The following is a 57,671-nucleotide window of genomic DNA, read 5'->3' on the forward strand; positions in this document are numbered from 1 at the left end:
CCGGCGCCGGCTGCGGCGCGAGTCCTGGCACCTGCTGCACCTCTACGGCTACCTCGGCGCGGGGCTGGTCCTGCCGCACCAGCTGTGGACCGGCGCGGACCTCCTCGGGTCCCGGCTCGCCACGGTCGTGTGGTGGGGGCTGTGGGGCGCGGCGGCCGGTGCCGTGCTCCTGTGGCGGGTCGCCGTGCCGCTGCACCGCTCGCTGCGGGCCCCCCTTCGTGTCGTCGACGTCGTCCCGGCCGGCCCGGGCGCCACGACGGTGCGCGTCGGCGGCCCCGGAGTCGCGGCGCTGCAGGCACGGGGCGGTCAGTTCTTCCAGTGGCGCTTCCTCGGTGCGCCGGGGTGGTCCCGCGCGCACCCGTACTCGTTGTCGGCCGCCCCCGGTCGCGACACCCTCGAGGTCACGGTCGCCCACGTCGGCGACGGGTCGGCCGCGGTCGCCGACCTGCGGCCCGGTGCCCGGGTGCTCCTCGAGGGCCCCTACGGCCGTCTGCACGACGGCGTCCGGACCCGCCCGCGGGTGCTCCTCATGGGGTCGGGCGTCGGCGTCGCACCGCTGCGCTCGCTGCTCGGCGACCTCGGCGACGACGTCGAGGACGCCGTCCTCGTGCACCGCGTGCGCACCCCGCACGACGCGCTCGTCGCGCAGAGCGCCCGGACCGCGGAGGCCGTCGGCGCGCGCTACGTGCCCCTCGCCGGTCGTCGCGCACCCGGCAGCTGGCTGCCGCTCGGGGCGACCTCTCTCGACGACGCAGCGGCCATCGCCCACCTCGTGCCCGACGTCGCGTCGCGCGAGGTCTACCTGTGCGGGGCGCCGGGGTGGACCGACGCCGTCGTCGCGGCGCTGCGCGCCCTCGGCGTGCCCGACGACGCGGTCCACCGCGAGAGCTTCGAGCTGTAGAGCCCCGCACGTGCGACCCGACCACCCACCACGAAGGAGCGAGATGCGACGCATCGTCATCTGGTCCGCGAGCACGCTCGGCGCGCTGCTCGTCCTGCTGTCCTACTCCACGTCGACCGGCCGGGCGGCCACCCACATCAGCTCGCCGGCAGTGGCCGGGGCCGTCCCGGCCGCGGGCGCCACGACCGGCTCCGCGGGGTCGAGCGGGGCAGGCACGACGTACACCGGAGACGTCATGAGCACGCAGTGGGGGCCGGTCCAGGTGCAGATCACCGTCTCCGGCGGGCGGGTCACCTCCGCCGACGCCGTCCAGGTGCCCACCGGCAACCCGCGTGACGAGCAGATCAACGGCTACGCCGTCCCCGTCTACGAGTCCGAGACCGTCACCGCCCAGAGCGCGGACATCGACGCCGTCTCCGGGGCGACGGTGACCTGGCAGGGGTACACGGGATCCCTGCAGTCGGCCCTCGACGAGGCCGGGCTGTGACCGCCACGCCGGTGCGGCCGTGGGCGCCGCCGGGACAGGCTCGTCGCTCGTGGGTCGAGGAGGTCATGGGCATGCCCGTGTCGGTGGCCGTGCGCGGGCCCGTGCACCTGCTCGACGGCGCCGCCCCGCACGTCGAGCAGGTCTACGCCCGGCTGCGCCGCGTCGACCGGGTCTTCTCGACCTACCGGGACGACTCCGACCTCGTGCGGGTGCGGCGCGGCGAGATCGGCCTCGACGAGGCCCACCCGTGGCTCGCCGAGGTGGCCGACCTCTGCGCGCGGGCAGAGGACGTCACGGACGGTCTCTTCAGCGCCCGGGCGCCGGCTCCTGGAGGGGGCCGGGTCTTCGACCCGACGGGCCTGGTCAAGGGGTGGGCCGTCGCCACCGCCTCCGAGCAGCTGCGTCTCGTCCCCGGGGTGCAGCACCTCGTCGACGCCGGTGGCGACGTCGTCGCCGGCACGGGCACCGGCCTCGCCGGTCCGGTCCCGCCGTGGCGGGTGGGCATCGAGGACCCGGCCGACCGCACCCGGGTGGCCCGGGTCGTCGAGGTGGCCCGCGGCGCGGTGGCGACGTCCGGTGCGGCGGCCCGGGGGGCCCACGTCTACGACCCGAGGTCGGGGACGGCGATCTCGCCGGCCGGGTCGGCGAGCGTCGTCGGGCCGGACCTGCTGTGGGCGGACGTGTGGGCGACGGCCGCCTACGTCGACCCCGTCGCCGTCTCCGCCCTGCTGCCGCGTCGCGCACCGGGGTACGAGCTCGTCGTGCTCGGCTGAGCGGTACGCCGCGCGTCGGGCGGCGCGGTAGCCTCCCCGCCATGAGCGAGCACATCCTCGAGGTCGACCTGGCAGCCTTCGAGTCCGGGGACGCGCAGCGCGCCCGGGCGGTCGTCGAGGGGATGATGACCTCGCTGGAGACCGGCTTCGTGTTCGTGCGCCACGACCTGTCCGAGGACCTCGTCGACGAGGCCTACGGGATGCTCGAGGAGTTCTTCACCCAGAAGCAGGAGAGCAAGGACCGCTTCGTCGCCCCCGGCACGCACGGCCAGACCGGCTACACCGGGCTGCTCGTCGAGACCGCGGCCAGCGCCGATGTCGCGGACTGGAAGGAGATGCTCAACTGGGGCCGCGACATCCCGGCCGGGCACCCCCTTCGCACCCGCTACCCGCACCGCTACCACGACGCCGTCCTCCCCGAGGCCGCCGTGCCGGGCATCACGCGGACCCTCACGACCTTCCACGACGAGGTCGCCGACCTCCAGCGCCGGATCCTGAGGATCATCGCGACTGGCATCGGCGCGCACGCCGACTACTTCGAGCGGATGCTCGTCGACGGCCCGACGCTCTCGCGCGCGATCCACTACCCGGCGATGGAGTCCGCGCCCGAGCAGCCGCACGTGTGGGCGGCCGAGCACGCCGACATCAACCTCATCACCGCGCTGCCCCGTGCCACGGCCTCCGGGCTGCAGGTCAAGCTCAAGGACACGGGGGAGTGGATCGACGCCGTCGCCCCCGAGGGCGGGGCGATCATCAACACCGGGCTCATGCTCGAGGTCGTGACGAACGGCCTCGTCGAGCCGGGCATCCACCGCGTCGTCGCGGCGCCGGGCCAGAGCGGCGACCGCTACTCGGTCGTGCAGTTCTGCCACCCCACCCCGTGGACCGTGCTCAGCCCGGTCGCCTCGACGATCACGCCGCAGACGCCCCAGCGCTTCAGCCCGGTCTCGGCGGCCGACGCGCTCGACCTCGTGCTCTACGAGATCAACCTCATCGAGGACGCGCGCTCCTGAGTGCGCGGCGGGGTGCGCCAGCCCTGCGAGAATGACGTCCGTCCCCCGCACCGCGTGGGTGGGCAGGGGCCTGTAGCTCAGCTGGCAGAGCGCCACGTTTACACCGTGGATGTCGTCGGTTCGATCCCGGCCGGGCCCACATGAGCATCACCCTCGGCGACGTCGTCGCCGCTCTCGAGCAGCTGTACCCGAGCTCGGGGGCCCAGTCCTGGGACCAGGTGGGTCTCGTCACCGGTGACCTCGCGCAGCCCGTGCGCCGCGTCCATGCGGCCGTCGACCCGACCCTCGCCGTCATCGCCGAGGCCCGCGAGCTCGGCGCCGACCTCCTGCTCACCCACCACCCGCTCCTCCTGCGCGGCATCCACTCCGTCGCGACGACGACGGCGAAGGGGGAGAGCGTCACCTCGCTCGTCGTCGGCGACGTCGCGCTCTACGTGGCGCACACGAACGCCGACGTCGCCGACCCCGGGGTCAACACCGCGCTCGCGCAGGCGTGCGGCCTCACGCGATGGGGCCCGCTCTCGGTCGAGGAGGGCCAGCCCCTCGGTCTCGTCGGCGACCTCGACGACGCCGTGGACCTTGCGACCTTCGCCGGTGACCTCGCGGGGCGCCTGCCCGCAGCCGCCGGGGGCGTCCGGGTCGCCGGGCCGCCCGACGCGGCCGTGCGCCGCGTCGCGCTGCTCGGCGGATCCGGTGACGGGCTCTTCGACGCGGTCCGGGCGAGCGGGGCCGACGTCTACGTCACCGCCGACCTGCGCCACCACCCCGCCCTCGAGGCGCGCGAGGAGGCGCGGGGAGGCACGCCCTACCTCGTCGACGCCGGCCACTGGGCGACGGAGTCGCTGTGGCTGGAGCGCGCGACGCGCGACCTGCTGCGGGTGCTGCAGGAGCACGGCCACGACACGACTACCGTGGAGACCCACGTCAGCACCCTGCGCACCGACCCGTGGACCTTCACGGTCGGTGCCACCGGCCCCGAAGGAGCCCCCCAGTGAAGGCCGACCCCACCGTGCAGCTGCGGCTGCTCGACCTGCAGCAGCTCGACACGCGCCTCTCGCAGATCGCGCACGCCCGGGCCCGCATCCCCCAGCAGGCCGAGCTCGAGGCCGCGCACGCCCGTCTGGGGAAGGTCCAGGACGCCGTCATCATGGCGCAGACCCAGGTGAGCGACGTCGAGCGCGAGCTCGCGCGGGCCGAGGGCGACGTCCAGCTCGTCCGGGACCGGGCGACCCGGGACCGCTCGCGGCTCGAGTCCGGCCAGGGCAGCGCGAAGGACCTCCAGGCCCTCCAGCACGAGCTCGAGTCCCTCGCCCGCCGCCAGGCCACGCTCGAGGACGTCGAGCTCGAGGTCATGGAGCGCGCCGAGGAGGTCCGCGCACGTCTCGACGACGCGACCGCCCAGGTGCCCGCCGCGGAGGCCGAGGTCACCCGGCTCACCGACGAGCTCGCCGCCGCGCGGGCCGACCTCGACGCCCAGGAGCGCGAGGTGAGCGCACCGCGCGCGTCGATCCTCGCCGAGATCGACGACCCGCTGCTCGCCCTCTACGACCGCGTCCGGGCGCAGAGCGGTGGCCTCGGGGCCGCCCCGCTGCGGGCTCGACGATGCGGTGGCTGCCAGCTCGAGCTCAACCCCGTCGAGCTCAACCGCATGGCCGCGGCGCCGGAGGACGAGGTGCTGCGCTGCGAGGAGTGCGGGCGCATCGTCGTGCGCACCGACGAGTCCGGTCTGCCCGCCTGATGGGTCGACGCCTCCGGGTCGAGGCCGACGGCGGCTCGCGCGGCAACCCCGGCGTGGCCGGGTACGGCGCGCTCGTGCGGGACCGCGCGTCCGGCGCGTTGCTCGTCGAGCTCGCCGCCCCGCTGGGCAAGGCCTCGAACAACGTCGCCGAGTACCGCGGGATGATCGCCGGGCTCGAGGCGGTGCTGCGCATCGACCCCTCGGCCGACGTCGAGGTCGCGATGGACTCCAAGCTCGTCGTCGAGCAGATGAGCGGGCGGTGGAAGATCAAGCACGCCGACATGCGTGCGCTCGCCCTGACCGCCCGTGACCTGCTCGCCGACATCACGCAGGCCGGCGGCTCGGTGCGCTTCACCTGGATCCCGCGCGCGCAGAACGGCGACGCCGACGCGCTGTCGAACCGGGGCATGGACGGCGACCACGTCGCCGACTGGCACGACGGCGCTGTGTCCGAGGACGTCTCGGCGAGCGCGCAGGCGCCCGACGCCGGGGTCGGCCTGTCCCCGGAGGACCTCGAGCCGACGAAGGACACCGACCAGCTGCCCGTGCGCCCGCCCCGGCGCGAGGGCGAGCCGACCCGCGTCGTCCTCGTGCGGCACGGGGTCACCGACTTCACCCTCGAGGCCCGCCTCGACGGTCGCGGCGGGGCCGACCCCGCGCTCGCGCCGAGGGGCCACGAGCAGGCGCAGGCCGCCGCCCGGGGCGTGCGCGCCCTCGTCGGCGACGCCGAGAGCGTCGTCATCAGCTCCTCGCTGCGGCGGGCCCGTGAGACCGCCGAGCACGTCGCCGACGCGCTCGGCGTCACGCCGGTGCAGGTGGCGGACTGGGACGAGCAGTCCTTCGGCGAGTGGGACGGCGCCTCGGTCGGCGAGCTCGTCGCCGCGGACGCCGCGGGCTTCGCCGCGCTGCGCGACGACCCCGCCTTCGCCCCGCCCGGCGGGGAGAGCCACGAGGAGCTGACGACGCGCGTGCTCGCCGCCTGGGAGGCCGTCGTGGCCCGCGGGGGCACCGTCGTCGTCGTGTGCCACCGCAAGCCGATCCTCGTCGTCCTCGCGCACGTGCTCGGTATCCCGCACGACCGGATCTGGCGTCTCGCCGGCGCCCCGGGCTCGCTCACCGCCGTCGAGGCCTGGCCCGGCGGCGAGGCCGTCGTCGCCTTCACCAACCGCACGTAGTGGTCGAGCTCATCGGCGCCGGCGACGTCCCCGGCTGGCTGCAGACCTCCGGGCTCGTCGGGGCCGTGGCCTTCGGGCTGCTCTCGGCCTTCATCCCGCCGCTCAACGCCGAGGTGTACGCCCTCGCGCTGCCGCTCGTCTTCCCGGAGACCTGGCACTGGCACATCCTGCTCATGACCGCCGGCTTCATGGTGGGCAAGGTGAGCCACTACGTCGCCGCCGACCGCGGGATGGCTCTCTTCGCCCGGCGTCGTGCGCGACGGCAGAGCGTCGTGCCCGACGACGACCCGCAGGGGCGACCCCCGGACGAGGGCTGGACGGCCGTGGTCAAGCGGGTCCTCGCGCGCTGGACGAGCCGGGCCATCGACACCCTGGAGCGTCCCGTCCTCGGCCCGCTCGTCGTCTTCGTCTCCGGGCTCACCGGGATCCCTCCCTTCGCCGTCATCACGGTGGCAGCCGGCGTGCGTCGCAGCGGCCTCGTCCGCTTCGCGACCTTCGGCACCCTCGGGTGCCTCGTGCGCTTCCTCGGCACGGCCTTCCTCGTCTCCCGCGCCGCGGGCTGACACGCCTCCGCGGGACGCCGCGGGGCTGGTCTAGGGTGCGCCGCATGACCTACGCCGGTGATGTCACGCCCGAGCAGACCTGGGAGGCGCTGCGCTCCCAGCCCGACGCCGTCCTCGTCGACGTGCGCACCCGCGCCGAGCTGACCTTCGTCGGCCGGCCCGACCTCGCCGAGCTCGGCCGCCCGCTCGTCGCGGTCGAGTGGACCCGTTTCCCCGGGGGCGAGCGCAACCCCGACTTCGTCGCCGAGCTCGACCAGCTCGGCGTGCGCCGCGACCAGCCGGTGTACTTCCTGTGCCGCTCCGGGGTGCGCTCCGTGGCAGCGGCCGACGAGGCCACCGCTGCCGGGTGGGACGAGGCGTACAACATCCTCGACGGCTTCGAGGGCGGCGTCGACGACGCCGGCCGCCGCACCCTCGCCGGGTGGAAGGTCGCCGGGCTGCCCTGGCGCCAGGACTGACCCGTGACGCACGACCTCGGCCCCGGCAACCCCCAGCCCTACCTCGACCCCGCCGGTCTCGACCCGCGCACGCTCTCAGTGCGCGGTGGTCAGGCCCGCAGCGCCTTCGACGAGACCGCCGAGGCGATGTACCTCACCTCCGGCTTCGTGTACGGCTCGGCCCGAGAGGCCGAGGCCGCCTTCTCCGGCGAGCGCAGCAAGTTCGTCTACTCGCGCTACGGCAACCCGACCGTCGCGATGTTCGAGGAACGCCTGCGGCTCCTCGAGGGAGCCCCCGCCTGCTACGCGACGGGGTCGGGCATGGGCGCGGTCTTCACCGCCCTGGGCGCGCTGCTCGGCGCCGGTGACCGAGTCGTCGCCTCTCGTGGGCTCTTCGGCTCGTGCTTCGTCATCCTCGACGAGATCCTCCCGCGCTGGGGCGTCGAGACCGTCTTCGTCGACGGGCCCGACCTCGAGCAGTGGCGCGAGGCCCTGGCCCAGCCGACGACCGCCGTCTTCTTCGAGACGCCGAGCAACCCGATGCAAGAGCTGGTCGACATCGAGGCCGTGTGCGAGCTCGCCCACGCCGCGGGGGCCCAGGTCGTCGTCGACAACGTCTTCGGCACCCCCGTCTTCTCCCGCCCGCTCGACCACGGCGCCGACGTCGTCGTGTACTCGGCGACGAAGCACATCGACGGGCAGGGCCGGGTGCTCGGCGGCGCGATCCTCGGGCCGCAGGAGTACATCCACGGGCCCGTCGAGCAGCTCGTGCGGCACACCGGCCCGAGCCTGTCGCCCTTCAACGCCTGGGTGCTCCTCAAGGGCCTCGAGACGATGGACCTGCGGGTGCGCGCGATGGCGGCCTCCGCCCTCGCCGTCGCGGAGCACCTCGACGCGCACCCCGGTGTCGTCTCGACCGTCTACCCCTGGCTGCCCTCGCACCCCCAGCACGACCTCGCCCGCCGGCAGATGAGCGGGGGCGGCACGGTGGTGACCTTCGAGATCGGTGGGGGCAAGGACGACGCCTTCGCCGTCATGGACGGGCTGCGGCTCGTCGACATCTCCAACAACCTCGGCGACAGCAAGTCCCTCATCACCCACCCCGCGACGACGACGCACCGGCGGATGGGCGAGGAGGCGCGCGCCGCGATCGGCATCACCGACGGCACCCTGCGGGTCTCGATCGGTCTCGAGGCGAGCGCCGACCTCGTGGCCGACCTCGACCAGGCACTGCGCAGCACGCTGTCCTGAGCGGACCCGTCCTAGGGTGAGTCGCATGGGTACCCACCGCGTCCTCGGCCTGCGCGACCGCTCGACGGGGGAGCCCGATCCCGACCTCGTGGCCCGCTTCGCGGCGATCCGCGCCGAGCTCGAGGTGCCCCAGGACTTCCCGCCCGAGGCGGTCGCCGAGGCGCAGCGCGTCGCGGAGCAGCCGCTGTCGCTGCCCGGGCGCGACGAGACCTCGCTGCCGCTGATGACGATCGACCCTCCCGGCTCGATGGACCTCGACCAGGCGATGCACATCGAGCGCGACGGTCAGGGCTACCGCGTGCGCTACGCGATCGCGCACCTCGTCTCCTTCGTCGAGCCCGGTGGCGCGATCGACGCCGAGGCACGGCGCCGGGGCCAGACGATCTACGCCCCGGACGAGCGGGTGCCGCTGCACCCGCCGGTGCTCTCCGAGGGGGCTGCCAGCCTGCTGCCCGGTCAGGCCACGCCGGCCTACCTGTGGGACATGCGCCTCGACGAGACCGGCGAGGTCACCGCTGTCGAGCTCTACCCCGCGATGGTCCGGTCGGCCGACCGCCTCGACTACGAGGGCGCCCAGGAGCAGCTCGAGACGGCCGAGCCCGACGAGCGCCTCGTCCTGCTGCGCGAGGTGGGAGAGCTCCGGATCGCCCTCGAGCAGGCCCGCGGCGGGGCCACCCTGCCCATGCCCGAGCAGGAGGTGGAGCGCGCCGAGGACGGCTCGTACACCCTCCAGCTGCGCCCGCTCCTCGCCATTGAGGACTGGAACGCGCAGATCTCGCTCATGACCGGCATGTGCGCCGCCCGGCTCATGCTCGACGCCCGGGTCGGGATCCTGCGCACGATGCCCCCGCCGGACGAGCGCGCGCTGCGTCGTCTGCGCGCCGCCGCCCGGGCGCTCGGCGTGCAGTGGCGCGACGACGTGCCCCACGGCGAGATGCTGCGCTCCCTGGACCGTACGGACGGGCGTCATCTGGCGCTCATCCACGAGGCCACCTCGCTCTTCCGCGGGGCGGGGTACACCGCCTTCGACGGCGAGCTGCCCGAGCACACGGAGCAGTCGGCCATCGCCGCGCCCTACGCGCACGTCACCGCGCCGCTGCGCCGGCTCGTCGACCGCTTCGGCCTCGCCGTGTGCGCCGCGGTGAGCGCCGGCGTGGAGGTGCCGGCCTGGGCCCGCGATGCGCTCCCGCAGCTGCCGGAGGTCATGGCGGCCTCTGACCGCCTCGCCGGCGCCGTCGAGCGCGCGAGCACCGACGCCGTCGAGGCCGCCGTGCTGCGGGGTCGGGTGGGCGAGGAGCTCACCGGTGTCGTCGTCGAGGTCGACGAGGACAAGGAGCGCGTCGAGCTCCAGCTGAGCGAGCCCCCGGCGATCGCCCGGGCCTCCGGCCGCGCCGAGCTCGGCGCGCAGGTGACCGTGCGGGTCGTCGGTGCCGACGTCGCCGCCGGCACCGTCGACCTCGTGGTCGTCTGACCCCCTTCGCCTTCGCCTCCCCGGTCGTCCCAGCTTTCCCGCCCTGGGCGGGAAAGCTCGACCTCGGGAAGGGACATTGCCTTCCCGAGGTCGAAGGTTCCTTCCCGAGGTCGTGACCGGTGGCGAAGGGGGAGCAGCCAGGAGCCGTATGCTGTCCCGCGGATGAGTCAGCCGGGCGGCCGCGGCAGCGATGTCGAGGAAAGTCCGGGCTCCGCAGGGCGAGGTGGTGGCTAACGGCCACCCGGGGCGACCCGCGGGACAGTGCCACAGAGAGAAGACCGCCGGTGCTCGCACCGGTAAGGGTGAAAGGGTGGTGTAAGAGACCACCAGCGGGCCGGGTGACCGGTCCGGCTAGGTAAACCCCACCTGGAGCAAGTCCAGACAGTGCGCGCCCGAGGGCTGCCCGCCCGAGCGCACGGGTAGGACGCGACGAGGTCGTCGGCGACGACGGCCCCAGATGGATGGCCGCCCATCCGCCCCTCGGGGCGGTGGACAGAACCCGGCTTACAGGCTGACTCATCCCCCTTCGGGGTCGGCCGCACCTGACCTCACGCAGAAGTCTGGACAGGTCTTTGCCAGCTCTGCGGCGCAGCGGCTTCTCTTGCCCCATGACCTTCGGACTCGCGATCGCCGTGCTGCCTCTCGTCGTCGTCATGGGTGCCTGCGTCTCGGTGCTCTTGGGCAAGACCCCGATGGGTCGCTGACCGATCACCCATCGGCGCGTCACCGCGCCGACCACCGATGGACCGGGCCCGGCCCGCGCTCAGCCCGCGTCGGGCCCGTCGTGCCGGGCGACGTGGCGGAACCACCCGACCGCCGCACCGACGGCGAGCACGGCCGCCCCGACGACGACGCTCTGCACCGGCAGGCACAGCGCGACGACGACGCAGCCGACGAGCCCGACGACCGGGACGACCCGCAGGGCCGCCGAGCCCGGGAGGGTCAGTGCGCTGGCGTTGGCGATCGCGTAGTAGGTGAGCACGCACACGCTGGAGAAGCCGATGACCGCCCGCACGTCGAAGAGGACGACGAGCAGCAGCACGACGACGGCCACGGTGATCTCCGCCCGGGCGGGGACCCCCTTCGCGTCGACGAGCGCCAGCCCGCGGGGCAGGTGGTGGTCGCGCGCCATCGCCAGCACCGTGCGCGAGACACCGAGGAGGAGCGCGAGCAGCGCGCCGCCGGCGGCGACGCCGGCGACGACGCGCATCACCGGGCCCAGCCACGGCAGGCCAGAGATCTCCGCAGCCTCGGCGACGGGGGAGACCCGTGCGCTGAGCCAGTCCGGCCCGACGGTGAAGAGGAAGGCCGAGGCGACGAGCAGGTAGACGACCGTCACGACGCCCAGCGACAGGGCGATCGCCCGAGGGAGGGTGCGCTCGGGGTCGCGCACCTCCTCGCCGAGCGTGGCGACCCGGGCGTACCCGGCCATCGCGAAGAAGAGGAAGCCCGCGCCCTGGACCGCCCCGAGCAGCCCCGGCTCGCTCTCGCGGGCGGGCAGGTCGGACAGGATCGCCGGGGGCGAGGCGAGCATGACGGCGACGAAGCCGAGCAGCGCGACGAGCACGAGCGCGACGACCGCTGACGCGACCCTCGCGCTGCGCTGCACGCCGGCGAGGTTGAGCGCCAGCACCGCGAGGACGACGAGGACGGCGAGCACGGCCTGCTGGTCGGGCATGAGGTACGCGCCCACGGTGAGGGCCATCGCCGCGCAGGACGCCGTCTTGCCGGTGATGAAGGCCCACCCGGCCAGGTGCCCCCACGGCACCCCGAGACGGTCTCGGCCGTAGACGTAGGCGCCGCCGGACGTCGGGTAGCGCGCGGCGAGCCGAGCACTGCTGTGGGCGTTCGCCCCGGCGACGAGGACCGCGATCGCCAGCGCGACGAGGAGCAGGTCCCCGGCCGCGCGGGCCGCCGGCGCGAAGGCGACGAAGACCCCTGCGCCGAGCATCGCGGCGAGCCCGACGACGACCGCGTCGCCGAGCCCGAGGCTGCGCCTCAGCGTCTGGTCGTGACCTCCGGTGGCTGCCATGGCTGCTCGAGGTGCCGTGCCCCTCGGGGGGACGACGGCGGCCTCAGGCGTTCGCCGCCAGGTAGGCCGCGCCGATGATGCCGGCCTTGTTGCGCAGCTTCGCCGGGACGATCTCGGTGCGGATCTCGAGGAGCGGCAGGAAGTGGTCGGCGTGCTTGCTCACGCCACCGCCGACGACGAAGAGGTCGGGCCACAGCAGGTCCTCGACGACGCGGTAGTAGCGGGTGAGGCGCTGGGCCCACTGCTCCCAGTCGAGGTCCTCGCGCTCGCGGGCGCTGTCGGCGGCGCGGGTCTCCGCGTCGTGCCCGTCGATCTCGAGGTGGCCGAGCTCGGAGTTGGGCATGAGCTGCCCGTCGAGGAGCACGGCCGAGCCGATGCCGGTGCCGAGCGTCGTGAGCACGACGAGCCCGTCGTGCTTGCGCGCCGCGCCGAAGTGCCGCTCGGCGACCCCGGCCGCGTCGGCGTCGTTGACGATGACGACATCGCGGCCGAGCCGCTTCTCGAAGAGCGCCTCGGCGTCGACGTCCACCCACGAGGGGTCGATGTTCGCGGCGCTGCGCGCGACGCCGTGGGTGACGACCGCGGGCAGCGTGATGCCGACCGCCGCGTCCTTCTTCAGCCCGAACTGGGAGACGATCTCGGCGACGACGTCGCACACCGCGTCGGGTGTCGCGACGTCGGGCGTCGGGATGCGCAGACGGTCGTCGGCGAAGGCGCCCTTGCGCAGGTCGACGGGGGCTCCCTTGATGCCGGAGCCGCCGACGTCGATGCCGAGGGCGGTGCTCGTCGTGGCCATGTGATCTCGCTTCTCGTGCGCGGTCAGGGGGTCAGGGCAGGGTGAGGATCTCGGGGCCGTCCTCGGTGATGAGGACGGTGTGCTCGAACTGCGCCGAGCGACGCAGGTCCTTCGTCGCGACGGTCCAGCCGTCCTCCCACATCGTCCACTCGTGGGTGCCGAGGTTGAGCATCGGCTCGACGGTGAAGGTCATGCCGGGTTCGATGACGGTGTCGTAGCCGGGGGCCGCGTCGTAGTGCGGGATGACGAGACCGGAGTGGAAGGCGCTGCCGATGCCGTGGCCCGTGAAGTCGCGTACGACGCCGTAGCCGAAGCGGGCCGCGTACTTCTCGATGACCCGGCCGATGATGTTGACCTGGCGGCCGGGCACGGCCGCGCGGATGCCGCGCATCATCGCCTCGTGGGTGCGCTCGACGAGCAGGCGCGACTCCTCGTCGACCTCGCCGACGAGATAGGTCGCGTCGGTGTCGCCGTGCACGCCGTCGAGGTAGGCCGTGATGTCGATGTTGACGACGTCGCCGTCCTGGAGCGGGCGGTCGTCGGGGATGCCGTGGCAGACGACCTCGTTGACCGAGGTGCACAGCGACTTCGGGAAGCCGCGGTAGCCCAGGGTCGAGGGGTAGGCGCCGTGGTCGAGGAGGTACTCGTGGCCGACGCGGTCGATCTCGTCGGTCGTCACGCCCGGGGCGATGACCTCGGCGGCGGCGGCCATGGCCCGCGCGGCGAGCCGGCCGGCCACGCGCATCCGCTCGATCGTCTCGGCGTCCTTGACCTCGGGGCCGGTGTACGGCTGGGGCGCGGGGCGGTCGACGTACTCGGGACGGGTGATCGAGGCCGGGACGGGTCGGCGGGGCGAGACCGTGCCGGGTCGGACGGGCGCGGCGGGGCTGGCGGGTGCTGCTCCGGGCATACGGTGGAGTCTAGGCATCTCGTCGGCGACGCAACGGCGAGGCCGCCATGTCTGCGCAGAAGGAGCTGTCGATGACCTACTGGTACAACATCGAGTCCGGTCAGGTGGAGCCCGACGAGAGCAAGTCCGCGGGAGAGAACCTCATGGGCCCGTACGACACCGAGGAGCAGGCCCGCAACGCCCTCGCCTCGGCCGCCGAGCGCACCGCGCAGTGGGACCAGGAGGACGAGGAGTACGAGGAGGGCCGCTGAGGCCTGTCTCCGGCCGACGAAGGGGGAGCCGCCCGCCGCAGCGGGTGGCTCCCCCTTCGCCGTGCTCGGACCAGCCCTCAGCTGCGCCGGTGGAGGGCGAGGCAGTACGAGCCGTCGCCCGGCCACGCCTGGGCGTCCCACCCGGCGTAGCGGCGCACGAGGGAGAGCCCGGCGGCGAAGGTCGCGCGCTCGTAGGTCTGCCACGAGACCGGTGCGGCCGCGGCGGGCTCGTGCCCGGGCAGCGACCACCCGGCGACGAGGACGCCCTCGGGGGTGAGATGGCCGCGCAGGTGGCGCAGGACGTCGACGAGCGTGCCGTCGGCGAGGTAGGGCACGACGTTGCCCGCCATGAGCACGACGTCGAAGGTCTGGCCGCGCAGCTCCAGCGAGGCGAGGTCGGCCCGCACGAAGCGGGTGACGTCGTCGCGCTCGCGCGCCACCTCGATCATGTCGCCGTCGGCGTCGACTCCGACGACGTCGTGGCCCAGGCGGGTCAGCTCGGACGCGACGCGCCCGGTGCCGCAGCCGGCGTCGAGGACCCGGATGGGGGCGGGCAGCAGCTCGTGGACGAAGCGGGCCTCGCCGTGGATGTCGACGCCGCGCTCGACGAGCGCGTCGAAGCGGCGCTGGTAGGCGGTGGCCGCGTCGATGCCGCCGCTCACCTCGGACCAGCGCGTGCGGATCTCGGGCAGGTCGTCAGGCATCGACGTGGAGCCCTCGCGTCGGGACGCCTGCGTCAGGCATCGAAGGAGTGCTCCGCGGCGGGGAAGGTGCCGGCCTGGACCTCACGGGCGAACTCGCCCGCAGCGCGGGAGAGCTCGCCGCGCAGGTCGGCGTACTTCTTGACGAAGCGGGGCGCCTTGCCCCCGCGCAGGCCGGCCATGTCCTGCCACACGAGCACCTGGGCGTCGCACGACGGGCCGGCACCGATGCCGACGGTGGGGATGCGCAGCTCCTCGCTCACCCGGGCGGCGACGGGCGCGGGCACCATCTCGAGGACGACGGCGAAGGCCCCGGCGGCCTCGACGGCGCGGGCGTCGGCGAGCGTGCGCTCGGCCTGCTCCTCGCCGCGGCCCTGGACCCGGTAGCCGCCGAGGGTGTGCTCGCTCTGCGGGGTGAAGCCGATGTGCGCGCACACCGGGATGCCGCCGCGCACGAGGCGCTCGATCGTCGGTGCCATCTCGACCCCGCCCTCGAGCTTGACGGCGTGCGCGCCGCCCTCCTTCATGAAGCGGGCGGCCGTGAGGTAGCCCTGCTCGGGGGAGGCCTGGTAGCTGCCGAAGGGGAGATCGGCCAGGACGAGCGCGCGCGTCGCGGCGCGGGAGACGGCCCGCGTGAGGAAGACCATCTCCTCCACGCTCACCGGCAGCGTCGTGTCGTAGCCGTAGACGTTGTTGCCGGCCGAGTCGCCGACGAGGAGCACCTCGATGCCGGCCTCGTCGAAGATCTCCGCCGTGTACATGTCGTAGGCGGTGAGCATGCTCCAGCGATCGCCACGGTCGGTCATCGCCTGCAGGTGCGGGATGCGCACGCGGCGCTTGCCGGCGGCGCCGGCGGCGGCCGGGGCGGTGCCCCCGCCGTACGGGGCGGTGGTCTCGCCGGGTGCGTCCTGGGCGTTCGGGCTCGAGGGCATGGCGTCAGCCTAGGGGGTCGCCCCGACGGGGCAGGATGACCGCTCGGCAGTCAGTGCACGGACTGCAAGAAGTAAGGATTCCTCCAAGAAGATCTCGGATCTCTTCCGGACGGCCGGACGGCTTGCTCAACTACGAGGACCGTCACGCGGCACCCCTGAGCCGCTCGTCCACGAAAGAAGTCCCCTAGTGAAGAGACGTCACAGCACAGCTCTGGCCGGGATCGCCACCTCGGCCCTGGTCTTCACCCTCGCCCCCACGACCGCGACCGCGACCGCCGGTGCGAGCGAGGTCCCGCCCCAGGACGGGACCAGCAAGAACGTCCAGCAGGACGACAAGCCCAACCCGCTGGGCGACGCGCAGCGCCGCCTGCGCGAGGACGCCGTCGACAAGCTCGTCAAGGGCGAGGCCGACGTCGTCACCCGCGGCGGCAAGAAGGTCATCGAGCTCAAGGGCGCGAAGGACGGCAAGGGCAACCGCAAGAAGAGCAAGTACGTCGAGTACGACGTCAACCGCGAGGCCTCGGTCTTCACGGTCCTCACCGACTTCGGCGACAAGGTGAGCTCCCCCCAGGGCGGCGCCCCGGGCCCGGTGCACAACCGGATCCCGAAGCCGGACCGCAACTGGAACAACGACGCCACGGACAACAACTCGACGATCTGGCAGAGCGACTTCGACCAGGAGCACTACCAGGACCTCATGTTCGCCGAGGGCGAGGAGTCCTTCCGCGACTTCTACCTCAAGCAGTCCAACGGTCGCTTCAGCACCACCGGTGACGTCTCCGACTGGGTGAAGGTGCCCTACAACGAGGCGCGCTACGGCCACAACCCCGTCAAGGGCGACGGCACATCCGAGGCCGACGGCTACTGGAACTACGTCAAGGACACCGCGCAGGCCTGGTACGACGACCAGGTCGCCCAGGGCAAGAGCCTCGAGGAGATCAAGGCCTACCTGCGCACCTTCGACCAGTGGGACCGCTACGACCACGACGGCGACGGCGACTTCGACGAGCCGGACGGCTACATCGACCACTTCCAGGCCATCCACGCCGGTGAGGGCGAGGAGGCCGGCGGCGGCGCCGAGGGCGAGGACGCCATCTGGAGCCACCGCTGGTACGCCTACTCCAACCTCGCGGGCAAGGCCGGCCCCTCCGGCAACCTCCTCGGTGGTGTCCCGATCGGAGACTCCGGCCTGTGGATCGGTGACTACACCACCGAGCCCGAGAACGGCGGCCTGGGCGTCTTCACCCACGAGTTCGGCCACGACCTCGGTCTGCCCGACCTCTACGACACCGCCGGTGGCGACAACGGCACCGGCTTCTGGACCCTCATGTCCGCCGGCAGCTGGCTCAACGACGGCACCGAGGACATCGGCTCCAAGCCCGGCTACATGGGCGCGTGGGAGAAGCTGCAGCTCGGCTGGCTCGACGTCCAGACCATCGACCCGTCGAAGAAGCGGGTGACCACGGCCAAGCTCGGCCCGGCCGACCGCGACGACAAGAAGCGGCCGCAGGCGCTGTCCGTCCTCCTCCCGGAGAAGACGAACACGACGGAGTACAACACCCCGCACTCCGGCTCCATGCAGTGGTGGGGCGGCTCGGCGGACGACCTCAACAGCACGCTGACCCGCAGCATCGACCTCACCGGCAAGAAGACCGCCTCGGTCTCCGCCTGGACCTGGTACGACATCGAGGAGGGCTACGACTTCCTCTACGGCCAGGTGAGCACCGACGGCGGCGCGACGTGGACCGACACCGGCAGCCCGATCAGCGGTGTCAGCCGCTCGTGGACCCAGAAGACCTGGGACCTGTCGAAGTGGGCTGGTCAGAAGGTCGACTTCCGCTTCCGCTACGCCACCGACGGCGGCGTCCACGAGGACGGTCCCTTCCTCGACGACATCACGGTGACCGCCGACGGCGCGACCCTGCTCTCCGACGACGTCGAGTCCGGTGACAACGGCTGGACCGCCAAGGGCTTCGAGCGCATGGACGGCACGACGACCGAGACGGTCCAGAGCTACTACCTCGCGGAGAACCGCGTCTACAGCGGGTACGACAAGTACCTCAAGACGGGCCCGTACAACTTCGGCTGGTCCTCGACCAAGCCGGACTGGGTGGAGCGCTTCCCGTACCAGAACGGCCTGCTCGTCTGGTACATCAACAACGAGTACACCGACAACAACACGAGCCAGCACCCCGGCTACGGCCAGGTCCTTCCCGTCGACGCCCGGCCCACCCCGGTCACGTTCTCGGACGGCTCGCTCCTGGGCAACCGTCGTCAGCCCTTCGACGCCACCTTCGGCCTCGAGCGGACCGACCCGGTGACCTTCCACAAGAACGGCACGGCGACCTCGCTGCGCTGGCAGGCGGCCATCCCGAAGTTCGACGACACCAACGTCGACAAGTACTGGTCGGCGAAGAACCCCCAGGGCTCGACGAAGGTCGCGGGCTCCGGGACGACGATCGAGGTGCTCTCCGGCACCGGCGACAACATGCAGGTCCAGGTCTCGCGCAAGAAGTGAGCCCGGCCCGGCGTGCCTGACGCCACCCCCGACGGCGCCCGCCGTGACCCGCGTGGTCACGGCGGGCGTCGTGCGTCCATGGGGCAGGATGGGGCCATGGATCGCCAGCAGGAGTTCGTCCTTCGCACCATCGAGGAGCGCGACATCCGCTTCGTGCGGCTGTGGTTCACCGACGTCCTCGGGACGCTGAAGTCGGTCGCCATCGCCCCCGCGGAGCTCGAGGGTGCCTTCGCCGAGGGGATCGGCTTCGACGGCAGCGCCATCGAGGGCTTCACCCGCGTGTACGAGGCGGACATGCTGGCCAAGCCCGACCCCTCGACCTTCCAGGTCCTGCCGTGGCGCGGCGAGCGCCCCGGCACCGCGCGGATGTTCTGCGACATCACCCTGCCCGACGGCAACCCGGCGCTGGCCGACGCGCGCTACGTCCTGCGGCGCACGCTCTCGCGGGCCGCGGACATGGGCTTCTCCTTCTACACCCACCCCGAGATCGAGTTCTTCCTGCTCAAGTCCGGCTCCGGGGCCCCCGAGCCGGTCGACCAGGGCGGGTACTTCGACCACGTGCCGAAGGGGACGGCGCACGACTTCCGTCGCGCGGCCATCACCATGCTCGAGCAGGTGGGCATCTCCGTGGAGTTCAGCCACCACGAGGGCGCCCCGGGCCAGAACGAGATCGACCTGCGCTACGCCGACGCGCTGTCGACGGCCGACAACATCATGACCTTCCGCACCGTCATCAAGGAGGTCGCCCTTGAGCAGGGCATCTACGCGACCTTCATGCCCAAGGTCTTCGCCGACCACCCGGGCTCGGGCATGCACACCCACATGTCGCTCTTCGAGGGCGACTCGAACGCCTTCTACGAGCCCGGCGCGCCGTACTCGCTGAGCAAGACCGGGCGGCAGTTCATCGCCGGCCTGCTCACCCACGGACGCGAGTTCACCCTCATCACCAACCAGTGGGTCAACAGCTACAAGCGGCTGTGGGGCGGCGGCGAGGCACCGGCGCACCTCACCTGGGGCCACAACAACCGCTCCGCGATGGTCCGCGTGCCGATGTACAAGCCGAACAAGGCCAACAGCAGCCGGGTCGAGGTGCGCACGCTCGACGCCGCGTGCAATCCCTACCTCGCCTTCTCGGTGATGCTCGCCGCGGGGCTCAAGGGGATCGAGGAGGGCTACGACCTGCCGGCCGAGACCGAGGACGACGTCTGGCAGCTCACGGACCGCGAGCGTCGCGCCATGGGCATCAAGCCCCTGCCCGCCTCGCTCTCGGAGGCGATCGACGCGATGGAGTCCAGCGAGCTCGTCGCCCAGACCCTGGGGGAGCACGTCTTCGACTTCGTCCTGCGCAACAAGAAGCAGGAGTGGGAGGACTACAGGCGCCAGGTCACCCCCTTCGAGCTCGAGCGCCTGCTGCCTCGCCTGTGATGGCGCCCGGGCGACGAGAGCCGTCGAGCCTGGCCCGGCGCGGCCTGGTCGACGCGGAGCGTGCTGAGCAGCTGCTCGCCGACCCCGTGCTCACCGAGCTCGAGGGCTGCCGCGACGCGCTCGTCGACACGCTGTCTCGCTGTGCCGACCCAGACGCCGCGCTCCTCGGCCTGGTGCGCCTCGTCGAGGCGGCCGCCCAGCAGGGCGAGGACGGACTGCTCGGCGCCCTGTGCGCCGACGACCGGGCCCGACGTCGGGTCCTCGGGGTGCTCGGTGCGTCGACCGCCCTCACCGACCACCTCGTCGCGCACCCCGGGCACTGGCACGCGGTCGTCGAGGCCGAGGGGCTCGACCCCGCAGCCCGAGCCGGGGCGATGATCGCCGCCGTGCGCGACCCAGGTGACCTCGAGCCCCAGGACGCGCTGCGCGTCGAGTACCGGCGTCAGCTCGTCGCCATCGCCGCGCTCGACGTCACCTCCGGCGACCCCGTCTCGGAGCTGCCGGTCGCTGCCGCCGCCCTCGCAGATCTCGCCGGCGCAGCACTCGAGGCCGCGCTCGTCATCGCCCAGGACGAGCTGCCCGACGAGGCCGCGGCGGCACGCCTCGCGGTCATCGGCATGGGCAAGGCCGGCGGTCGAGAGCTCAACTACATCTCCGACGTCGACGTCATCTTCGTCGCCGAGGCCGCCGAGGGGCACGACGAGGGCGAGGCGATCGCTGCCGCGACCCGGTTGGCCAGCCGGCTGATGTCGGCCTGCGCCTCGTCGACCGCGCACGGGTCGTTGTGGCCCGTCGACGCCAACCTCCGGCCCGAGGGCGCCCAGGGTCCGCTCGTGCGCACGGTGGCCAGCCATCGCACCTACTACCAGCGGTGGGCCAAGACCTGGGAGTTCCAGGCGCTGCTCAAGGCCCGCCCGATGGCCGGGGACCCCGAGGTGGGCGCTGCCTACCTCGACGCCATCCGACCGTTCGTGTGGCAGGCGAGCTCACGTGAGGACTTCGTCGACGACGTGCAGTCCATGCGGCGCCGGGTGGAGGACCACATCCCCAGCGGCGAGGCCGCGCGCCAGCTCAAGCTCGGTCCGGGCGGGCTGCGGGACGTCGAGTTCAGCGTCCAGCTGCTCCAGATGGTCCACGGGCGCACCGACGAGACGCTGCGCTCGGGCACCACCCTCGACGCGCTCGCCGCCCTGTCCCGGGGCAGCTACGTCGGGCGACGTGACGCATCGACGCTCGACCACGCGTACCGGACCCTGCGCACGCTCGAGCACCGGATCCAGCTGCGCCGCATGAGACGCACCCATCTCATGCCCACCGGGGCCACCGACCTGCGCCACCTCGGCCGGGCCCTGCGCATCTTCTCCGAGCCGGAGAAGGGCGTCACCGCGCTGCGCTCGGAGACCTCGCTCGAGGTGCGCCGGCTGCACCAGCGCCTCTTCTACCGCCCGCTGCTCTCGGCGGTCGCCCGGCTCTCCGACGACGACGTGCGCCTGTCGCCAGAAGCCGCCCGCGAGCGCCTGCTGGCGCTGGGCTACCGCGACCCCGCGGGCGCGCTGCGGCACATCGAGGGGCTCACCGGGGGCGTCTCGCGCAGCGCATCGATCCACCGCCAGCTGCTGCCGGTCATGCTCGAGTGGTTCGGCGAGGAGGCCGACCCCGACGCCGGGCTGCTCGCCTTCCGCAAGGTGAGCGACGCCCTCGGCACGACCCCCTGGTACCTGCGCCTGCTGCGCGACGAGGGCACCGCCGCCCGCACCCTCGCCCGGGTGCTCGGGGCGAGCCGCTTCACCGGCGACCTGCTCCTCGCCAGCCCGGAGGCGGTGCAGATGCTCGGCGAGAGCGGCGGGCTCGTCCCGCGCTCGCGCGAGGACATCGAGCGCCGGATGCGGGCCGCCGCCGGCCGCAAGGACGAGCTCGAGAGCGCGATCTCCTCGATCCGGGCGATCCGACGCGCCGAGTTCTTCCGCGTCGCCGTCGCCGACCTCACCGAGCAGATCGGGCTCGACGACGTCGGGCGTGCCCTCACCGAGCTCACCTGCGCCACCCTCGACGCGGCGCTCGGCGTCGTCGGGCCGGCCGTCGAGGCCGAGCTCGGGCGCCCGCTCGGCACCGACCTGCTCGTCGTCGGCATGGGCCGCCTCGGCGGGCGCGAGGTCGGCTACGCGAGCGACGCCGACGTCCTCTTCGTCCACGACCCCCACGACGGGGTGGCGGACGCCGAGGCCCAGGAGGCGGCGGCCGCCGTCGTCTCCCGTCTGCGCACGCTGCTCGGCACACCGGGCAGCGACCCGCCGCTCGGGCTCGACGCCGACCTGCGCCCGGAGGGCAAGGCCGGCCCGCTCGTGCGCAGCCTCGCGTCCTACCGCGCGTACTACGAGCGGTGGTCCGAGCCCTGGGAGGCCCAGGCCCTGCTGCGCGCGGCCCCGTGCGCGGGCGACGAGGCCCTGGGGGAGCGCTTCATGGCGCTCGTCGACCCGATGCGGTGGCCGAAGGGCGGTCTGCCGCCCGAGGCGGTGCGCCAGGTGCGGCGGCTCAAGGCGCGCATGGAGGGCGAGCGGCTGCCGCGCGGCGCCGACCGGCGCACCCACTTCAAGCTCGGCTACGGCGGGCTGTCGGACGTCGAGTGGACGATCCAGCTCCTCCAGATGCAGCACGCCCACGAGATGCCGGGGCTGCGCACCACCCAGACCCTGCCGGCGATCGCGGCCGCGGTCGAGGCCGGTCTGCTCGAGCGCGCCGACGCCGACGCGATGCGCGAGGCGTGGTCGATGGCCTCGCGGCTGCGCAACGCGGGGATGCTGCTGCGCGCCCGGCCCGTCGACTCGGTGCCGTCGAACCTGCGCGAGGCCGACGGGGTCGGCCGGATCGTCGGCATGCCGCCGCAGTCCGGGCTCACCCTCGCCGAGTCCTACCGCCGCACGGCGCGGCACGCCCGCTCCGTCACCGACCGGGTCTTCTACGGCGAGGTCTGAGCGCACCCCCGCCTGATGAGACCTGGCGAAGGGGTGCCGCGAGCGGTACCTAAGATGGAGCCATGCTCTCGACGACTGACCTGCGTGGTACCGACCTGTCGGTGACCGAGCTGCGTGCGGCGCTGCCGCGCGCGGAGTACGACGTCGAGGCCGCCCTGCATGCCGTCACCCCCATCGTCGCCGACGTCGCCGAGCGCGGCGCCGAGGCTCTCCTCGAGCTCGCCGAGCGCTTCGACGGTGTGCGCCCGCAACGCCTGCGCGTGCCGGCCGAGGTCATGCAGCGCGCGCTCGAGCTCCTCGACCCCGACGTGCGCCGCGCGCTCGAGGTCTCGATCGAGCGGGCGCGGCTCGTGCACGCCGACCAGGTGCGCACCGACACCACGACCCAGGTGAGCCCGGGCGGCACCGTCACCGAGCGCTGGGTGCCCGTCGACCGCGTCGGCCTCTACGTGCCCGGCGGTCTCGCGGTCTACCCGTCCTCGGTCGTCATGAACGTCGTCCCCGCCCAGATCGCCGGGGTCTCCTCGCTCGCCGTGGCGAGCCCGCCCCAGCGCGACAACGCCGGGGAGCTCGCCGGCTATCCCCACCCGACGATCCTCGCCGCCTGCGCGCTCCTCGGGGTCGACGAGGTCTACGCGACCGGCGGGGCCCAGGCCGTCGCCGCCTTCGCCCACGGCTTCGACGACACGACGGCCGAGCCGGTCGACGGGCGCGTGCCGCGCTGCGAGCCGGTGAGCCTCGTCACCGGCCCGGGCAACGTCTACGTCGCCGCCGCCAAGCGCCTGCTCAAGGGCCTCATCGGCATCGACTCCGAGGCCGGCCCGACCGAGATCGCCGTGCTCGCGGACGCGGGTGCCGACCCCGAGCACGTCGCCGCCGACCTCGTCAGCCAGGCCGAGCACGACCCGCTCGCCGCGTCGGTGCTCGTCACCGACAGCACCGAGCTCGCCGCCGCCGTCGAGGAGGCGGTGACCCGACGCGCCCTCGCGACGAAGCACTCCGAGCGCGTCCGGACCGCCCTCACCGGTCCGCAGTCCGGGGTCGTGCTCGTCGACGACCTCGACGCCGGGCTCGCCGTCGTCAACGCCTACGGGGCCGAGCACCTCGAGATCATCACGGCCGACTCGCCCGCCGTCGCCGCCCGGGTGCGCAACGCCGGCGCGGTCTTCGTCGGCACGTACAGCCCCGTCTCGCTCGGCGACTACGCCGCCGGCAGCAACCACGTCCTGCCCACCGGCGGGTGCGCCTGCCACAGCAGCGGCCTGTCCGTGCAGTCCTTCCTGCGCGGCATCCACGTCATCCACTACGACGAGCAGGCCCTCACCGAGGTCGGGCAGCACGTCGTCACGCTCGCTGAGGCCGAGGACCTGCCCGCGCACGGCGAGGCCGTCACGGCGCGCACCGGGCAGACGGTCGCCCGATGAGCGGGCCCGCACCTGCCCCCGGCGCCCAGGTCGAGGCCGCCCTGCGACCCGACCTGCGCGGCCGGACCGCCTACGGCGCCCCCCAGCTCGACGTCGCCGTGCAGCTCAACACCAACGAGAGCAGCTACCCCGTGCCCGACGAGGTCGTCGCCGACGTCCTCGCGCGCCTGGGGGAGGACCTCGCCGGGCTCAACCGCTACCCGGACCGCGAGTTCGTCGGGCTGCGCAAGGCGCTCGTCGACTACCTCGAGCTGCAGTCCGGCGCCCGGCTGCGTCCCGAGCAGGTGTGGGCCGGCAACGGCAGCAACGAGGTGCTCCAGCACCTCGTGCTCGCCTTCGGAGGGGCCGGGCGCACCGCCCTGGGCTTCACCCCGGCGTACTCGATGCACCCGATCATCGTCGAGACCCTCGGCACCCGGTGGGTGGACGGCCAGCGCGACGCCGAGAGCTTCGACCTCGAGGTGGGCTCGGCGGTCGAGCAGGTCCGGGCGAGCGACCCCGACCTCGTCTTCTTGTGCTCCCCGAACAACCCGACGGGCACCGCGCTCCCCTTCGAGTCGATCGAGGCGGTCCTCGCGGCCGCGCCCCGGGCGATCGTCGTCGTCGACGAGGCGTACGCCGAGTTCGCGCGGCCGGGCACCCCGAGCGCCCTCGCGCTGCTCGAGCACCACGAGCGGCTCGTCGTCACGCGCACGATGAGCAAGGCCTTCACCCTCGCCGGGGCGCGCCTGGGCTACCTCGCCGCGCACCCGAGCCTCGTCGACGCCCTGCGGCTCGTGCGCCTGCCCTACCACCTCTCGACGCCCACCCAGGCCGTCGCCGAGGTCGCCCTGGCCCACGCACCGCGGCTGCTGTCGACGGTCGAGGCGATCAAGGAGCAGCGCGACCGGCTCGTCACCGAGCTCGCCGAGATGGGTCTGCGACCCGTGCCCAGCGACGCCAACTTCGTCCTCTTCGGAGGGCTCGCCGACGCCCCCGCCACCTGGCAGGCTCTGCTCGACGCGGGCGTGCTCGTCCGCGACGTCGGCATCCCCGGCCACCTGCGGGTCACCGCGGGCACGCCGGAGGAGACCACCGCCTTCCTCACCGCCCTGCGCTCCCTGCTCCCGCAGCACCTCGCGCCGACCAGCACCACGACCGCCACTGCCGAAGGGGCCCGCCCGTGACCACCCAGCAGCACCGGACCGCGACCATCTCGCGCGCCACGTCCGAGAGCTCGGTCGAGCTGCGCATCGACCTCGACGGCACCGGGCGCAGCTCGGTCTCGACGGGGGTGCGCTTCTACGACCACATGCTCGCCTCGCTGGCCAAGCACAGCCTCATCGACATCGACGTCACGGCCACCGGTGACACCGACGTCGACGCGCACCACACCGTCGAGGACGTCGCGATCTGCCTCGGCGACGCCCTGCGCGAGGCGCTCGGCGACAAGTCCGGCATCTCTCGCTTCGGCGACGCGACCGTGCCGCTCGACGAGGCGCTCGTGCACGCCGTCGTCGACGTCGCCGGCCGCCCCTACGTCGTCCACACCGGTGAGCCCGAGGGGCAGCAGTACGTCGTCATCGGCGGCGCCTACGTCGGCTCCCTCACCCGGCACGTCCTCGAGACGCTCGGCCACCACGCCGGCATCGCGCTCCACGTGCGCGTGCTCGCCGGCCGCGACCCGCACCACATCGTCGAGGCGCAGTTCAAGGCCGTCGCCCGTGCCCTGCGCGCCGCGGTGGCTCTCGACCCCCGGGTCGAGGGCATCCCCAGCGCCAAGGGCGCGCTGTAAGCCGATCCCGGTGAGCGCACTCGTCCTCGTCTCCGCGTCGGCCGCGTCGGCCTCGACGTGGGTGCGGCGCGGCGTCGTGGCCTGCCACGTCGCCGAGCAGCACGGCTGGACCCTCGTCTCCGCGGCGCCCGGCCGGGTCGCGGCCGCGGCCCCCTACGACGACCCGACGTCGGTGCTGCTCGCCCGACCCGTCGGGCCGCGCGTGGCGCCCTCCCTCGGTCTCGGCGTCGTCGGCGACCGCGCCGTCATCGCCGCCCAGTCCACCGGCTGGCGCACGATGAAGCGCTGGGCCGTCCGGATGCGTCGGGGCTCGCTCGTGCGCCAGGGCGACCTCGCGCCGCTGCGCCCGGGTGACCTCGCCCCCTTCGCCGGGGCCGGGGTGAGCACCGCCGAGGTGACCGCCGCGCTCGAGGAGACCCAGCTGCCCTCGCACGACTGGCTCGCGCACGTCCTCGAGGTGCTCCAGCTGCCCGGTGCGCAGGTCGTGCGCGGCGAGGACCAGCCCGGCGCGCTCGTCGAGCCCGACCCGCGCTCGCTCGCCGGCTTCGCGCGCGTCGCCGAGGACGGCCGCCCATGACCGACGTCGTCGTCCTCGACTACGGCAGCGGCAACGTCCGCTCCGTCGTCCGCGCCCTCGAGCACGTCGGCGCCGCCGTCGAGCTCACCTCCGACCTCGCCCGCGCCGAGCGGGCCGACGGCCTGCTCGTGCCCGGCGTCGGCAACTTCCACGCGTGCATGACCGGTCTGCGCGACGCCGGTGGTGGCGAGGTCGTCCGGGCCCGGCTCGCCCACGGCGCACCGACCCTCGGCATCTGCGTCGGCATGCAGGTCATGCTCGACGGCTCCGACGAGCCCTCGCCCGACCCGCAGCCGGGCCTGGGCCTGTGGCCGGGCTCGGTGCACCGGGTCGACGCCCCCGTCGTGCCCCACATGGGCTGGACCCCCGTCGTGGCCGGCCGGGGCAGCGCGCTGCTCGACGGGCTCGACGGCGAGCGCTTCTACTTCGTCCACTCCTACGCCGTCACCGACACGGCGGCGCTGGGGGAGCGGGTGGTCTCGGTCGCCGAGCACGGCCACCCCTTCGCCGCCGCCGTCGAGGACGGCACCTTGTCCGCCACGCAGTTCCACCCCGAGAAGTCCGGGGACGCGGGACTGCACCTCTTGAAGAACTGGGTGAGCTCACTATGACCAGCGCGACCGACCCGATCCCGAGCCTGGAGCTGCTGCCGGCCGTCGACGTCTCCGAGGGGCGGGCCGTCCAGCTCGTCCAGGGCGTCGCCGGCAGCGGGGGCCAGTTCGGCGACCCCGTCGAGGCGGCGCTGTCGTGGCAGGAGCAGGGCTCGCGCTGGCTCCACCTCGTCGACCTCGACGCCGCCTTCGGGCGGGGGAGCAACGCCGACCTGCTCGCCGAGATCGTCGGCCGGCTCGACATCGACGTCGAGATGAGCGGGGGCATCCGCGACGAGGTGACCCTGCGTCGCGCCCTCGCGACCGGGTGCCGGCGCGTCAACCTCGGCACCGCGGCGCTCGAAGACCCCGAGTGGACCGCGAGCGCCATCGCGACGTACGGCGACCGGGTCGCCGTCGGTCTCGACGTGCGCGGCACGACGCTCGCGGCGCGCGGGTGGACGAGCGAAGGGGGAGACCTCTGGGAGACGCTCGCGCGCCTGGACTCCGAGGGCTGCGCCCGCTACGTCGTCACCGACGTCGCGAAGGACGGCATGCTCGCCGGGCCGAACCTCTCGCTCCTGCGTGACGTCTGCGCCGCGACCCAGCGACCCGTCGTTGCCTCCGGCGGCGTGACGACCGCGGACGACGTCGCCGCCCTGCGCGAGCTCGTGCCGGCGGGCGTCGAGGGAGCGATCGTCGGCTCGGCGCTCTACCGGGGCACCCTGACGATGGCCGACGCCATCGCGGCGGCCGGGCCCCAGTGACCTCTCCCGACAAGCCCGACCAGCCCGAGCAGGTCCCGCAGACGGGCCCGGCCGACTCGGCCGGGGTCCCGTGGGGCGGGCGGGCCGTGCCGCACTCGGGCTTCGAGGGCGACGACGGCTCGCGCGACCCTCGCCTGGGCGCCGCGCTCGGCACGGGCGACGACGCGGCGCTCGTCGAGGCCCTGCGCGGTGCTCGGCTGCTCGTGCCGGTGACGGCCGTCGCGGCCGAGACGACCGAGGGCGTGGGCGGCCTCACCGCCGAGAAGGAGACGGACATGGCCGTCGTCCTGCTCGACAACCCCGACGGGCGCACCGCGCTGCCCGTCTTCTCCAGCGCTGCCGACCTCGCGGCCTTCGACACCTCGCTGCGCCCCGTGCCGGTCACGGCCGAGCGGGCCGCCGAGGCGGCGATCTCCGAGCAGGCCCAGCTCATGGTGCTCGACTGCGCGAGCGAGCACGCCGTCGAGGTGCGCTCGAGCATGCTGTGGGCGCTCGTCCAGCGTCAGCCCTGGCTGCCGCCGCACGAGGACCCCTTCGTCGCCCGCTCCGTCGACGCCGCGCTCTCCGGTGCGCCCCAGGTCCTCGGGCACGAGCTCGTCGCGGGCGCAGAGGCCGGCGAGCTCGTCCTGTCGCTGCAGATCGTGCCCGGCCTGGCGACCGAGCAGCTGCAGGCCGTCGTCGAAGGGGTGGGCGAGCGGCTCGCCGCCGACGGCGAGCTGCGGGCGCGGGTGGATGCGTTGACCTTCCGGGTGCGGTGAGCACGCTCACCCCCTTCGCCTCCCGTCGGGACCGGTTTGCCGGGGAGGGCGGGGCAGCCGCACCATAGGTGGTTGTGACCATCGCCCCCTACCGTGACGTGCTGCGGATCCCGCAGGTGCGCCACGCGCTGATCTTCGGCATCATCCTGCGCACCCCGATGGCGGCGAGCCTCATCGCGCTCACGCTGCACGTCGTCTCCCACCTCGGGCAGAGCTACGGCAAGGCCGGCATCGCGAGCATGGCGCTGACCCTCGCGCTCGCCGTGAGCAACCCGTGGCGCGGCCGGCTCGTCGACCGGCAGGGCCTGCGTCGCACCTTCGTGCCCTCGCTCGTCGTGCTGCCGCTCGTGTGGTCGGTCGCGCCCTTCCTGTCGTACTGGCCCCTCGTCGCGGCCGTCGTCGTCGCCGGCCTCTTCCAGGTGCCGATCTGGGGGGTGCTGCGCCAGATGATCCTCCACGCCGTGCCCGAGCAGCAGCGCCGCAGCGCGCTGTCGCTCGACTCCGTCGCGACGGAGATCTCCTTCATGATCGGCCCCGCCATCGGCGTCGTCGCCGCGAGCGCCCTCGACACCCGCTACGTCCTGCTCGTCCTCATGTGGCTGGGGGTCCTCGGCGCGGCGGCGATGTGGTGGATGGACCCGACGATCGTCAGCGACGCGCCCGCCCAGGACTCGACGCAGTCCTCCTCGACCCTCGCCCCGGCGCGCTCGTGGTTCTCCGGCGCGGCCGTCGCCGTGCTCGCGATGACCGCCGCGACGACGGTGATCCTCTCGGGCACCGACGTCTCGGTCGTCGCGCTGCTGCGCGCGGTGGGGGAGGAGACGGGGGTCGCGGTCGCGATGGCCGTGTGGGCCTTCGGCTCGCTCGTCGGCGGTCTGCTCTACGGCACGTGGCACCGCAGCGTCCCCGCGCACGTGCTCCTCGTCGCCCTCGCGCTCGCCACGCTGCCGGTCGCGCTCACCTCGTCGACGCTCGTCAGCAGCCTGGCCCTGCTGCTCGCCGGCTTCTTCTGCGCGCCGACGCTCACCGCGACGACCGAGCAGCTGAGCCGGATCGTGCCCGAGCGCTCGCGCGGCGAGGCCCTCGGCTGGCACGGGTCGGCGATCACCGGAGGCAGCGCCCTCGGTGCTCCCGTCGCGGGCTTCGCGATCGACCACGCCGGTGCCCCGGCGGGGTTCGTCGCGGTCTCCGTGGCGGGTCTGCTCGTCGCGGGAGCGGCTCTCGTCGTGCTCCAGGCGCGGCGGCGCAGCCGCTCCGTCGCGTCGGCCCGGGCGTCGCGCCCGCCCGCCCGCGTGGGCTGACCGGGCTGATTTCGTCGGCCGCGGGGCCGCTGCTAGTCTTGACCTCGACCGGTTGCACGTCCGCGTGCAGCGCAAGAGGGGCTTCACCGCTTCCACCCGGGCCGACTCGATCGGCCGGGTCTCAGGTCGCGACCGTCACGGTCGTCCTCGGCCTCGCCGTCTCGGCGGGGGGCCGACGGCGTCGTGGTGCTCGTGTCCAGGTGGGCTCCTCGCACGGCGAGGAGCCCTTCGTCGTGCCGGGACCAGGACCACCGACGAAGGAGCATCACATCAGCGAGCCTCGCATCAACGACCGCATCCGTGTCCCCGAGGTGCGGCTTGTCGGGCCTAACGGGGAGCAGGTGGGGATCGTCCGGGTCGAGGACGCCCTCCGTCTGGCCGCCGAGGCCGACCTCGATCTTGTCGAGGTCGCCCCGATGGCCAAGCCCCCTGTGGCCAAGCTCATGGACTTCGGCAAGTACAAGTACGAAGCCGCCATGAAGGCGCGCGAAGCGCGCAAGAACCAGGTCAACACGATCATCAAGGAGATCAAGCTCCGCCCGAAGATCGACGCCCACGACTACGGCACGAAGAAGGGCCACGTCGTGCGCTTCCTCAGCGCCGGCGACAAGGTCAAGGTGACGATCATGTTCCGCGGTCGCGAGCAGTCGCGCCCGGAGCTGGGCTTCCGTCTCCTGCAGCGTCTCGCCGAGGACGTCGCCGAGCTCGGCTTCGTCGAGTCCTCGCCGAAGCAGGACGGCCGCAACATGGTCATGGTCCTCGGGCCGACCAAGAAGAAGTCCGAGGCACGCGCCCAGCAGCGTCGGATGAAGGACGAGGCCGCGCAGGCCGAGGCCGTCGAGGCCCAGACCCCGCAGACCGAGACCACCGAGGTCGAGAGCACCGAGGTCCAGGCCGACCAGGTCGAGCAGGCCCCCGCGAGCGAGAGCACCTCGCAGGCCTGAGCGCCGTCCCCCGCCAACCAGCAGAGCAGATCAGCAAGGAGAACGGCGAGATGCCGAAGAACAAGACGCACAGCGGTGCCAAGAAGCGCTTCCGGGTGACCGGCTCGGGCAAGATCATGCGCCAGCGCGCCAACCACGTGCACAAGTTCCACGAGAAGACCCCGCAGCACGCCCGCCGCCTGGCGAACGACGTCGAGCTGAGCCCGGCCGAGACCAAGAAGGTCAAGCGGCTCCTCGGCCTCTGACCTGCCAGTCGACACACCCCACAACGAAGGAGTACTCACGTGGCACGCGTGAAGCGGGCGGTCAACGCCCAGAAGAAGCGCCGGGTCGTCCTCGAGCGGGCCAGCGGTTACCGCGGTCAGCGCTCGCGGCTCTACCGCAAGGCCAAGGAGCAGGTCACCCACTCGCTGGGCTACAGCTACCGCGACCGCCGGGCCAAGAAGGGCGACTTCCGTCGCCTGTGGATCCAGCGCATCAACGCCGGCGCCCGCGCCAACGGCATGACGTACAACCGCTTCATCCAGGGGCTGCGCGCCGCTGAGATCGAGGTCGACCGTCGCATGCTCGCCGAGCTCGCCGTCAACGACGAGGCCGCCTTCGCCGCGCTCGTCGAGATCGCCCGGGCCAACGTCCCGGCGCAGACCGAGACGGCCAGCGCCTGAGCGCAGAGCAGCACCGAGAGAGCCCCGTGCTGACCAACCCCGGTTCCGACCGGGTGCGGTCGGTGCGAGGGCTCTCTCGTCGTCCCGTGCGACGCCGCACGGGACGCCTCCTCGTCGAGGGCCCCCAGGGCGTGCGCGAGGCCGTGCGCTTCGCCCCCCACGACGTGGTGGACCTCTACGTCACCGCCGAGGCGGCCGACCGCTACGCCGACGTCGTCCACGACGCGCGCGAGGCGGGTCGCTTCGTGCACGAGGTGAGCGAGGAGGTCCTCGCCGCGATGTGCGACGCCGAGCACCCGCAGGGCATGGCCGCCGTCGTCGGCTGGCAGCCCGCCGGGCTCGACGACGTCCTCGCCGCCGGCCCCCGCACCCTCGTCTTCCTCACCAACGTCCGTGACCCCGGCAACCTCGGCACGGTCATCCGCGGTGCCGACGCCGCGGGGGCCGACGCCGTCCTCGTCTCGGGGTCCTCGGTCGACGTCACCGCCCCGAAGGTCGTCCGCTCGACCGTCGGCTCCCTCTTCCACGTCCCGGTCGTCACCGGTCTCGACGTGCCCACCACCCTGGCCCGCCTGCGCGAGGCCGGCGTGAGCACCTACGCCGCCGACGGCTCGGGCAGCGCGAGCGTCGACGAGGTCGACCGCACTCGCCCCCACGCCTGGGTCATGGGCAACGAGGCCTGGGGCCTGCCCGACGAGCTCCTGCGCGCGTGCGACGAGGTCGTCCGCGTCCCGATCTACGGGCGCGCCGAGTCGCTCAACCTCGCGATGGCGGCGACCCTGTGCCTCTACGCCTCGACCCGCGCCTGACCTCGACAGACCGAGGGCCGGCGCCGCTCAGGCGTCCGCGTGGGTGCGGCACTCCTTGATGACGTCCTGCTCGGCCTTCGCGTCGTCGGCGTCGCCGCCGGGGAGGCTGGCCCCCTTCGCCTCCTCGTAGGCGGCCTGGATGCGCGCGCCGATGTCGCCGTCGACGCTGCGCCAGTACTCGAAGACCCGGGACAGGACGGGCTCGACGACGTCGGGCAGGGTGCCCGCGACGGTGGCGACGAGCCGCTCGCGCTGCGCGTCGTCGAAGACCTCACGCACGAGCAGCCCCGCCTGGCCGAAGTCGTCGTCCTGCGGGTGCAGCTCGTAGGCCGAGCGCACCATCTCGCCGTCGGCCTCCCAGCCCGCGGCCACCGGGCCGGTCTCGTCCGCGTGCGGGCGTCCGTAGCTGTTCGGCAGGTAGGTCGGCGCGGCACCGGAGTGCTCGTAGGTCATCGCCCCGTCGAAGACGGAGGCGTTGGTGCGCTCGACCGCGGGGCGGTTGACCGGCAGCTGGTCGGCGTTGACACCCACCCGCGCGCGGTGCGCGTCGGCGTAGGCGAAGACCCGGCCGAGGAGCATCTTGTCGGGGGAGAAGCCGATGCCGGGCACGGTGTTGCTCGGCGCGAAGGCGGCCTGCTCGATCTGCGCGAAGAAGTTCACGGGGTTCTCGTCGAGGGTCATCGTGCCGACCTCGATGAGCGGGTAGTCCTCGTGCGGCCAGACCTTCGTGAGGTCGAAGGGGTTGTACCGGTAGGCCTTCGCGTCCTCGTAGGGCATGACCTGCACCGACATCGTCCAGCGTGGGGCGTCGCCGCGCTCGATCGCCTCGAAGAGGTCTCGGCGGTGGAAGTCCGCGTCCGACCCGGCGATCCGCTCGGCGGCCTCGCCGGTGAGCGCCTCGACCCCCTGCTCGCTGTGGAAGTGGTACTTCACCCAGGAGCGCTCGCCCTGCGCGTCCACCCACATGTACGTGTGCGAGCCGTAGCCGTTCATGTGACGCCACGTGCGGGGGAGCCCGCGGTCACCCATGAGGTAGGTGACCTGGTGCGCCGACTCGGGGTTGGCGGTCCAGAAGTCCCACTGCATCGTCATGTCGCGCAGCCCGGAGTCCGGCAGGCGCTTCTGGCTGCGGATGAAGTGGGGGAACTTCATGGGGTCGCGGACGAAGAAGACCGGGGTGTTGTTGCCGACGAGGTCGTAGTTGCCCTCGGAGGAGTAGAAGCGCAGCGAGAAGCCGCGGACGTCGCGCCACGTGTCGGGCGAGCCGAGCTCGCCGGCGACGGTCGAGAAGCGGGCGAGCATCCGGGTCGTCGCCCCGGGCTGGAAGACCGCGGCCTTCGTGTACCGGCTGACGTCCCCGGTCACCTCGAAGCGGCCGAAGGCGCCGGACCCCTTCGCGTGCGGCTTGCGCTCGGGGATGTTCTCGCGGTTGAAGTGGGCGAGCGTGTCGACGAGGTGGTGGTCGTGGAGCAGCAGCGGGCCGTTCGCCCCGACGGAGAGGCTGTTGCGGTCGCTGGCGACGGGCGCACCGCTGGCGGTGGTGGACGGCCCGGAGACGTCGACGGTCCCGTCAGGGCCTGCGTGCGGGGCGGGGTGCGAAGGGGTGGACATGCGCTGCGCTCCTCGGTCGAGATCTCAGCCGGCCGGTCCGCGTCGCGGCGGCCCACCTCGATCATGACCCACCGGGGGGCCTGTGCGCTCAGCGGGCGTCCACGCTCAGCGCCGGCTCGAGCTCGGCCTGGCACCGGGGGCACAGGCCCCAGTAGATGACCTCGGCCTCGTCGATGGCGAAGCCGTTGTCGTCGGCGGCGTCGAGGCAGGGGGCGGAGCCCGTCGCGCAGTCGACGTCGACCATCGTCGCGCAGGAGCGGCAGACGAGGTGGTGGTGGTTGTCGCCGAGCTCGATCTCGTAGCGGGCCGGGTGGCCGGCCGGCTCGAAACGGCGCACGAGGCCGGCGCGGGCGAGAGCGGCGAGGACGTCGTAGACGGCCTGCGTGCTCACCGAGCCGAGCACCTCGCGGGTCGAGGTCGTGATGACGTCGACCGTCGCGTGGGGTGCCGCGGCGAGCACCGTGAGGACCGCGACCCGCGGCGCGGTCACCCGCAGCGACCGCGCACGCAGCATCTGCGCGGCGTCGTCGGGGGACAGGGTGGGGTGCATCCGTCCAGAGTCCCGCATGATCTGGAACCAGTCAAGTTTAGGGCGCCCGGCGGGGCGTCGGCCGGGGAGTCGTCCCCATGGGCGAGCGGCGGGGGTGCCCCTACGCTGACCCGGGACGAGCAGGCCGTGCGCGAGAGACGGGGGAAGCCGATGACGGTGACGCAGGGGCAGGACCCGGAGCGGGTCGAGCAGGTGGGGGTGGCGCTGTCGGCGCTGGCCGACCGGGTCGACGTCGTCGCGCAGACGGGCACCTCGGGGATGGCGGTCCTCGGGCAGTCGTGGTCGGGCCCCGACGTCGAGTCCTTCGGGCAGCAGTGGCAGGGCGCCCACCGCTCGCTGGGCGACGCGTCGGCGATGCTGCGCCTCGTCTCGGAGCGGGCCCGGCAGCAGGCGGCCGACCAGCGCGCGGCGAGCGGCGAAGGGGGCGGCGGCGCGCCCGGGACGGGCGGCACCGGGCCGGTCCGCACGAGCACCGATCCCGGTGGGGGTCGCCGCGGCCCCTTGCCCAGCGCCGAGGACGTCGAGATCCCCTATCCCGACGACGGGCGCCCGTGGGTGCCGCAGGGCTTCGGCTACAGCGAGGAGGAGGGCGCCTACGTCTGGGCCTTCTACGACCACGACAACCCCGAGCAGGGGCTCCTCGCGATCCAGACCGAGGACGGTCAGACGCGCTACGTGCCCGTCGAGGGCAACGACCACTACGGCGGCCTGGCCGTCGACGGGGACAACGTCTACGTCTCCGGCAACGGCGAGGAGGGCAGCGACGGCTCGTACGTCCAGCGCTACTCGCTCGACACCCTGCTCGCGGCCGGCGGTGACGACACCTCCGCCGACCCGACCGCCCCGGTCGAGACGGTGCGGGTGCCGACGGGCTCGACGCTCACCGTCGCCGACGGGCGGCTCGTCGTGGCCGAGTACCTCAACCGCGGCGACGCGGACGGCGACACCCCGACGGTCTACGAGTACGAGCTCGGACCGGACGGCGAGCTGCCGACCCCGGCGTACTCGCCCGGCCCGCCGAGCACCTGGATGCCCGAGCCGGTCCACACCTTCGAGGCCCCGTACAACATCCAGGGGCTCGTCAGCGACGGCGAGCACTACTACTTCACGCAGTCCCGTGGCCCGGACGACCCGTCGAACCTCGTGCAGGTCGACCCGGTGACGGGGGAGCAGACCGTCGTCCGCGACGACCTCAGCCCGCTGTCGCAGGGGCTCGTCATCCGCGACGGGCAGCTCGTCATCAGCAACGAGTCCGACGCCGAGCCCTACCGCCAGGACGTCCTCGACTCCGACAACCCCTTCCTGCCCAACGGCCTCGAGAACCCCGTGAAGCCCGACGGGACCCTCCAGGAGGTCGAGCTCGACGACTGAGGGGGCGCACCCCTTCGCCCGTCGTCAGGCACCGTCCCGCCGCAGGATCTGCGCGGCCGCCTCGCGCATCTCGACCTTGCGCACCTTTCCGGTGACGGTCATCGGGAAGTCGTCGACGACGTGGACGAAGCGCGGGATCTTGTAGTGGGCGAGGCGGCCGGTGCAGAAGTCGCGCAGCGACTGCGCGGTCATCGGCTCGGCGCCCTCGCGCAGACGCACCCAGGCCATGAGCTCCTCGCCGTAGCGATCGTCGGGGACCCCGATGACCTGGGCGTCGAGGACGTCGGGGTGGGTGTAGAGGAACTCCTCGATCTCGCGGGGGTAGATGTTCTCGCCCCCACGGATGACGACGTCCTTGATCCGCCCGGTGATCCGCACGAAGCCCTCGTCGTCCATGACCGCGAGGTCGCCCGTGTGCATCCACCCGTCGCGGATCGCCTCGGCGCTCTTCTGCGGCTCGCGCCAGTAGCCGAGCATCACGGAGTACCCCTTCGTGCACAGCTCACCGGGTTCGCCGCGGGGCACCGTCTCGCCGGTGGTCGGGTCGACGACCTTGACCTCGAGGTGAGGTCCGACGCGCCCGACGGTGCCGACCTTCGCCTCGAAGGGGTCGTCCGGGCTCGTCTGCGTCGAGACCGGCGAGGTCTCGGTCATGCCGTAGCAGATCGTCATGTCGCTGATCCCGGCGTCGAGGACCTGGCGCATGAGCTCGGCGGGGCAGGGGGAGCCGGCCATGATCCCCGTGCGCAGGGTGGACAGGTCGTAGCTCTCGCGGTCCGGCAGGGCCCACTCGGCGATGAACATCGTCGGCACCCCGTACAGGCTCGTGCACCGCTCGGCCGCCACGGCGGTCAGCGTGAGGGCGGGGTCGAAGGCGGGGGCGGGGATGACCATGCAGGCCCCGTGCGAGGTGGCCGCGAGGTTACCCATGACCATGCCGAAGCAGTGGTAGAAGGGCACGGGGATGCAGATCCGGTCCTCGTGCGTGTAGCGGCAGCCCTCGCCGACGAACCACCCGTTGCCCAGGATGTTGCGGTGGGAGAGGGTCGCCCCCTTCGGGAAGCCCGTCGTGCCCGACGTGTACTGGATGTTGATCGGGTCGTCCGGGGCGAGCCCCTCGCCGACCCGGGCGAGCTCGTCGGCGTCAACGGACCGCGCGCCGGCCACGAGGGCGTCCCACGACGGCGTGCCGATGACGACGACCTCGCGCAGCTCCGGCAGCTCGTCGCGCACCTCGGCCACCATCTGCGGGTAGTCGCTGCCCTTGAAGGACTGCGTGCAGACGAGCACGCTCGTGCCGGCCTGGGCGAGGACGTACTGCAGCTCGTGGGTGCGGTAGGCGGGGTTGACGGTGACGAGGACGGCGCCGATCTTCGCCGTCGCGTACTGGGTGAGGGTCCACTCGGCGCAGCTCGGGGCCCAGATGCCGACGCGGTCACCCGGCCGCACGCCCATGGCGAGGAAGCCGCGGGCCAGCTCGTCGACGTCGCGGCGCAGCTGGGCGTAGGTCCAGCGCCGCCCGCTCGCCATCTCCACGAGCGCGTCCCGGTCTGCGTGCGCCGCGACCGTCGCGTCGAGGTCGGCGCCGATCGTGCGCTCGGGCATCGGCAGGTCGGTGCGTCCCACGGCGTGGCTGGGCTCGGGCACGGGGTGACTCCTTCGTCGGTCGGGCAGGTCGGCCCGGCTGCGTCGTCGGGCCCTGGCCATCGTCACCCCTGCCGCCCGCGAGCGCGAGCGAAACCGCGGTGAGATCTCCCGCGGGCATTACCTAGACTCTCAGGCGTGTCCGGACCCAACACCAGCTACGACCCCGTCGAGGTGGCCGCGCTCGCGCCCGCCGCCGTCGAGGAGGCCGTCGACGCCGCCCTCGCCGCGATCGCCGCCGCGAGCTCCCTCGAGGAGCTCAAGGCCGTGCGCCCCGCCCACCAGGGGGACAAGAGCCCGCTGGCCCTGGCCAATCGAGAGATCGGCGCCCTGCCCCCGAGCGCCAAGGCCGAGGCCGGCAAGCGCGTCGGGCAGGCCCGCGGCCGGGTGGCCCAGGCCCTCACGGCCCGCCAGGGAGAGCTCGAGGCCGAGCGCGACGAGCGGATCCTGCGCGAGGAGACCCTCGACGTCACCCAGCGCGCGGCCCGACGCCCGCTCGGGCGCCGGCACCCCATCGAGCTGATGTCCGAGCGCATCGCCGACCTCTTCGTCGGCATGGGCTGGGAGATCGCCGAGGGTCCGGAGGTCGAGGCCGAGTGGTTCAACTTCGACGCGCTGAACTTCGACGCCGACCACCCCGCGCGCCAGATGCAGGACACCTTCTACCTCGAGCCCGCCGACGCCGGTCTCGTCCTGCGCACCCACACCTCACCGGTCCAGGCGCGCTCGCTCATCGAGCGCGGCGTGCCGCTCTACGTCGCCGCGATCGGCCGCGTCTTCCGCACCGACGAGCTCGACGCGACCCATATGCCGGCCTTCCACCAGGTCGAGGGCATCGCCGTCGACGAGGGGCTGACCATGGCGCACCTCAAGGGCACGCTCGACCGGCTCGCGACCTCGCTCTTCGGCGAGGGCATCACGACGCGGCTGCGCCCCTCGTACTTCCCCTTCACCGAGCCGAGCGCCGAGATGGACCTGCGCTGCTTCGTGTGCCGGGGCGAGGACCCGGACTGCCGCACGTGCAAGGGCACGGGCTGGATCGAGTGGGGCGGCTGCGGGATGGTCAACCGCAACGTCCTCACGGCGAGCGGGGTCGACCCCGACCGGTACACCGGTTTCGCCTTCGGGATGGGCATCGACCGGGCGCTGATGTTCCGGACCGGGGTGTCCGACATGCGCGACATGATCGAGGGCGACGTGCGATTCGACGCCCAGTTCGGGATGGAGATCTGATGCGGGTACCCGTCGACTGGCTCGGCGAGCACGTCACCCTGCCCGACGGCGTGAGCGGCCTCGACGTCGCCGCCGCCCTCGTGCAGGTCGGGCTCGAGGAAGAAGGCCTGCACACCGGTGACGTCACCGGCCCGCTCGTCGTGGGCCGGGTGCTCACCCGCGAGCCGGAGGAGCAGAAGAACGGCAAGACGATCAACTGGTGCACGGTCGACGTCGGCGACGCCAACGGCACCGGTGAGCCCCAGGGCATCGTCTGCGGCGCGCACAACTTCGACGCGGGCGACCTCGTCGTCGTCATCCTCCCCGGCGGGGTGCTGCCCGGCGGTTTCGAGATCTCGGCGCGCAAGACCTACGGGCACGTGAGCGCCGGGATGATCTGCTCGGTCGCCGAGCTCGGCATCGGCGAGGACCACGACGGCATCCTCGTGCTCACCGACCGTCCCGACGCCTCCTCGCTGCAGCCCGGCCAGGACGCGATCCCGCTGCTCGGCCTTGACCGCGAGACCGTCGAGATCAACGTCACCCCGGACCGCGGCTACTGCTTCGCCGTGCGCGGCGTCGCCCGCGAGTACGCCCACTCGACGGGCGCCGCCTTCGTCGACCCGGCCCTCGCGCTCGCCGAGCGCGCCCCGGCGGCCGGCGCCGGCGGCTACCCCGTCGAGCTGCGCGACGACTCCCCGGTGCGCGGCCGTCCCGGTTGCGACCGCTACGTCGCCCGCGTCGTACGCGGCATCGACGTCTCCGCGCCCACCCCGGACTGGATGGCGACGCGCCTCACCGAGGCGGGCATGCGCCCGATCTCGCTGCCCGTCGACGTGACGAACTACGTCATGCTGGACCTCGGCCAGCCGCTGCACGCCTTCGACGTCGCGACCCTCGACGGGCCGGTCGTCGTGCGCCGCGCCCGGGACGGCGAGCGGCTCACGACCCTCGACGACGTCGAGCGCGCCCTCAGCCCGCAGGACCTGCTCGTCACCGAGGGGGGCGAGCGCGTGCTCGCCATCGCCGGTGTCATGGGCGGCCAGGACAGCGAGGTCGGTCCGTCGACGACGGACGTCCTGCTCGAGGCGGCCCACTTCGACGCGGTGTCGGTCGCCCGGACCGCCCGCCGTCACCGGCTGCCCTCGGAGGCGTCGCGCCGCTTCGAGCGCGGCGTCGACCCGCAGCTCGCCGCCGCTGCCGCCCAGATGGCCGTCGAGCTGCTCGTCGAGCACGGGGGCGGCACGGCCGACCCCGGTGTCACCGACGTCGGCGAGCCGCTGCGCCCCGAGCCGGTGCGCATGGCCGCCGACCTGCCCGGCCGCGTCGTCGGCGTGCCCTACGACGGCCCGACCGTCGAGCGCCGCCTGCGCGAGATCGGCTGCGAGGTGAGCACCGAGGACGAGACGTACGTCGTCGTCCCGCCGACCTGGCGACCCGACCTCACGACGGGGGAGGACCTCGTCGAGGAGGTCGCCCGGCTCGAGGGCTACGAGGCCATCCCGTCCGTGGTCCCGACCGCGCCGGGCGGCCGCGGGCTGACCCACGGCCAGGGCGTGCGCCGTCTGCTCGCGACCGTGCTCGCGGCGCAGGGTCTCTCCGAGGTGTGGAACCCGCCCTTCGTCGGCGACGCCCAGCACGAGGCCCTCGGGCTCGACGCAGCGGCCGAGCGCGAGCGCACCCTCGTCGTCGCCAACCCGCTCTCCGACGAGCAGCCGCTCATGCGCACCCGCGTGCTCACGACGCTCGTCGAGTCGCTGCGCCGCAACCTCGCCCGCGGGGCGAAGGACGTCGCGCTCTTCGAGACCGGGCTCGTCGTGCAGCGCGAGGGCGAGCAGCAGCCCGCGCCGACCGCCGACGTCGGCGTGCACCCGGACGCCGAGACGCTCGCGGCGATCCGCGCGGCCGTCCCCGACCAGCCCCGGCACCTCGCCCTCGTCCTCGCCGGCGACCGCGACCGCGCCGGCTGGTGGGGTGCGGGTCGTCGTGCCGACCTCGCCGACGTCGTCGAGCTCGTCACCCAGCTCGGCGAGGCGCTCGCGCTGCGCCTGACGCTCGAGGCCGACGACGTCATGCCCTACCACCCCGGTCGCTGCGCCCGGGTGACCACGGCCGACGGCGTCCTCGTCGGCCACCTCGGCGAGCTGCACCCGAAGGTCGTCGCCGCGCTCGGCCTCCCGGAGCGCACGGTGGCCGCCGAGATCGACGTCGACGTCCTCGTCGACGCCAGCGGCGTGCCCGTGCAGGCGCGCACGCTGTCGGGCTACCCGGCCGCCCGCACGGACGTCGCCCTCGTCGTCGCCGAGGACGTCGCGGCATCCGGGGTCGAGCTCGCCCTGCGCTCCGGCGCCGGGGACGCGCTCGAGTCGGTGGCCCTCTTCGACGTCTACCGCGGCGACCAGCTCGACGCGGGCCGCAAGTCGCTCGCCTACCGGCTGACCTTCCGTGCGCCGGACCGCACGCTGACGACCGACGAGGTGAGCGCGCTGCGCGACCGCGCGGTCGCCGCGGCGGGCCGGGCCACCGGCGCCGTCCAGCGCTGACGCGTCGCTCGCCCGGGGCGCCGACCCCGGGCGAGCGGCTGTGCACCACCCCGGTCTGCATAACTTCTAGCGATAGCGTATATTCATACATCGTGGTCACAGCAGCAGTCGCAGGAGCGAGCGGGTACGCCGGGGCAGAGATCCTCCGGCTCCTCCTCGCGCACCCCGAGGTCGAGATCGGCGCGGTCACCGCAGCCGGCAACGCCGGGAGCCGCCTGGGCGACATCGCCCCGCACCTCTCCCCGCTCGCCGACCGGGTGCTCGCCCCGACCGAGGTCGAGCAGCTCGTCGGGCACGACGTCGTCTTCCTCGCCCTCCCGCACGGCCACTCGGCGGCGATCGCCGCCCAGCTGCCGCAGGACTGCGTCGTCGTCGACTGCGGCGCCGACTTCCGGCTGCGCGACGAGTCCGCGTGGACGACGTACTACGACACCCCCTTCGCCGGGACCTGGCCCTACGGCATGCCCGAGCTCGTCGCCCACGACGGGACCAAGGCCCGCGAGCAGCTGCGCTCGGCGCACCGCATCGCGGTGCCCGGGTGCTACCCGACCGCTGTGAGCCTGGCCCTCGCCCCCGCGCTGTCCGCCGGTGTCGCGCGCGCCCAGGACGTCGTCGTCGTCGCCGCCTCCGGCACGTCCGGTGCCGGTCGCTCGCTCAAGGCGCACCTCCTCGGCTCGGAGGTCATGGGGGCGATGTCCCCCTACGGCGTCGGCGGGGTCCACCGCCACACCCCCGAGATCGAGCAGAACCTCGCCCTCGCCGCGGGCACGGACGCGAGCGTGTCCTTCACCCCCACCCTCGCGCCGATGCCCCGGGGCATCCTCGCGACCGCGACCGCGTCGGCCGCCGAGGGCGTCGACGCCACCGCCGTGCGGGCCGCCTACGAGCAGGCCTACGCGGACGAGCCCTTCGTCCACCTGCTGCCGCAGGGCGCGTGGCCGCGCACGGGCGACGTCGTCGGCTCCAACCTCGTCCACGTGCAGGTGACGCTCGACGAGCGCGTCGGCCGCGTCGTCGCCGTCGCCGCGGTCGACAACCTCACGAAGGGGACCGCCGGCGCCGCCGTGCAGTCGATGAACCTCGCCCTCGGCCTGCCTGAGACTACGGGGCTGCCGCTCGCGGGGGTCGCGCCGTGAGCCGGATGCCGCTGCACCTCATGCGTCACCCCGACCGTCTAGTCGTCGCCCGGCTCGCCGCCGGCGAGGAGCCGACGTGGGACGTCTTCGGCGGGGCCTTCTCCTCGATCACCCGCACCGCCGACGAGACCTCGATCATGTGCGACGCGCACCTCGTGCCCGCCGACGTCCGCCAGGAGGGGCCGTACATCCCCTTCGAGGTCGCCGGACCGCTCGACTTCGAGCTCGTCGGGGTCATGCACGACCTGCTGACGCCCGTCGTCGCCGGCCGGATCAGCATCCTCGCGATGTCGACCTACGACACCGACTGGGTCCTCGTCCCCGAGGCGCGGGCCGACGACGCCGCGACCCTGTGGCGCAAGCACGGCTTCGTCGTCACCCCGACGTCCCTGTCGGGCTGGCGCCCGGACCCCCAGGAGGGCTCATGAGCACCACCGTCCCCGCCGGCTTCCGCGCGGCCGGCGTCACCGCCGGTCTCAAGGCGAGCGGTCGCCCCGACGTCGCCGTCGTCGTCAACGACGGCCCCGACCACCACGCGGCCGTCGTCCTCACCTCCAACCGCGTCCAGGCGGCCCCCGTCGTGTGGACCCGGCAGGTGCTCTCCGACGGCCGGGTCGACGCGGTCGTGCTCAACTCCGGCGGTGCGAACGCGTGCACCGGGCCCGAGGGCTTCGCCGACACGCACCGCACGGCCGAGCACGTCGCCCAGGTGCTCGGGGTCTCCGCCGGTGACGTCGCCGTGTGCTCGACCGGCCTCATCGGCGAGCGGCTGCCGATGGACGCGCTGCTCGGCGGCGTCGACGCGGCCGCGGCCGCGCTGTCGGCGGACGGCGGCGCCGACGCCGCCGAGGCGATCATGACGACCGACACCGTGAGCAAGACCGCCACGGCCACCCGCGACGGCTGGTCGGTCGGCGGCATGGCGAAGGGGGCGGGGATGCTCGCGCCCGCCCTGGCCACGATGCTCGTCGTCGTGACGACCGACGCCGTGACGACCCCCGAGGTCCTCGACGCCGCGCTGCGCGAGGCGACCCGCACGACCTTCGACCGGGTCGACTCCGACGGCTGCCAGTCGACGAACGACACCGTGCTCCTCATGGCCTCCGGCGCGAGCGGGGTGCCCGTCGGCCCCGACGAGCTCACCGAGGCCGTCCGCGAGGTGTGCTCCGAGCTGGCCCGCGCGCTCATCGGCGACGCCGAGGGCGCGAAGCACGACATCGCGATCACCGTGCGGGGCGCCGCGAGCGAGGACGACGGCCTCGAGGTCGCCCGGTCCGTCGCGCGCAACAACCTCTTCAAGTGCGCGGTCTTCGGCGAGGACCCGAACTGGGGCCGCGTGCTCGCCGCCGTCGGCACGACCCGGGCGGTCTTCGAGCCCGACCGGCTCGACGTGAGCATGAACGACGTGCAGGTCTGCCGCGCCGGGGGAGTGGGCGAGGACCGCTCGGCCGTCAGCCTCGCCGGCCGCGAGGTGAGCGTCGTCGTCGACCTCCACGCGGGCGAGCACGAGGTGACGGTCTGGACCAACGACCTCACCCACGACTACGTCCACGAGAACTCCGCCTACTCCACCTGACCGGGAAGTGATGCGCGTGACCCCGCCCCCTTCGTCCGACCCGAGCGCCACGCTGCGCGGCGCGATCGACGCGGCCGCGCTGCGCGTCGCCCGCACCAAGGCGACGACGCTCGTCGAGGCCCTGCCCTGGCTCGAGCGCTTCCGCGGCTCGCTCGTCGTCGTCAAGTACGGCGGCAACGCGATGACCGACGACGCGCTCAAGCGAGCCTTCGCCGAGGACGTCGTCTTCCTGCGCTACGCCGGGCTGCGACCCGTCGTCGTCCACGGCGGCGGGCCGCAGATCGCGGCGATGCTCGACCGGCTCGGGCTCGAGAGCGAGTTCAAGGGCGGGCTGCGGGTGACGACCCCCGAGGTCATGGATGTCGTGCGCATGGTGCTCATGGGGCAGGTCGGCCGCGAGCTCGTCGGGCTGCTCAACCAGCACGGCCCCGTCGCCGTCGGGCTGTCCGGCGAGGACGCCGGTCTTTTCGGCGGGCGCCGCCGTGGGGTCGAGATCGACGGGCAGCACGTCGACATCGGTCTCGTCGGCGACGTCGAGCACGTCGAGCCCTCCGCGGTGCAGGACGTCCTCGACGCCGGTCGCATCCCCGTCGTGTCGACGATCGCCCCCGACCTCGACGTCGAGGGCCAGGTCCTCAACGTCAACGCCGACACGGCCGCGGCCGCGCTCGCCGTCGCCCTCGGCGCGCACAAGCTCGTCGTGCTCACCGACGTCGAGGGCATCTACGCCGACTGGCCCGACCGCGACAGCCTGCTCAGCCAGCTCTCCGTCTCCGGCGCGCGCCGGCTCCTCGAGCGCGTCGACGCCGGGATGATCCCCAAGCTCGAGGCCTGCATCCGCGCCGTCGAGGGCGGCGTGCCGCAGGCGCACGTCGTCGACGGCCGCCAGCCGCACTCGATGCTCCTCGAGATCTTCACCCGCGAGGGCATCGGCACGATGCTCGTGCCCGACGGCACCGAGGCCGCGGCGGCGGCCGACGAGGCGCTCGTCTCCGGGAGCCCGTCGTGAGCGGGGGCCAGGAGCGCACCACGAGCCAGGCGGAGTGGCTCGAGCGCTACGGCGCGAGCCACATCGGCGTCTTCGGCGCACCGGGCCTGGTCATCTCCCGCGGCGAGGGCTGCTGGGTCTGGGACGTCGACGGGCAGCGCTACCTCGACCTCGTCTCCGGCATCGCGGTCAACGCGCTCGGCCACTCCCACCCCGAGCTCGTCGCGGCCATCAGCAAGCAGGCCGGCGAGCTCGTCCACGTCTCGAACTTCTTCACGACGACCGCCCAGGTCGGTGCCGCCGAGCGCATCCTGGCGGTCGCCGACGCCCCGGCGGGGTCCGGGGTCTTCTTCACCAACAGCGGCACCGAGTCGGTCGAGGCGGCGATCAAGCTCTCGCGCCGCACGGGCCGCAGCCGCATCGTCGCCCTCGAGGGCGCCTTCCACGGGCGCAGCACCGGGGCGCTGGCCCTCACCCACAAGGCCGCCTACCGCGAGCCCTTCGAGCCGCTCATCCCCGACGTCGTCCACGTGCCCCCGGGCGACGTCGCGGCGCTGCGGGCCGCCGTCGACGACCGCACGGCGATGGTGCTCGTCGAGCCGGTCCAGGGCGAGGCCGGCGTGCTGCCCCTCGACGGCGACTACCTGCGGGCCGCCCGTGAGGTCACCCGCGAGGTCGGCGCCCTCCTCGTCCTCGACGAGATCCAGACGGGCATCGGGCGCACCGGCGCGTGGTTCGCCCATCAGCACCACGGCGTCGTCCCCGACGCGATGACCCTGGCGAAGGGGCTCGGCGGCGGCGTGCCGATCGGCGCGCTCGTCACCTTCGGGCCGGAGACGACCGCGCTCCTCGCGCCCGGCCAGCACGGCAGCACCTTCGGCGGCAACCCGCTCGCCTGCTCGGCGGCGCTCACCGTGCTCGACACCATCGAGTCCGAGGGGCTCGTGGCCCGGGCGGGAGAGCTCGGCGAGCACCTCGTCGCCGCGGTCGCCGCGCTCGAGGACCCCCGCCTCGGCCCGGTCCGCGGGCTCGGGCTGCTGCGGGCGATCCCCCTTCGTGGTCTCGCCTCGACCGACGTCGTCGCCGCCGCCCGACGGGCGGGCTTCATCGTCAACCCCGTCGCCCCCGACGCGATCCGTCTCGCGCCGCCGCTCGTCATCACGGCGTCGGAGCTCGACGGCTTCGTCTCCGCCCTGCCCTCCATCCTCGACGACGCCACCCGGAGCAGCTCGTGACCCGCCACCTCCTCGCCGACGACGACCTCACCCCCGCCGAGCAGGCCGCGGTCCTCGACCGCGCGCTGGCGCTCAAGGCGTCCCGCCACGCCGAGCGCCCGCTCGAGGGGCCCCAGGCCGTCGCGATCATCTTCGACAAGCCGACCCTGCGCACCCAGCTGTCCTTCACCACGGGTGTCGCCGAGCTCGGCGGCTACCCGATGGTCGTCGACGGCAACCTCGCCCAGATCGGCACCCGCGAGTCGGTCGCCGACGTCGCCCGTGTCATCGGCCGGCAGGTGAGCGCCGTCGTCTGGCGCACACACGGCCAGGATCGCATCGAGGAGATGGCCCGCCACGCCGGGGTGCCGGTCGTCAACGCGCTCACCGACGACTACCACCCCTGCCAGGGTCTGGCCGACCTGCTGACGATCCGCGAGCACCGCGGCGAGCTCGCCGGCCAGCACCTCGCCTACGTCGGCGACGGGGCCAACAACATGGCGCACACCTACCTGCTCGCCGGGGCGACCGCCGGCATGCACGTGCGCATCGGCACCCCCGCCAGCCACCAGCCCGACGCGGGGGTCCTCGCCCGGGCCGAGGCAGTCGCCGCGCAGACCGGGGGGTCGGTCCTCGTCACCGCCGACCCGGTCGAGGCGGTCGCCGGCGCCGGGAGCGTCGCCACCGACACGTGGGTGTCGATGGGGCAGGAGGACGAGCGCTCCGGCCGGCAGGGCGAGGGCTCCCCCTTCGCCCCCTTCGCGCTGAGCGCCGAGCTCTTCGCGCAGGCCGCCCCCGACGCGATCGCCCTGCACTGCCTGCCCGCCTACCGCGGCGTGGAGATCGCCGCCGACGTCATCGACGGGCCGCGCTCGGTCGTGTGGGACGAGGCCGAGAACAGGCTCCACGCGCAGAAGGCGGTGCTCGCCTTCCTCCTCGAGCAGCACCGGGACGGCACGTGATCGTCGCCAGCCGGCCGGGTCGCCAGGCCCGGATCGCCGAGCTGCTCTCGAGCCACGCGGTGCGCTCGCAGGCCGAGCTGCTCGAGCTGCTCGCGGCCGACGGCATCACCGTCACCCAGGCGACGCTGAGCCGGGACCTCATCGACCTGCGGGCGGAGCGGGTGCGCGTCGGACGCGCGCTCGTCTACGCGGTCCCGGGCGAAGGGGGAGACCCGACCCCGCGTCCCGCGGTCGGCCCCGACGAGCTCGACGACCGGCTGCGCCGGCTGTGCGAGGAGCTGCTCGTCACGGCGACGTCGAGCGAGCAGCTCGTCGTCGCGCGCACGCCCCCGGGAGCCGCCGGCTACCTCGCCTCGGCGGTGGACCACGCCCGGCTCCCCGACGTCCTCGGCACGATCGCCGGTGATGACACGATCATGATCATCACGACCGGGGCGGGGGCGGCGGGCGACCTCGTGCGCCGGCTGCTCGCCCTGACCCACACGAACGAGGAGGAGCAGTGAGCGGTACCGAGCAGAGCAGCGAGAAGGTGAGCCTGTGGGGCGGACGCTTCGCGGGCGGGCCGAGCGACGCGCTCGCCGCCCTGTCGAAGTCCACCCACTTCGACTGGCGCCTGGCCCCCTACGACATCGCCGGCTCGCGAGCCCACACCCGGGTGCTCCACGGGGCGGGTCTGCTCGACGAGACGACGCGCGACGCGATGCTCGCCGGGCTCGACACCCTGCTCGCCGACGTCCTCTCGGGCGACTTCGCGCCCGGTGAGGACGACGAGGACGTGCACACCGCGCTCGAGCGCGGTCTCATCGAGCGCGCCGGCGCCGACGTGGGCGGCCGGCTGCGCGCGGGCCGCTCGCGCAACGACCAGGTGGCCACGCTCTTCCGGATGTACCTGCGCGACCACGCGCGAGTCGTCGCCGAGCACCTGCTCGCCGTCGTCGCCGCGCTCGTCGAGCAGTCGGCGGCGCACCCGGAGGCCGCGATGCCCGGGCGCACCCACCTCCAGCACGCCCAGCCGGTCCTGCTCGCCCACCACCTGCTCGCCCACGCGTGGCCGCTGCTGCGCGACGTCGAGCGGCTGCGCGACTGGGACGCCCGGACCTCGCTCTCGCCCTACGGGTCCGGCGCGCTCGCCGGCTCCAGCCTCGGTCTCGACCCCGAGGCGGTCGCCTCCGACCTCGGCTTCGCCGGGTCGGTCGAGAACTCCATCGACGGCACCGCGGCGCGCGACTTCGTCGCCGAGCTGTCCTTCGTCTGCGCGATGGCGGCGGTCGACATCTCCCGCCTGTCCGAGGAGGTCATCCTCTGGGCGACGAAGGAGTTCGGCTTCGTCACCCTCGACGACTCGTACTCGACCGGGTCGAGCATCATGCCGCAGAAGAAGAACCCCGACATCGCCGAGCTCGCCCGCGGCAAGGCCGGCCGGCTCATCGGCGACCTCGCCGGTCTGCTCGCGACGCTCAAGGCGCTGCCGCTGGCGTACAACCGCGACCTCCAGGAGGACAAGGAGCCGGTCTTCGACGCCGTCGACACCCTCGAGCTCGTCCTGCCCGCGGTCGCCGGGATGGTCGCGACGCTGCGCTTCGACACCGAGCGGATGGCCTCGCTCGCACCCCAGGGCTTCTCGCTCGCGACGGACGTCGCCGAGTGGCTCGTGCGCGAAGGGGTCCCCTTCCGCGTCGCCCACGAGGTGGCCGGGGCGTGCGTGCGGGTGTGCGAGGAGCGCGGCATCGAGCTGTGGGACCTCTCCGACGACGACCTCGCCGAGATCTCGCCCCACCTCACGCCCGCCGTGCGCGAGGTCCTGTCGGTCGAGGGCTCGCTCGCCTCGCGCGACGCGAAGGGCGGGACCGCCCCCGTCCGGGTGGCCGAGCAGCTGCAGCGGGTGCGCGAGACGCACGCCGACCTCTCGCAGTGGGCCGCGACGCGGGTCGTCGCCCGCTGAGCCGGTCCGTTGACCCGTCCCAGCCGATGACGCAGGCCCTGCCGCGCGCGTGGTTCGGGCGCGACCCCCTCGAGGTCGCGCCCGAGCTGCTCGGCTGCACCCTCGTGGTGCGCGGCGTCGGGCTGCGGATCACCGAGGTCGAGGCCTACCGCGGCGAGAGCGACCCCGGGTCGCACGGCTTCCGGGGGCGCACGCCGCGCACCGCGGTGATGTTCGGTCCCCCGGGGCACCTGTACGTGTACTTCACCTACGGCATGCACTGGTGCGCCAACCTCGTGTGCGCGTCCGACGGCGTCTGCGGCGCGGTCCTCGTGCGGGCCGGTGAGGTCGTCGACGGACTCGAGCTGGCGCTGGAGCGCCGACCCGGCGTCCGCGACCGGGACCTCGCCCGGGGCCCGGCCCGGCTCACGCGGGCGCTCGGCATCACCGGCGAGGACGACGGGGCCGACGTGTGCGGGGGCGACGACGCCCCCTTCGCCGTCCTGCCACCTACGGCACCGGTGGACCCGGCGCGCGTGCGCAGCGGCCCGCGGGTGGGCGTCAGCGGTGCCGGGGGCGACGGCGTCCTCTACCCGTGGCGCTACTGGCTCGACGGCGAGCCGAGCGTCTCGCCATACCGCGCGGCCAGGCCCCGGGTCAGGCGCGGCTGAGGTCTGCGGCGACCTGCTGGAGGGCCCGGTCTCCGAGGGCGGCCAGGGGGTGCCGCCCCGGCGTGTAGTGCCAGGTCGCCAGGGCGCCCTGGACCGTCGCGAGAGCACGGGCGCGCGCCCAGACCGCGTCGTCGCCGCCGAGCAGGTCGCGCAGCCGCGAGCGCCCGGGCGCGTCGAGCACCCACCACGCCGGCGTGAGGTCCCACGCGGGGTCGCCGGTCGTCAGCGCGCCGAGGTCGAGCAGCCCGGTGAGGCGACCGTCGCGGTGCAGGAGGTTGCCCGGGATGAGATCGGCGTGGAGCAGCACCGGCGGGCCGGCGAAGGGGGCGGCCTCCCGCCCGAGGTCGAGGGCCCGTCGCAGGACGCCGACGCGGTGACGGCCGGCGAGGGCGGTGAGCACGTCGTCCGCACCCGCGGCTCGCGTGGCCACGTCACCGCCACGTGCCCCCTGCGGCGCGTCAACCGAGACGTCGACCGCGCGGAGCGTCGTCACGAGGTCGGCGAGGTCGTCGGCCCAGGTCCGGGGGACCTGGCCGTCGAGGACGACCGCGCAGAGGTCGTGCCCGTCGAGCCAGCCCAGGAGGGCCCAGACGAAGGGGTACCCGGCGCCGGGCACCCCTTCGTGCTCGACCCGGGGCAGGGGCAGGGTGAGCCGGTCGACGAGGCGGGGGAGCCAGCGCAGCTCGGTGCCGAGCGACACCGCGGCCGGGGCGTTGCGGGGGAGCCGGGCGACGAGGTCGTCCCCCACCCGGACGAGGACGTGATCGGTCCCCGGGCCCTCGACGACCTGCAGCGGGGCGTCCGCCAGGTCGGGACGCTGCTCCTCGAGCAGCCGGCGCAGCTGGTCGGCATCGACGGGGGTGTCGCCGTCGTGGAGGGTCATGGGGCCATCCCATCACCGCGCGTCCATGCCCGGACGCCGGCTCGGGGCGTCGTCGTGCTTCGTGGCAGGCTGGGTGCGCCGCCTACGGCGGGCGGCGAGACGACGAAGGAGCCCGACGCACCGTGACTGACATCCTCGACGAGCTGACCTGGCGTGGTCTGGTGGCCCAGACCACCGACGAGCAGGCGCTGCGCGACGCGCTCGCCGCCGGCCCGGTCACCGTCTACTGCGGCTTCGACCCGACGGCGCCCTCGCTGCACTTCGGCAACCTCGTCCAGCTCATCCTCCTGCGGCACCTGCAGCGAGCCGGGCACAAGGTCATCGGTCTGGTCGGCGGCTCGACGGGCCTCATCGGCGACCCGCGGCCCACGAGCGAGCGGGTGCTCAAGACCAAGGAGCAGACGGCGCAGGACGTCGAGCGCATCGCCGCCCAGGTGCGCCGGATCCTCACCCCGGAGGACGGCGAGCCCCCGCTCTTCGTCAACAACCTCGACTGGACCGCGCCGATCTCCGCGCTGGACTTCCTGCGGGACTACGGCAAGTACTTCCGGGTCAACCAGATGATCAAGAAGGACGCCGTGGCCGCCCGGCTGGAGTCCGAGCAGGGGATCAGCTACACGGAGTTCAGCTACCAGATCCTCCAGGCGCTGGACTACCTCCACCTCTACCGCGAGCACGGCTGCACCCTGCAGACGGGTGCGCAGGACCAGTGGGGCAACATCACCGCCGGCACCGACCTGGTGCACCGCGTCGAGGGGGGGACGGCGCACGCGCTGACCACCCCGCTCATCACCGACTCGCAGGGACGCAAGTTCGGCAAGTCCGAGGGCAACGCCGTGTGGCTCGACCCGTCGATGACGAGCCCCTTCGCCTTCTACCAGTACTGGCTCAACGTCGAGGACGCCTCGGTGGTCTCGCTCGTGAAGATCTTCACCGACCGCACACCGGACGAGGTCGCCGAGCTCGAGCGGCAGGTCCGTGACGAGCCCTTCCGGCGCGCGGCGCAGCGGCTCCTCGCCCAAGACGTCACGACGCTCGTGCACGGGGAGGCGGCGACCGCGCAGGCCCAGGCGGCGTCGGCCGCGCTCTTCGGCAAGGGAGACGTCCGGGTCCTCGACGCGCAGACGCTCGCCGACGCGACGGCCGAGCTGCCCGGGGGAGCGGGCGCGGTCGGCGACACCGTCGTCGACGCCCTCGTCGCCAGCGGTCTCGTCGAGTCGCGCAACGCGGCCCGTCGTGCGGTGGCCGACGGGGCGGCGTCGGTGAACGGCGAGAAGGTCACCGACCCCGAGCGGGTGCTCACCCAGGAGGACTTCCTCCACGGCTCGACCGCCCTGCTGCGCCGTGGCAAGAAGGCCCTCGCGGCCCTGCGCCTGGGGTGAGCAGGGGGTGAGCAGGGGTGAGCCGGCCCCCTGTGGCGGGCGATTTGGCATCGCCGCGGATGGTCGTCTAATGTTCTCGATGTCAGCCCGAGAGGGAGGAACGGACACCAAGCGGCAGCCCTTGCAGGGTTGCACCAAGTAGGCCGGTCCCGCGAGCTGATCAACCACCACGAAGGTCTTCGTCGCAGCACTGCTGATGGCGAAAGAGCGAGTTGGAGCCGGTCCGGAAGGCCTGGTACGGTTGGAAACACACCGCAAGAAAGCCAAGCGCGAGTCACCGGCTTCCTCACGAGGAAGATCACGGAAATCGCCCAAGATTGGATGCGGTAAGGTTTCACCAAGAGCCCCGAGCGAGACGCACGAAAGTGCAGACCAATCGGTGCGCGTCCGAACCTTGAGAACTCAACAGCGTGTCAAAAATCGATGCCAATACCTCGTCTTCAGAAGGTGCGGCGCACTCGCTTGATGGTGGGTGTGTGGTGCTGATGAAACGATATTTTAATCCTTTGGTTGACAATGATCATCTAGTATTTTTGCTAGTTGTTCTTGCTCAGCTGGGATGACAACCCTTTGTGGGTATCAGTATTTCACCGCGGTCCTTTTGGGGTTGTGGTGGGAGTTGAACATCAACGGAGAGTTTGATCCTGGCTCAGGACGAACGCTGGCGGCGTGCTTAACACATGCAAGTCGAACGGTGAACCTTGGAGCTTGCTTCGAGGGGATCAGTGGCGAACGGGTGAGTAACACGTGAGTAACCTGCCCCGGACTCTGGAATAAGCGCTGGAAACGGCGTCTAATACCGGATACGAGACGCAACCGCATGGTTAGTGTCTGGAAAGTTTTTCGGTCTGGGATGGACTCGCGGCCTATCAGCTTGTTGGTGAGGTAATGGCTCACCAAGGCGACGACGGGTAGCCGGCCTGAGAGGGCGACCGGCCACACTGGGACTGAGACACGGCCCAGACTCCTACGGGAGGCAGCAGTGGGGAATATTGCACAATGGGCGAAAGCCTGATGCAGCGACGCCGCGTGAGGGATGACGGCCTTCGGGTTGTAAACCTCTTTCAGCAGGGAAGAAGCGAAAGTGACGGTACCTGCAGAAGAAGCACCGGCTAACTACGTGCCAGCAGCCGCGGTAATACGTAGGGTGCGAGCGTTGTCCGGAATTATTGGGCGTAAAGAGCTTGTAGGCGGTTTGTCGCGTCTGCTGTGAAAATCCGGGGCTCAACCCCGGACTTGCAGTGGGTACGGGCAGACTAGAGTGTGGTAGGGGAGACTGGAATTCCTGGTGTAGCGGTGAAATGCGCAGATATCAGGAGGAACACCGATGGCGAAGGCAGGTCTCTGGGCCACTACTGACGCTGAGAAGCGAAAGCATGGGGAGCGAACAGGATTAGATACCCTGGTAGTCCATGCCGTAAACGTTGGGCGCTAGGTGTGGGACTCATTCCACGAGTTCCGTGCCGCAGCTAACGCATTAAGCGCCCCGCCTGGGGAGTACGGCCGCAAGGCTAAAACTCAAAGGAATTGACGGGGGCCCGCACAAGCGGCGGAGCATGCGGATTAATTCGATGCAACGCGAAGAACCTTACCAAGGCTTGACATATACCGGAAACACCCAGAGATGGGTGCCCCTTTTGGTCGGTATACAGGTGGTGCATGGTTGTCGTCAGCTCGTGTCGTGAGATGTTGGGTTAAGTCCCGCAACGAGCGCAACCCTCGTTCTATGTTGCCAGCACGTAAAGGTGGGGACTCATAGGAGACTGCCGGGGTCAACTCGGAGGAAGGTGGGGATGACGTCAAATCATCATGCCCCTTATGTCTTGGGCTTCACGCATGCTACAATGGCCGGTACAAAGGGCTGCGATACCGCAAGGTGGAGCGAATCCCAAAAAACCGGTCTCAGTTCGGATTGGGGTCTGCAACTCGACCCCATGAAGTCGGAGTCGCTAGTAATCGCAGATCAGCAACGCTGCGGTGAATACGTTCCCGGGCCTTGTACACACCGCCCGTCAAGTCACGAAAGTCGGTAACACCCGAAGCCGGTGGCCCAACCCTTGTGGGGGGAGCCGTCGAAGGTGGGACTGGTGATTGGGACTAAGTCGTAACAAGGTAGCCGTACCGGAAGGTGCGGCTGGATCACCTCCTTTCTAAGGAGCACTGGCCAGATATCTGGTCCAGGGCCTGGTCTGCTCGCGAATGTCGAGCAGCAGGTGCTCAAGGGTGGAACATCGATTATTTGGCACCGCAGGACCTGCCTGGTCCGTTAGTACGCACAGCTCTTGGGTTGTGATGGAACGCGCAGGGTGGGTGTTGGGGTGCTTGACACGTTGTTGGGTCCTGAGGGTTCGGGCTCACCGCCACGCGATTTCGGTTGCGGGTGGTGACGCGAGCGCCTCGAGGCCATCGGCCCCCACGGTTGTGGGGGTTGTGGTGCGGGCCGGCCATGTGGGACGAACCACCACGCGTGATCGCGTGGTAGGCGCCCGGTTGTGGTTGGTGCCGACCGTATGTTGAGAACTGAACAGTGGACGCGAGCATCTTTGTGGCTCAAGTTTTTAAGGGCGCACGGTGGATGCCTTGGCACCAGGAACCGAAGAAGGACGTAGGAATCTGCGATAAGCCTCGGGGAGTCGATAACCAGACTGTGATCCGAGGATTTCCGAATGGGGAAACCCGGCTGGAGGCAAGTCCAGTCACTCCCAGCTGAACACATAGGCTGGGTAGAGGGAACGTGGGGAAGTGAAACATCTCAGTACCCACAGGAAGAGAAAGCAACCGCGATTCCGTGAGTAGTGGCGAGCGAAAGCGGATCAGGCCAAACCGTATCTGTGTGATAGCTGTCAGGCGTTGCAGGTACGGGGTTGTGGGATCTCTTGGTCAGGACTGACATCCTGGCATGGAGTCAAAAACGCGTGTCATAGTCGAAGGGTCTTGAACGGCCCGGCACAGAGGGTGCTACCCCCGTAGACGAAATGATGCGCACTTCAAAGAGATATCCCAAGTAGCACGGGGCCCGAGAAATCCCGTGTGAATCTGGCGGGACCACCCGCTAAGCCTAAATATTCCCTGGTGACCGATAGCGGACAAGTACCGTGAGGGAAAGGTGAAAAGTACCCCGGGAGGGGAGTGAAATAGATCCTGAAACCGTGTGCCTACAATCCGTTGGAGCCTCCTTGTGGGGTGACAGCGTGCCTTTTGAAGAATGAGCCTGCGAGTTAGTGCTCAGTGGCAAGGTTAACCCGTGTGGGGAAGCCGTAGCGAAAGCGAGTCCGAATAGGGCGATTGAGTCGCTGGGTCTAGACCCGAAGCGGAGTGATCTACCCATGGCCAGGTTGAAGCGACGGTAAGACGTCGTGGAGGACCGAACCCACTTAGGTTGAAAACTGAGGGGATGAGCTGTGGGTAGGGGTGAAAGGCCAATCAAACTCCGTGATAGCTGGTTCTCCCCGAAATGCATTTAGGTGCAGCGTCACGTGTTTCTTACCGGAGGTAGAGCTACTGGATAGCTAATGGGCCTCACCAGGTTACTGACGTTAGCCAAACTCCGAATGCCGGTAAGTGAGAGCGTGGCAGTGAGACTGCGGGGGATAAGCTCCGTAGTCGAGAGGGAAACAGCCCAGATCACCAGCTAAGGTCCCTAAGCGTGTGCTAAGTGGGAAAGGATGTGGAGTTGCATTGACAACCAGGAGGTTGGCTTAGAAGCAGCCACCCTTTAAAGAGTGCGTAATAGCTCACTGGTCAAGTGATTCCGCGCCGACAATGTAGCGGGGCTCAAGCACACCACCGAAGCTGTGGCATTGACACACTGCCTGGCCACTTGTGGTCCAAGCGTGTTGATGGGTAGGGGAGCGTCGTGTGGCGAGTGAAGCGGCGGTGTGAACCAGCCGTGGATGCCACACGAGTGAGAATGCAGGCATGAGTAGCGAAAGACGGGTGAGAAACCCGTCCGCCGAATATCCAAGGGTTCCAGGGTCAAGCTAATCTGCCCTGGGTAAGTCGGGACCTAAGGCGAGGCCGACAGGCGTAGTCGATGGACATCCGGTTGATATTCCGGAACCGGCGAAGAACCGCCCCTGATGAATCTAGTGATGCTAAGAGCCTGAAGCTCACCACCGGCGACTTCGGTTGCCATCGGTGAGTGGAACGCTCGACCCGATCTAGTAGTAGTCAAGCGATGGGGAGACGCAGGAAGGTAGCCTCCGCGTGGCGATGGTTGTCCACGTCCAAGGGTGTAGGGAGTCAGGTAGGCAAATCCGTCTGACACATATCCTGAGACCTGATAGTGACCGCATCAGCGGGAAGCAGGGTGATCCTATGCTGCCAAGAAAATCCTCTAGCGAGGTTCTAGCCGCCCGTACCCCAAACCGACTCAGGTGGATAAGTAGAGAATACTAAGGCGATCGAGTGAATCGTGGTTAAGGAATTCGGCAAAATGCCCCCGTAACTTCGGGAGAAGGGGGGCCCGGATTCTGAAGTCCTTTCGGACTAGGATGATGGGCCGCAGAGACCAGGGAGAAGCGACTGTTTACTAAAAACACAGGTCCGTGCGAAGTCGCAAGACGATGTATACGGACTGACGCCTGCCCGGTGCTGGAAGGTTAAGAGGACCGGTTAGTCACCTTGTGTGGCGAAGCTGAGAATTTAAGCCCCAGTAAACGGCGGTGGTAACTATAACCATCCTAAGGTAGCGAAATTCCTTGTCGGGTAAGTTCCGACCTGCACGAATGGCGTAACGACTTCTCCACTGTCTCAACCGCGAACTCGGCGAAATTGCACTACGAGTAAAGATGCTCGTTACGCGCAGAAGGACGGAAAGACCCCGGGACCTTCACTATAGCTTGGTATTGGTGATCGGGACGGCTTGTGTAGGATAGGTGGGAGACTGTGAAGCATGCACGCCAGTGTGTGTGGAGTCATCGTTGAAATACCACTCTGGTCGTTCTGGTTGTCTAACCTCGGTCCGTGATCCGGATCAGGGACATTGCCTGGTGGGTAGTTTAACTGGGGCGGTTGCCTCCTAAAATGTAACGGAGGCGCTCAAAGGTTCCCTCAGCCTGGTTGGCAATCAGGTTTCGAGTGTAAGTACACAAGGGAGCTTGACTGCGAGACAGACATGTCGAGCAGGGACGAAAGTCGGAACTAGTGACCCGACGGTGGCTTGTGGAAGCGCCGTCGCTCAACGGATAAAAGGTACCCCGGGGATAACAGGCTGATCTTCCCCAAGAGTCCATATCGACGGGATGGTTTGGCACCTCGATGTCGGCTCGTCGCATCCTGGGGGTGGAGTTGCTCCCAAGGGTTGGGCTGTTCGCCCATTAAAGCGGCACGCGAGCTGGGTTTAGAACGTCGTGAGACAGTTCGGTCCCTATCCTCTGTGCGCGTAGGAAACTTGAGAGAGGCTGACCCTAGTACGAGAGGACCGGGTTGGACGAACCACTGGTGTGTCAGTTGTCCTGCCAAGGGCACCGCTGATTGGCTACGTTCGGAAGTGATAACCGCTGAAAGCATCTAAGCGGGAAGCACGTCTCAAGATGAGGTTTCCATGGAGCGCAAGCTCTGAGAGGCTCCCAGTAGACTACTGGGTTGATAGGCCAGATGTGGAAGTGCAGCAATGCATGGAGCTGACTGGTACTAATAAGCCGATAACTTGATACACACCCCCACCCCTCGCGGGTGGGTGTAAAAGAAGAAGTCTTCGCGTCCACTGTCCAGTTCCCGAGATACGGTCGGGAAACAACAACCGATACATCTCCATAGAGTTTCGGCTGTCATAGCGAAGGGGAAACGCCCGGCTCCATTCCGAACCCGGAAGCTAAGCCCTTCAGCGCCGATGGTACTGCACTGGTGACGGTGTGGGAGAGTAGGACGCAGCCGGACAACCATTCACCACCCCCAATGTGGGGTGGACAAGAAACGCCCCGCGAGACCCCTTCTTCTTCACGAAGAAGCGATGGTCTTGCCGGGCGTTTCTTGCATGTCCGGGCCACGGCTAGTCTGAGGGCCCCAGGTAGACGAAGGAGTGAGCTGGTGAGCGATCAGCGGCGTGAAG

The 57,671-nt window shown here is 71.8% G+C and carries 49 protein-coding genes, 1 tRNA gene, 3 rRNA genes and 1 other RNA gene (1 of these 54 only partly in view); 45 read left to right on the forward strand and 9 right to left on the reverse strand.

Annotated features, from left to right (window positions below; translation table 11 throughout):
• The 13 genes from EEW87_RS02440 to rnpB form a co-directional block, all read left to right on the forward strand.
• Positions 1-901, forward strand: partial view of a ferredoxin reductase family protein gene (locus EEW87_RS02440; protein WP_123090807.1) — the 3' portion only. It extends 509 nt beyond the left edge of the window; only the last 901 of its 1,410 coding nucleotides appear in the window; its start codon lies beyond the left edge, outside the window; its stop codon occupies positions 899-901.
• Between the two features lie 43 nt (positions 902-944).
• Entirely contained in the window at positions 945-1,388 is a 444-nt protein-coding gene (locus EEW87_RS02445; protein ID WP_123090806.1) for an FMN-binding protein, read from the forward strand.
• Positions 1,385-2,161, forward strand: coding sequence for an FAD:protein FMN transferase (locus EEW87_RS02450; RefSeq protein ID WP_229300930.1), 777 nt, complete (start codon positions 1,385-1,387; stop codon positions 2,159-2,161). The genes EEW87_RS02445 and EEW87_RS02450 overlap by 4 nt, the downstream gene beginning before the upstream one ends.
• A gap of 41 nt (positions 2,162-2,202) precedes the next feature.
• Complete coding sequence (locus EEW87_RS02455) at positions 2,203-3,174, forward strand: isopenicillin N synthase family dioxygenase (protein ID WP_123090805.1); 972 nt, start codon at positions 2,203-2,205, stop codon at positions 3,172-3,174.
• A 66-nt stretch (positions 3,175-3,240) separates the two neighbouring features.
• Positions 3,241-3,313 (forward strand) — tRNA-Val (locus EEW87_RS02460).
• Between the two features lies 1 nt (position 3,314).
• Positions 3,315-4,169 (forward strand): Nif3-like dinuclear metal center hexameric protein, encoded by an 855-nt coding sequence (locus EEW87_RS02465; RefSeq protein WP_123090804.1) that lies wholly within the window; start codon positions 3,315-3,317, stop codon positions 4,167-4,169.
• The gene (locus EEW87_RS02470; RefSeq protein WP_123090803.1) at positions 4,166-4,912 is read left to right on the forward strand and encodes a zinc ribbon domain-containing protein; all 747 of its coding nucleotides are present in this window, start codon (positions 4,166-4,168) and stop codon (positions 4,910-4,912) included. The genes EEW87_RS02465 and EEW87_RS02470 overlap by 4 nt, the downstream gene beginning before the upstream one ends.
• A complete protein-coding gene (locus EEW87_RS02475) occupies positions 4,912-6,087 on the forward strand; it encodes a bifunctional RNase H/acid phosphatase (RefSeq protein ID WP_123090802.1) in 1,176 nt (391 codons plus the stop codon). Before EEW87_RS02470 ends, EEW87_RS02475 begins: the two co-directional genes overlap by 1 nt.
• Positions 6,087-6,650 carry a hypothetical protein gene (locus EEW87_RS02480; RefSeq protein WP_123090801.1) on the forward strand — a complete coding sequence of 188 codons (564 nt, stop codon included), beginning with the start codon at positions 6,087-6,089 and terminating at the stop codon, positions 6,648-6,650. Before EEW87_RS02475 ends, EEW87_RS02480 begins: the two co-directional genes overlap by 1 nt.
• Positions 6,651-6,694: 44 nt before the next feature.
• The gene (locus EEW87_RS02485; protein ID WP_123090800.1) at positions 6,695-7,108 is read left to right on the forward strand and encodes a rhodanese-like domain-containing protein; all 414 of its coding nucleotides are present in this window, start codon (positions 6,695-6,697) and stop codon (positions 7,106-7,108) included.
• A gap of 3 nt (positions 7,109-7,111) precedes the next feature.
• Positions 7,112-8,338, forward strand: coding sequence for an O-succinylhomoserine sulfhydrylase (locus EEW87_RS02490; RefSeq protein ID WP_123090799.1), 1,227 nt, complete (start codon positions 7,112-7,114; stop codon positions 8,336-8,338).
• Positions 8,339-8,363: 25 nt separating this feature from the next.
• Positions 8,364-9,809, forward strand: a complete 1,446-nt coding sequence (locus EEW87_RS02495) for an RNB domain-containing ribonuclease (RefSeq protein ID WP_123090798.1) — start codon at positions 8,364-8,366, stop codon at positions 9,807-9,809.
• A 163-nt stretch (positions 9,810-9,972) separates the two neighbouring features.
• Positions 9,973-10,332: RNase P RNA component class A (gene rnpB, locus EEW87_RS02500), an RNA gene on the forward strand.
• Between the two features lie 240 nt (positions 10,333-10,572).
• On the opposite strand, the gene EEW87_RS02505 is transcribed toward rnpB, so the two are convergent.
• Genes EEW87_RS02505 through map form a run of 3 tightly spaced genes read right to left on the reverse strand, consistent with a single transcriptional unit; the run spans position 10,573 to position 13,547 of the window.
• Positions 10,573-11,841 (reverse strand): APC family permease, encoded by a 1,269-nt coding sequence (locus EEW87_RS02505; protein ID WP_123090797.1) that lies wholly within the window; start codon positions 11,839-11,841, stop codon positions 10,573-10,575.
• A 43-nt stretch (positions 11,842-11,884) separates the two neighbouring features.
• Complete coding sequence (ppgK, locus tag EEW87_RS02510; protein WP_123090796.1) at positions 11,885-12,637, reverse strand: polyphosphate--glucose phosphotransferase; 753 nt, start codon at positions 12,635-12,637, stop codon at positions 11,885-11,887.
• Between the two features lie 31 nt (positions 12,638-12,668).
• Entirely contained in the window at positions 12,669-13,547 is an 879-nt protein-coding gene (map, locus tag EEW87_RS02515) for a type I methionyl aminopeptidase (protein ID WP_068274109.1), read from the reverse strand.
• Positions 13,548-13,594: 47 nt separating this feature from the next.
• Between map and EEW87_RS02520 the strand changes: the two genes are divergently transcribed.
• On the forward strand, positions 13,595-13,798 hold the full coding sequence (locus EEW87_RS02520) for a methionine aminopeptidase (RefSeq protein ID WP_225985042.1): 204 nt from the start codon (positions 13,595-13,597) through the stop codon (positions 13,796-13,798).
• Between the two features lie 77 nt (positions 13,799-13,875).
• Here EEW87_RS02520 and EEW87_RS02525 read toward each other — a convergent pair whose 3' ends face one another.
• Together EEW87_RS02525 and panB are read right to left on the reverse strand one after the other, a co-directional pair.
• Positions 13,876-14,502, reverse strand: a complete 627-nt coding sequence (locus tag EEW87_RS02525; protein WP_123090795.1) for a class I SAM-dependent methyltransferase — start codon at positions 14,500-14,502, stop codon at positions 13,876-13,878.
• Positions 14,503-14,534: 32 nt separating this feature from the next.
• A complete protein-coding gene (gene panB / locus EEW87_RS02530; RefSeq protein ID WP_123090794.1) occupies positions 14,535-15,431 on the reverse strand; it encodes a 3-methyl-2-oxobutanoate hydroxymethyltransferase in 897 nt (298 codons plus the stop codon).
• A gap of 187 nt (positions 15,432-15,618) precedes the next feature.
• On the opposite strand from panB, the gene EEW87_RS02535 reads away from it, so the two are divergent.
• The 15 genes from EEW87_RS02535 (at position 15,619) to EEW87_RS02605 (ending at position 31,955) form a co-directional block, all read left to right on the forward strand.
• Entirely contained in the window at positions 15,619-17,949 is a 2,331-nt protein-coding gene (locus EEW87_RS02535) for an immune inhibitor A domain-containing protein (protein ID WP_123090793.1), read from the forward strand.
• A gap of 96 nt (positions 17,950-18,045) precedes the next feature.
• On the forward strand, positions 18,046-19,374 hold the full coding sequence (locus tag EEW87_RS02540) for a glutamine synthetase family protein (RefSeq protein ID WP_123090792.1): 1,329 nt from the start codon (positions 18,046-18,048) through the stop codon (positions 19,372-19,374).
• Positions 19,374-22,346, forward strand: a complete 2,973-nt coding sequence (locus EEW87_RS02545; RefSeq protein ID WP_123090791.1) for a bifunctional [glutamine synthetase] adenylyltransferase/[glutamine synthetase]-adenylyl-L-tyrosine phosphorylase — start codon at positions 19,374-19,376, stop codon at positions 22,344-22,346. Before EEW87_RS02540 ends, EEW87_RS02545 begins: the two co-directional genes overlap by 1 nt.
• 62 nt (positions 22,347-22,408) lie before the next feature.
• Positions 22,409-23,770, forward strand: coding sequence for a histidinol dehydrogenase (gene hisD, locus EEW87_RS02550; RefSeq protein ID WP_123090790.1), 1,362 nt, complete (start codon positions 22,409-22,411; stop codon positions 23,768-23,770).
• Positions 23,767-24,936 carry a histidinol-phosphate transaminase gene (locus tag EEW87_RS02555; protein WP_123090789.1) on the forward strand — a complete coding sequence of 390 codons (1,170 nt, stop codon included), beginning with the start codon at positions 23,767-23,769 and terminating at the stop codon, positions 24,934-24,936. Before hisD ends, EEW87_RS02555 begins: the two co-directional genes overlap by 4 nt.
• Complete coding sequence (gene hisB, locus EEW87_RS02560) at positions 24,933-25,544, forward strand: imidazoleglycerol-phosphate dehydratase HisB (RefSeq protein ID WP_068274126.1); 612 nt, start codon at positions 24,933-24,935, stop codon at positions 25,542-25,544. The genes EEW87_RS02555 and hisB overlap by 4 nt, the downstream gene beginning before the upstream one ends.
• Before the next feature lie 10 nt (positions 25,545-25,554).
• Complete coding sequence (locus tag EEW87_RS02565) at positions 25,555-26,121, forward strand: hypothetical protein (RefSeq protein ID WP_068274128.1); 567 nt, start codon at positions 25,555-25,557, stop codon at positions 26,119-26,121.
• Complete coding sequence (gene hisH / locus EEW87_RS02570; protein WP_068274132.1) at positions 26,118-26,732, forward strand: imidazole glycerol phosphate synthase subunit HisH; 615 nt, start codon at positions 26,118-26,120, stop codon at positions 26,730-26,732. The genes EEW87_RS02565 and hisH overlap by 4 nt, the downstream gene beginning before the upstream one ends.
• Entirely contained in the window at positions 26,729-27,478 is a 750-nt protein-coding gene (gene priA / locus EEW87_RS02575; protein WP_123090788.1) for a bifunctional 1-(5-phosphoribosyl)-5-((5-phosphoribosylamino)methylideneamino)imidazole-4-carboxamide isomerase/phosphoribosylanthranilate isomerase PriA, read from the forward strand. The genes hisH and priA overlap by 4 nt, the downstream gene beginning before the upstream one ends.
• The gene (locus EEW87_RS02580; RefSeq protein ID WP_123090787.1) at positions 27,475-28,236 is read left to right on the forward strand and encodes an SseB family protein; all 762 of its coding nucleotides are present in this window, start codon (positions 27,475-27,477) and stop codon (positions 28,234-28,236) included. Before priA ends, EEW87_RS02580 begins: the two co-directional genes overlap by 4 nt.
• Positions 28,237-28,310: 74 nt before the next feature.
• Positions 28,311-29,537: an MFS transporter gene (locus tag EEW87_RS02585; RefSeq protein ID WP_123090786.1), complete on the forward strand. Its 1,227-nt coding sequence runs from the start codon at positions 28,311-28,313 to the stop codon at positions 29,535-29,537.
• Between the two features lie 311 nt (positions 29,538-29,848).
• The gene (gene infC, locus EEW87_RS02590; protein WP_308012932.1) at positions 29,849-30,481 is read left to right on the forward strand and encodes a translation initiation factor IF-3; all 633 of its coding nucleotides are present in this window, start codon (positions 29,849-29,851) and stop codon (positions 30,479-30,481) included.
• 50 nt (positions 30,482-30,531) lie between these two features.
• A complete protein-coding gene (rpmI, locus tag EEW87_RS02595) occupies positions 30,532-30,726 on the forward strand; it encodes a 50S ribosomal protein L35 (protein WP_068274142.1) in 195 nt (64 codons plus the stop codon).
• A 39-nt stretch (positions 30,727-30,765) separates the two neighbouring features.
• Positions 30,766-31,146 (forward strand): 50S ribosomal protein L20, encoded by a 381-nt coding sequence (gene rplT / locus EEW87_RS02600; protein ID WP_068274144.1) that lies wholly within the window; start codon positions 30,766-30,768, stop codon positions 31,144-31,146.
• Positions 31,147-31,172: 26 nt separating this feature from the next.
• Positions 31,173-31,955, forward strand: a complete 783-nt coding sequence (locus EEW87_RS02605) for a TrmH family RNA methyltransferase (protein WP_123090785.1) — start codon at positions 31,173-31,175, stop codon at positions 31,953-31,955.
• Between the two features lie 27 nt (positions 31,956-31,982).
• On the opposite strand, the gene EEW87_RS02610 is transcribed toward EEW87_RS02605, so the two are convergent.
• On the reverse strand, positions 31,983-33,566 hold the full coding sequence (locus tag EEW87_RS02610) for a catalase (RefSeq protein WP_123090784.1): 1,584 nt from the start codon (positions 33,564-33,566) through the stop codon (positions 31,983-31,985).
• 88 nt (positions 33,567-33,654) lie between these two features.
• Complete coding sequence (locus tag EEW87_RS02615) at positions 33,655-34,116, reverse strand: Fur family transcriptional regulator (RefSeq protein ID WP_068274148.1); 462 nt, start codon at positions 34,114-34,116, stop codon at positions 33,655-33,657.
• Between the two features lie 150 nt (positions 34,117-34,266).
• Between EEW87_RS02615 and EEW87_RS02620 the strand changes: the two genes are divergently transcribed.
• Entirely contained in the window at positions 34,267-35,487 is a 1,221-nt protein-coding gene (locus EEW87_RS02620) for a WXG100 family type VII secretion target (RefSeq protein ID WP_123090783.1), read from the forward strand.
• A 24-nt stretch (positions 35,488-35,511) separates the two neighbouring features.
• Here the strand turns inward: EEW87_RS02620 and EEW87_RS02625 are convergent, their stop codons facing one another.
• Positions 35,512-37,092, reverse strand: a complete 1,581-nt coding sequence (locus tag EEW87_RS02625; protein ID WP_225985388.1) for an AMP-binding protein — start codon at positions 37,090-37,092, stop codon at positions 35,512-35,514.
• A gap of 177 nt (positions 37,093-37,269) precedes the next feature.
• Here EEW87_RS02625 and pheS point away from each other — a divergent pair, with 177 nt between their 5' ends.
• From pheS to EEW87_RS02680, 11 genes are all read left to right on the forward strand, one after another.
• Entirely contained in the window at positions 37,270-38,364 is a 1,095-nt protein-coding gene (gene pheS / locus EEW87_RS02630; protein ID WP_123090781.1) for a phenylalanine--tRNA ligase subunit alpha, read from the forward strand.
• Positions 38,364-40,886, forward strand: a complete 2,523-nt coding sequence (gene pheT, locus EEW87_RS02635; RefSeq protein ID WP_123090780.1) for a phenylalanine--tRNA ligase subunit beta — start codon at positions 38,364-38,366, stop codon at positions 40,884-40,886. The genes pheS and pheT overlap by 1 nt, the downstream gene beginning before the upstream one ends.
• A gap of 92 nt (positions 40,887-40,978) precedes the next feature.
• Complete coding sequence (gene argC, locus EEW87_RS02640) at positions 40,979-42,022, forward strand: N-acetyl-gamma-glutamyl-phosphate reductase (RefSeq protein WP_205473763.1); 1,044 nt, start codon at positions 40,979-40,981, stop codon at positions 42,020-42,022.
• Between the two features lie 5 nt (positions 42,023-42,027).
• Positions 42,028-42,450, forward strand: a complete 423-nt coding sequence (locus tag EEW87_RS02645) for an ACT domain-containing protein (RefSeq protein ID WP_068274431.1) — start codon at positions 42,028-42,030, stop codon at positions 42,448-42,450.
• Positions 42,447-43,598, forward strand: coding sequence for a bifunctional glutamate N-acetyltransferase/amino-acid acetyltransferase ArgJ (gene argJ / locus EEW87_RS02650; protein WP_123090779.1), 1,152 nt, complete (start codon positions 42,447-42,449; stop codon positions 43,596-43,598). The genes EEW87_RS02645 and argJ overlap by 4 nt, the downstream gene beginning before the upstream one ends.
• 10 nt (positions 43,599-43,608) lie before the next feature.
• Positions 43,609-44,607 (forward strand): acetylglutamate kinase, encoded by a 999-nt coding sequence (argB, locus tag EEW87_RS02655; RefSeq protein WP_068274434.1) that lies wholly within the window; start codon positions 43,609-43,611, stop codon positions 44,605-44,607.
• Positions 44,604-45,821, forward strand: coding sequence for an acetylornithine transaminase (locus EEW87_RS02660; protein WP_123090778.1), 1,218 nt, complete (start codon positions 44,604-44,606; stop codon positions 45,819-45,821). The genes argB and EEW87_RS02660 overlap by 4 nt, the downstream gene beginning before the upstream one ends.
• Complete coding sequence (gene argF, locus EEW87_RS02665) at positions 45,818-46,762, forward strand: ornithine carbamoyltransferase (protein ID WP_123090777.1); 945 nt, start codon at positions 45,818-45,820, stop codon at positions 46,760-46,762. The genes EEW87_RS02660 and argF overlap by 4 nt, the downstream gene beginning before the upstream one ends.
• Positions 46,759-47,265 carry an arginine repressor gene (locus EEW87_RS02670; protein WP_123090776.1) on the forward strand — a complete coding sequence of 169 codons (507 nt, stop codon included), beginning with the start codon at positions 46,759-46,761 and terminating at the stop codon, positions 47,263-47,265. The genes argF and EEW87_RS02670 overlap by 4 nt, the downstream gene beginning before the upstream one ends.
• On the forward strand, positions 47,262-48,704 hold the full coding sequence (argH, locus tag EEW87_RS02675; RefSeq protein ID WP_123090775.1) for an argininosuccinate lyase: 1,443 nt from the start codon (positions 47,262-47,264) through the stop codon (positions 48,702-48,704). The genes EEW87_RS02670 and argH overlap by 4 nt, the downstream gene beginning before the upstream one ends.
• A gap of 26 nt (positions 48,705-48,730) precedes the next feature.
• Positions 48,731-49,354, forward strand: coding sequence for a DNA-3-methyladenine glycosylase (locus EEW87_RS02680; RefSeq protein WP_123091500.1), 624 nt, complete (start codon positions 48,731-48,733; stop codon positions 49,352-49,354).
• Here the strand turns inward: EEW87_RS02680 and EEW87_RS02685 are convergent.
• The gene (locus tag EEW87_RS02685; protein WP_123090774.1) at positions 49,341-50,237 is read right to left on the reverse strand and encodes a phosphotransferase; all 897 of its coding nucleotides are present in this window, start codon (positions 50,235-50,237) and stop codon (positions 49,341-49,343) included. The genes EEW87_RS02680 and EEW87_RS02685 overlap by 14 nt on opposite strands.
• Positions 50,238-50,359: 122 nt before the next feature.
• Between EEW87_RS02685 and tyrS the strand changes: the two genes are divergently transcribed.
• From tyrS to rrf, 4 genes are all read left to right on the forward strand, one after another.
• Positions 50,360-51,619: a tyrosine--tRNA ligase gene (tyrS, locus tag EEW87_RS02690; protein WP_123090773.1), complete on the forward strand. Its 1,260-nt coding sequence runs from the start codon at positions 50,360-50,362 to the stop codon at positions 51,617-51,619.
• A gap of 626 nt (positions 51,620-52,245) precedes the next feature.
• A 16S ribosomal RNA gene (locus EEW87_RS02695) occupies positions 52,246-53,769 on the forward strand.
• A 398-nt stretch (positions 53,770-54,167) separates the two neighbouring features.
• Positions 54,168-57,277, forward strand: a 23S ribosomal RNA gene (locus EEW87_RS02700).
• A gap of 105 nt (positions 57,278-57,382) precedes the next feature.
• A 5S ribosomal RNA gene (gene rrf, locus EEW87_RS02705) occupies positions 57,383-57,499 on the forward strand.
• The 16S, 23S and 5S rRNA genes sit together here, the layout of an rRNA operon.
• The last annotated feature ends 172 nt before the right edge of the window (positions 57,500-57,671 follow it).

Source organism: Janibacter melonis (genome assembly GCF_003721155.3).
In the GTDB taxonomy this organism is placed as follows: Bacteria; Actinomycetota; Actinomycetes; order Actinomycetales; family Dermatophilaceae; genus Marihabitans; species Marihabitans melonis.

Excerpts from the sequence above, each read along its gene's own strand:
- EEW87_RS02445 (WP_123090806.1), top strand. The coding sequence starts at position 945 with ATGCGACGCATCGTCATCTGGTCCGCGAGCACGCTCGGCGCGCTGCTC.
- EEW87_RS02455 (WP_123090805.1), top strand. The coding sequence starts at position 2,203 with ATGAGCGAGCACATCCTCGAGGTCGACCTGGCAGCCTTCGAGTCCGGG.
- EEW87_RS02465 (WP_123090804.1), top strand. The coding sequence starts at position 3,315 with ATGAGCATCACCCTCGGCGACGTCGTCGCCGCTCTCGAGCAGCTGTAC.
- EEW87_RS02475 (WP_123090802.1), top strand. The coding sequence starts at position 4,912 with ATGGGTCGACGCCTCCGGGTCGAGGCCGACGGCGGCTCGCGCGGCAAC.
- EEW87_RS02485 (WP_123090800.1), top strand. The coding sequence starts at position 6,695 with ATGACCTACGCCGGTGATGTCACGCCCGAGCAGACCTGGGAGGCGCTG.
- EEW87_RS02495 (WP_123090798.1), top strand. The coding sequence starts at position 8,364 with ATGGGTACCCACCGCGTCCTCGGCCTGCGCGACCGCTCGACGGGGGAG.
- EEW87_RS02505 (WP_123090797.1), bottom strand. The coding sequence starts at position 11,841 with ATGGCAGCCACCGGAGGTCACGACCAGACGCTGAGGCGCAGCCTCGGG.
- ppgK (WP_123090796.1), bottom strand. The coding sequence starts at position 12,637 with ATGGCCACGACGAGCACCGCCCTCGGCATCGACGTCGGCGGCTCCGGC.
- map (WP_068274109.1), bottom strand. The coding sequence starts at position 13,547 with ATGCCCGGAGCAGCACCCGCCAGCCCCGCCGCGCCCGTCCGACCCGGC.
- EEW87_RS02520 (WP_225985042.1), top strand. The coding sequence starts at position 13,595 with ATGTCTGCGCAGAAGGAGCTGTCGATGACCTACTGGTACAACATCGAG.
- EEW87_RS02525 (WP_123090795.1), bottom strand. The coding sequence starts at position 14,502 with ATGCCTGACGACCTGCCCGAGATCCGCACGCGCTGGTCCGAGGTGAGC.
- panB (WP_123090794.1), bottom strand. The coding sequence starts at position 15,431 with ATGCCCTCGAGCCCGAACGCCCAGGACGCACCCGGCGAGACCACCGCC.
- EEW87_RS02540 (WP_123090792.1), top strand. The coding sequence starts at position 18,046 with ATGGATCGCCAGCAGGAGTTCGTCCTTCGCACCATCGAGGAGCGCGAC.
- EEW87_RS02545 (WP_123090791.1), top strand. The coding sequence starts at position 19,374 with ATGGCGCCCGGGCGACGAGAGCCGTCGAGCCTGGCCCGGCGCGGCCTG.
- hisD (WP_123090790.1), top strand. The coding sequence starts at position 22,409 with ATGCTCTCGACGACTGACCTGCGTGGTACCGACCTGTCGGTGACCGAG.
- EEW87_RS02555 (WP_123090789.1), top strand. The coding sequence starts at position 23,767 with ATGAGCGGGCCCGCACCTGCCCCCGGCGCCCAGGTCGAGGCCGCCCTG.
- hisH (WP_068274132.1), top strand. The coding sequence starts at position 26,118 with ATGACCGACGTCGTCGTCCTCGACTACGGCAGCGGCAACGTCCGCTCC.
- priA (WP_123090788.1), top strand. The coding sequence starts at position 26,729 with ATGACCAGCGCGACCGACCCGATCCCGAGCCTGGAGCTGCTGCCGGCC.
- rpmI (WP_068274142.1), top strand. The coding sequence starts at position 30,532 with ATGCCGAAGAACAAGACGCACAGCGGTGCCAAGAAGCGCTTCCGGGTG.
- EEW87_RS02610 (WP_123090784.1), bottom strand. The coding sequence starts at position 33,566 with ATGTCCACCCCTTCGCACCCCGCCCCGCACGCAGGCCCTGACGGGACC.
- EEW87_RS02615 (WP_068274148.1), bottom strand. The coding sequence starts at position 34,116 with ATGCACCCCACCCTGTCCCCCGACGACGCCGCGCAGATGCTGCGTGCG.
- EEW87_RS02620 (WP_123090783.1), top strand. The coding sequence starts at position 34,267 with ATGACGGTGACGCAGGGGCAGGACCCGGAGCGGGTCGAGCAGGTGGGG.
- EEW87_RS02625 (WP_225985388.1), bottom strand. The coding sequence starts at position 37,092 with ATGCCCGAGCGCACGATCGGCGCCGACCTCGACGCGACGGTCGCGGCG.
- pheT (WP_123090780.1), top strand. The coding sequence starts at position 38,364 with ATGCGGGTACCCGTCGACTGGCTCGGCGAGCACGTCACCCTGCCCGAC.
- EEW87_RS02645 (WP_068274431.1), top strand. The coding sequence starts at position 42,028 with ATGCCGCTGCACCTCATGCGTCACCCCGACCGTCTAGTCGTCGCCCGG.
- argJ (WP_123090779.1), top strand. The coding sequence starts at position 42,447 with ATGAGCACCACCGTCCCCGCCGGCTTCCGCGCGGCCGGCGTCACCGCC.
- argB (WP_068274434.1), top strand. The coding sequence starts at position 43,609 with ATGCGCGTGACCCCGCCCCCTTCGTCCGACCCGAGCGCCACGCTGCGC.
- EEW87_RS02680 (WP_123091500.1), top strand. The coding sequence starts at position 48,731 with ATGACGCAGGCCCTGCCGCGCGCGTGGTTCGGGCGCGACCCCCTCGAG.
- EEW87_RS02685 (WP_123090774.1), bottom strand. The coding sequence starts at position 50,237 with ATGACCCTCCACGACGGCGACACCCCCGTCGATGCCGACCAGCTGCGC.